We start from the raw sequence: 57,170 nt of genomic DNA, 5'->3' as shown, positions 1-57,170 counted from the left end.
GTGGTCGCACAGCGGGTCGTGCGGGTACATCCGGATGAACTCCTGATAGTACTCCGGCCGGCCCTCGGACACGACGTAGTCATAGGCCTGGCGGGTGGAGCGGCTCGGCAGGTTGGAGGCCATCTGCACGACCGGCGCCTTCACCGGCGCGCGGTTGGCGGCAACGGCGGTGTCACCGAAGAAGGTGAAGTCGCTCGTCAATGACGAGCTCTCCCACGGAATCTGCGCGCCGCTGGTGGTCTGGTTGACCTGCAGGCGCACGCGCTTGAACAGCTGCTCGATCGGCACGTTGGGCTCGCGCGCGACGTTCAGGAACGCCTGTGTGTACGGGCTGTGGCCATTGGTGCCGTCGAGCGCCTCGGCACCTGGCGCGGTCGAGTAGCCGACGATCGAGCCGTTCGGAGCATCGACGATGGCAAGGCCACGGCCGGCGTCGTTGATTTCAGGGAAAGGGTTGTTGCGGCAGGCATCGAGGATGACGATGCGCATGCGGCTCGGGATCGTCTCCAGCGTCGACATCACGTCGACGAGGCGCAGCGAATTGTTGACCAGCTCGGTCGGGCTGGAAACCTTGGCGTCGACCGGAACGAGATAGTTCTCGCCGGCGAGCTGCACGCCGTGACCGGCGTAATAGACCATCGCCACCGTGTTCGGACCGCGCGAGGCGACCTTGGCGGAGAAGTCCTGGACGACGCGGAGCATGTCGTTCTGGGTCAAGTCGGTCGCGGCGACCACTTCGAACCCGGCGGAGTTCAGGAACTGCGCCATCGACTGGGCGTCATCGTCGGGATTCGCAAGCTGCGGCGCGTTCTGGTAGTTGGCATTGCCGATCACCAGCGCCACCCGCTGCTCCGGGCCTTGCAGCGCGGTGGGGGCAGGCTGCACGGGGGCGACTTGCGCGGAAACGGGCCCGCAGGCGAAGCCGAACAGGCTTCCCAGCAGGCTCGCCGTCATGAAAAAGGGCTTTAGGCGGAACATGGCGTGCTCCTTTGGCACTCATCTCGATGCGAGATTGGTTGCGCGCAAGCTTGGCCGCGTTCGACCCTTGCGGTCCGTGATCCCTGTCACCATGCTGGCCTCCGTGATCTGAATCACGCTCGGAACCTGTTATGGTTAGCGATCGGTTGGGAGGACGTCCGCCACATGTTGAAATCGATCGATCCGATCCTCACCCCCGATTTGCTCTGGCTGCTCGCCGCGATGGGCCATGGCGACGACCTCGTGTTCGTCGACGCCAATCACCCCGCCGCCCGGATCGCGCAGAGCACCTCGTCGCAGCGCCTGATCCAATTGCCGGGCATGACGATGGAAACTGCCATCCGGGCCATCATGTCGGTCTATCCGCTCGACGATTTCGATCCCGATCCGGTGCGTGTGATGATGCCGGTCGACGATCCCGACCGCGTGCCCGAGGTGCAGCGCGCCGTGCTCGCGGAGATCGCACGTGCGGCTGGCCGGCCGGTCACGCCCGGCAAGCTCGCGCGTCCCGATTTCTATCGCGCGGCAGCGGCAGGCTTTGGCGTCGTGCAGGTCGGTGACAGCAGGGGCTATGGCTGCTTCCTGATCAGGAAGGGCGTGATCGGTTAGGAATATCATGAAGCATCCATCCTCACTGATCGTGTTCGGCGGCCTTCCAGGTACCGGTAAGACGACGATCGCTCGCGAACTCACCGCCAGGCTGGCGGCAACCTATCTTCGTATCGATGCGATCGAGCAGCCATTGCGGGACGCAGGTTTCATCGTCGGCGCAGCCGGCTATGCCGTTGCCAACACGCTCGCCGCCGAAAACCTCAAGCTCGGGCGCATCGTCATCGCGGACTGCGTCAATCCCGTGCTGGCAAGCCGCGCCGGATGGCGGCAGACTACCTTGCGAACCGGCGCAGGCATCGTCGAGATTGAAGTGATTTGCAGCGAACCGGCGTTACACCGGCAGCGCGTGGAAAACCGGCTGCCTGACATTGACGGTCACAGGGTCCCAACCTGGGATGACGTCGTGAGCCTGACTTACGAGCCGTGGGATCGGGAGCACTTGGTGCTCGATACGGCCGAGAGTTCGCTCGATCATGTCCTGGACGGCGTTGAAGCGCATGTGCGCACAAGATCGGCTAGTCGTCTTACTGGCGTTTGCTGGGACGAAACGCCTCGCACTCGAATTTGAGTGGCCTTCTCGCATCCGCCTGTCTATCGTCGATTCATGTCTCGCCTTCTGTGTCTCTTCGTTGCTGTCGTCCTGTCGCTGCTGCCGGCTGTGGCACCGGCCGAGCCCGTGCAAAAGCGCCCCAAGCCGGTCTGGAAGGGCTACGGCTTTCTGCCGGGCTATCGGCAGCCGCTCAGCAACAGCATCCCGCTCTACAAGCAGAAAGACGCCATGCGCCGCCTGTCGCGCGCCGACCGGCGCCATTGGTACATCGACCCGGTTCCACAATATTATCGCTGGGACGGCGAGTGGCACTATTTCGGCCGCCCCGGATTCAACGGCGGCCGCTACAACGGCGGCAGCTATGGCCCGTGCTGGACGCGCACGCCGATCGGTCCGATCTGGAATTGCGGGTGAGGCGCTGACAGTCAGGGAAAGCTGCGGACGACCTCGATCAAGCTGACGATTGCGGCATTGAACGCATCGAGGTCCTCGGCCGGAATCCAATACTCCAGATGTGAGCGTCCGCCCGCTTCCTGCGCATCGTATTTTTCGATGAAGCTGCGCTTGACTGCAAAACGGGTCACGAAGCCCGATCCGCTCGCCGGGACATTCCAGTCCCGCGCGATCTTGATGGCGTAGTCTTCGGTCAGCACCGGATAGAAGATCGGCTGGTCGGGCAGGCGCGGCGGAAACGCGCCCATGCCGGATTGCTGGATCAACTCCAGCTCTTTTGGACCGACGGGCCGCCAGAGAGTGAGGGTATCTTCGGTGGGGGACATGGGCGTGAGGTCCAAGATCGACCGTCGTCGTTGCGAGCGCAGCGAAGCAATCCAGAATCCTCCGCGGAGACAGCCTGGATCGCTTCGCTGCGCTCGCAATGACGGTGTGGGGGGAGTGCGCGCCCCTTACGAAAAGAACGCGATCTTCTCGGCCTGGGTCATGCGGCGGATCGGGGCGAGCGGGTCGTTGGCCGGTGCGCGGGGTTTTTGCAAGATGCCGCTGGCGAGGATGGTGGCGCCGAGCGAGGCGTCGGACATGGACGCGGGCAGGGGCGAGGGCATCGGCAGCGTCGCGGCCGGGGCTGCCGCCATTGATGCTGCGGCCGCCATGGCCGGTGCCTGCTGCTCCATCACTTCGGCGGCGGCTTCCGCGATGGCGTCGGTGAGGCGCGCGAGCGAGTCCAGCGCGATCGGCGCGTCCGCGGCGGGCTCTTCGGCGATGGCTGCGAGGACAGGCTCGGCTGCGACCGGCTCCGGCTGTTCGGTGGCAATAGGCGCCACGACATCCGAGAGCGCCGGCTCCGGCGTCGCGGCTGCCATCTCCACCGGCTCGATGATCTCGTCAAACTCGGGATCGGGCGCGGCCATCTCCATCGCGATGGCCTCGAGGATGGCTTCGTCCTCGGCCTCGGCTGCGGCGTCGAGCGAGAACTCCTCGCTTGCTTCCGTCAAGACCTCCGGCTGAGCGGCCGGCTCTTCAAACGCGACGGCTTCGAGCTCGGCATCATTAGGCGCGCCGTTTTCGAGCGCCGCGCTTTCGGAAGGGATCTGGCTTTCGGCCGCGATCCCCTGTGCGGCAGCCGCGTCCATGGCCTGCTCGGCCATGGCAGAGGTTTCAGCGACGGCCGCTGCTTCGACGGCCGCATCGAGTTCCGGAGCTGCCGCGATCTCTTCGCGTGTCTCCGTAAAAGCCACGGATGCATCGCCCGCCATCGCCGCCGACTCGACGGGCGAGGCTTCTGCGACTGATGACGGCGCCTCCTGCGCCGGAGCAGGCGCGGCCTGCGGCGTTGCGTCGCCGTCGAGCTGCTCGACTCGATCCTTCAGCAGATCGAACGCAGCGTTGAGCTCGATCCGGGGATCGAGGGTCGAGATCTGCCCGCAGGCGGCCTCGATCGAGGCCAGCTGCGAATCAATGAGGTCGCAGATTCGCCCGTCGGCGCCGATCTCGCGCCAGCGCCAGGAGATCTCCTTGATGATGCGTACCCCGCGCGGGATCGGCGCGAGACTCGCCTCGATCGCGCCGGGATCGAACGCGGCGAGCGCGATCGTCTCGGCCTCGCGGATGGCGCGGCGGATCTCGACCAGCGCCTCGGGCAAGCGGTCCTCGACCACCGGTTGCCGCTGTGCCGCAAGGGTTTCCTCGATTTTGGCGACCGCATCCAGCACCATGCGAGTGTCGGCATTGCGGTTGCGCTTGGCATATTCGCCGAGGAACCAGCGGCCGCGCGCGGTCTCCATGAAGGCTTCGCGGATCGCGTCGTAATCCTGCTCGTTCGGCGCGGCCGCGCGGGCAGACATGGGCGAGAGGGCGAATGCTTCGTTGGCCATGACAATCTCGTCGCGCAAATCAGTGCGCGTTACTGTAACGATCACCACGATATCGACCGAATCGCAATTGGTTTGATGCAGTCCGAATCACAAATCCCCATCGCGGCAGCGACGAAGCGGCGATTCGCCGTGAGCCTCGCCGTGTTCTATTCGGCCTTCTTTGCGGTCCTGGGCACGCATGTGCCGTTCTTCCCGGTCTGGCTGAAGGCGATCGGCATTGACGCTGTCTGGATCGGCATCATCGCTGCGCTGCCGGCGATCACGCGCTTCACCACGCTGCCGCAAGTGACCGCTTTTGCCGAAAAGCGGCAGGCCATTCGCGCCGCCATCATGGTGTCGGCGCTGGCCACCGCGATCGGATTTACGATGGTCGGCCTGCAGCAGCAGCCGCTGGCGCTGTTCCTGATCTATGCGCTGACCTGCATGGTGTGGACGCCGACGATGCCGCTGACCGATGCCTATGCGTTGCGCGGTGTCGCCCGCTACGGGCTCGATTACGGACCCCTGCGGCTGTGGGGGTCGGCGGCGTTTGCCGCCGGCTCGCTCGCCTGCGGCTATCTCGTCGACGTCGTCGCTCCGCGCGACCTGATCTGGGTCATCGTCGCCTGGGCCGTCGTCGCGGTTCTCGCCAGCCTGCTGCTGCAGCCGCTCGACGATCTCAGGCGGAGGACGCCGGAGCGGCATGCCGGCAAGCCGCTGCTGCGCGATGCAGCCTTCTGGGCCGTGATCGCGTCGGCGGCGCTGATCCAGAGCAGTCACATAGCCTTCTACACCTTCTCGGCCATCAACTGGCAGCTCCAAGGCATCAGCGGGCTGACCATCGCGGTGCTGTGGACGCTGGGCATCATGGCAGAGATCGTCGTGTTCGCGCTGTCGCCGCGCTTCTCGCTGCAGCCGTCCACGCTGATAGCCTTCGGCGGCGTGATCGCCGTGCTGCGCTGGATCGTCACCGCGAGCGAGCCGCCGCTCGTGCTGCTCGCGATCGCCCAGCTCGGCCACGGCTTCAGCTTCGGCCTGACCATCGTCGGCACCATGAACCTTTTGGTGCAGCGCGTGCCTTCGCATCAGATCGCGCGCGGGCAGGGCTATTACGCCGCCTGCAACGGGCTCCTGGGGGCGGCGACGTCGATCGCATCAGGCGCGATCTACGCCCGCATCGGCGACAATGTCTATTACGTCATGGCCGCGATGGCCGCTGCCGGCGCCATTCTGATCTGGTCGGCGCGGCATCGCCTCACGGCTCAGCCCCAGAGCGAAACATCCGGCGGGTAGACCAGGCTGCCGTCATAACGCAGGCCGTGGTCGCGGTCGCGCGCCAGCAGCAAGGGGCCGTCGAGATCGACGAAGCGCGCCTGCGGCGTCACCAGCATCGCCGGCGCCATCGACAGCGAGCTCGCGACCATGCAGCCGATCATGATCTCGAAGCCGAGCGCCCGGGCAGCATCGGCCATGGCCAGCGCCTCGGTGAGGCCGCCCGTCTTGTCGAGCTTGATGTTCACGGCGTCGTAGCGTTCGCGCAAGGGCGCAAGCGAAGAGCGGTCATGCACGCTCTCGTCGGCGCAGACGGCGAGGGGGCGCTTGATGCGCGCCAGCGCTTCGTCGCGGCCTGCCGGCAGCGGCTGCTCCACCAGGGTGACGCCCGAAGCGGCGCAGGCGGCGAGATTGGCCTCCAGATCGGCCTCGGTCCATGCCTCGTTGGCATCGACGATCAGCTCGGCCTCAGGGGCGGCCTTGCGCACGGCCGCGATGCGCTCCGGATCGCCGTCGCCGCCGAGCTTGATCTTGAGCAGCGGACGGTGCGCCGCTTTGGCGGTCGCGGCGGCCATGACCTCGGGGGTCGCTAACGAGATCGTGTAAGCCGTGGTGCGCTCTTCCGGGGCCGGGCGGCCCAGCAGGTTCCAGGCGCGCAAGCCCGCCGCCTTGGCCTCGAGGTCGATCAGGGCGCAATCCAAGGCGTTGCGGGCCGCACCTGATGGCATTGCGGCCTGCAGGGTCTCTCGCGTCAGCCCGCCCGCGACGGCCTCCTGCATGGCCTGGATCGCGGCCAGCGTCGCCTCCGGCGTCTCGCCGTAGCGGGGATAGGGCACGCATTCGCCGCGGCCGGTCAGGCCGCCCCGGCTGACCTCCGCCACGACCGTGACGGCCTCGGTTTTGGCGCCCCGACTGATGGTAAAACTGCCGGCGATCGGGAAGCGCTCGATTCGCGCCGCCAAAGCTGCAAATTTCATGGAAGTCATTTTGAACTCTGGCGAAATCTGAACCTGCTAGTTACCTCTAGCAACTAACATTAACCCCTTGGGGATACCTTCTCTGGGTAAGGGCGCGTGCGCAACCATCTGATTTTCTCCGCCCCGGCGCGGGAGCGGACATGAGTGGCGATCCGAAGCTGGAACGGATTGCCAAGGGCAACGCGCTGGCACTGTGCGCCACCGGCACCTGGACCGCGAGCTTTGCGCCGGTCCTGGAGCGCATGGTGGCGGACGCCGAGAAGCTCGCAGGCACCCCGCAAAGCATCTTCATCGACGTCTCCGAGGTCGCCAAGCTCGACACGTTCGGTGCCTGGCTGATCGAGCGGCTGCGCCGCAGCCTGACCCAGGGGGCCGTCGAGGCGCAGATCGCGGGGCTCTCCGCCAATTATTCCAGCCTCGTGGACGAGGTGCGGCGGGTCAGGGGGGCGGCCGTGGTCGACAGCGACCCGATCACCATCTCCGGGATGCTGGAGCAGATCGGCCGGACCGTGGCCGGCGTCGCCGGCACGGTGGCAGGCCTCGTCGACATGCTGGGGGCCGTGCTCGCGGCGTGGTTTCGCGTCCTGATTCATCCGCGCTCGTTCCGCCTGACCTCGACCGTGCATCACATGGAGCAGGTCTGCTGGCGCGCGGTGCCGATCATCGTGCTGATCACCTTCCTGATCGGCTGCATCATCGCGCAGCAGGGCATCTTCCATTTCCGCCGCTTCGGCGCCGACATCTTCGTCGTCGACATGCTCGGCGTGCTGGTGCTGCGCGAGATCGGCGTGCTCCTGGTCGCGATCATGGTCGCGGGCCGTTCGGGCAGCGCCTACACCGCCGAGCTCGGCTCGATGAAGATGCGCGAGGAGATCGACGCGCTGCGCACCATGGGGTTCGATCCGATCGAGGTCCTGGTGCTGCCGCGCATGATGGCGCTGGTGCTGGCGCTGCCGATCCTCGCATTCCTCGGCGCCATGGCCGCGCTCTATGGCGGCGGTCTGGTGGCCTGGCTCTATGGCGGCGTCCAGCCCGAGGCCTTCCTGCTGCGCCTGCGCGACGCCATCTCGATCGACCATTTCATCGTCGGCATCGTCAAGGCGCCGGTGATGGCCGCCGTGATCGGCATCGTCGCCTGCGTCGAAGGGCTCGCCGTGCAGGGCAGCGCGGAATCGCTGGGTCAGCACACCACCGCGTCGGTGGTGAAGGGCATCTTCTTCGTCATCGTCATGGACGGCATCTTCGCCATCTTCTTCGCCTCGATCGGGATGTGACGATGGCAAGAGAAACTCAAAGCGAGATCCAGGACCCGATCATCCGCGTCCGCGGCATCACCGTGCAGTTTGGCTCAACGCGCGTGCTGGACGGGCTCAACCTCGACGTCAAGCGCGGCGAGATTTTGGGATTTGTCGGCCCCTCGGGCGCGGGCAAGTCGGTGCTGACGCGCACCATCATCGGCCTCGTGCCGAAGGTCGCGGGCTCCATCGAAGTGTTCGGCGTTGACCTCGATTCATCGAGCGCGTCGCAGCGGCGCAATGTCGAGCGGCGCTGGGGCGTCCTGTTCCAGCAGGGCGCGCTGTTCTCCTCGCTGACCGTGCGGCAGAACATCCAGTTTCCGATGCGCGAATATTTGCGCGTCTCGCAGCGGCTGATGGACGAGATCACCATGGCCAAGCTCACGATGGTCGGCCTCAAGCCCGAGGTCGCCGAGCGTTTCCCGTCCGAGCTCTCCGGCGGCATGATCAAGCGCGTGGCGCTGGCGCGTGCGTTGTCGCTCGATCCCGACCTCGTCTTTCTGGACGAGCCGACCTCCGGCCTCGATCCGATCGGCGCGGGCGACTTCGACGAGCTGGTTCGGACCCTGCAGCGCACTTTGGGGCTGACGGTTTTCATGGTAACCCACGACCTCGACAGCCTATACACAGCATGTGACCGCATCGCCGTTTTAGGGAACGGTAAGATCATTGCGGCAGGGTCGATCGCCGACATGCAGGCCTCGCAGCATCCCTGGCTGAGGCAGTATTTTCATGGCAAGCGCGCCCGCGCGGTCATGGGTTGAGAGCTGGGTTGAGTAGCCGGAGCACCTGATGGAAACGCGGGCGAACTACATTTTGATCGGCTCGTTCACGCTGGCGGTGATCGCCGCCGCGATCGGCTTCGTGCTGTGGTTTCAGTCGCTGCACACCACCAAGCAGCGCAGCCCCTTGCGCGTCGTGTTCGAGGGCCCGGCGGCGGGCCTGCGCAACGGCGGCAGCGTCAATTTCAACGGTATCAGGGTGGGCGAGGTGGTCTCGGTGAAGCTGGACAACCCGCGGCGGGTTGTCGCACTCGCCATGATCGAGAACAACGCCCCGATCCGCAAGGACACCCTGGTCGGCCTCGAATTCCAGGGTCTCACCGGCGTTGCGGCGATCTCGCTGAAGGGCGGCGAGGAGGCCGCGCCAGCTCCGCCGCTCGACCAGGACGGCATCCCGACGCTCACGGCCGACCCCAACAAGCTCCAGGATGTCACCGAGGCGATCCGCGCCACGCTGCAGAACGTCAACAAGATCGTCGCCGACAATCAGGAATCGGTGAAGAACTCGCTGAAGAACCTCGAGACCTTTACCAACTCGCTGGCGCGCAATTCCGAAAAGATCGACGCCGTGATGGCCAAGGTCGATGGCGTCATGCTCAAGGCCGACAATCTCATGCTCGGCCTCAACACGCTGGCCGGCGGCAAGGACGGCGGCGAGCTGTTCCAGGCGGTGAAGTCGATCCGCGAGCTAGCCGAAGATTTCGACAAGCGCTCGGGCGCTCTGATGGCCGACGGCCGCCGCACCCTCGGCGACATTAGCCGCGCCGTGAACAATTTCGACCGCAACCCGACCCGCGTCCTGTTCGGCGCCAGCAACTCGTCGCAGCCCGCCCCGCCGCCCGAGCCGCCGAAGCCTGCGGCAGCGCCGAGGCGGTAGGCGGTAGGAAAGCGCGAATGGGGAGTGGCGAATAGCGAGTAGCGTATACAGCCTTCCTCACGGATCGATCCCAAACAAAAACGGAGCCCGCGAGGGCTCCGTTTTCATTCGCTATTCGCAATTCGCCATTGGCGAGCTTCCGCTCACCCCAGCCGGCCCGCCGCGTGCGCGAGCAGGGTGTAGACCAGGCCCGTTTCCGAGATCAGGTGGCTGCGCAGCTCCTGCGGGCCGCGGCCGTCGCGGGCGACTTCGTCGAGCAGGCGCTCGAACTCGGCGACGTAGCGGTCGACCGTGCCCTTGAAGTTGCGGTCGGCGCGGTACTTGCGGGCGACCTCGTCGAAGGCCTTCTGGCCGGCGGGCGTGTACAGGCGCTTGGTGAAGGCCTTGTTCTCGCCGCGCTGGTAGCGGTCCCACATCTCGGCGGCGAGGTTGCGGTCCATCAGCCGGCCGATGTCGAGCGACAGCGATTCCAGCGGATTGCTGCTTGCCTGCGGCGCCTGCGGCTGCGGCGCGGGTGCCGCGCGGCCACGCGGAGCCTGACCGGCCGGTGCGCCCTGATTGGCGTCGGTGCGGTTGAGCAGGTCCGACAGCCAGCCGTCACGGCCCTGGTCGTTGCCACCGGGCGCGACCGGCGGCGCTTCGGTGCGGCGCCCGGCCGGCATGCCGAGGTCCGGCGGCGGCAGCGTCGAGGCGCTGCCGATGTCGCGCATGCGGGTCTCGGGAGCCCGGCCGCCGACGGCGGCCAGCACCGGCTCTTCCTGGCGTTGCACGCTGGCGCGGCCCGCCGTGGTGACGTCGAGCCCGCGGCCGTGCTGGGCCACGATGCGGTTGAGCTCGGCGAGCGCCTCGATCTGGTCGACGATCACCTTGCGCATCTGCGCCGTGCTCTCGGCGGCCTCCTGCGGCATCTCGAGTACGCCGCGGCGCAGCTCGTTGCGGGTGGCTTCGAGCTCGTTGTGCATCTCCAAAGCCATCTGCTTCATGCTGGCGACGAGGTTGGTGAACTTCTCGGTCGACTGCTTGAACATCGTATCCGCCTCGTCCGTGGTCTGGCGGTAGATGTCGTGCATGGCCTCGATGGTCTGCCGGTGCTCCTCTTCAGACGCCGCGCGCACCGCCTCGAACTGGCGGGTGATCGCGGCCGAGCCGGCGCCGGCGGTCTCGGCGACGACGCGGGCGATGTCGCGGGCGCGCTCTTCGGCCGCGGCAAGCGATTCATCGAGCAGGCCGGTGAAGCGCGACAGCCGCTGGTCGAGATCGGCCGTGCGCAGGTCGATCGTGGTGACGAGCGATTCCAGTGCCTGCTTGCGTTCGGCGAGCGAGGCAGTGGTGTTCTTGTTGCTCTGCTCGACGACCTGCGCGGCCTCGACCAGCGCCTGGCCATGCTTGTCGAACTGGGTCGACAGCTCGCCGAGATCCTGCAGCGCCTTCGTGGTCTTGCTGTTGAAGACGTTGAGCTGCTCTTCCAGGTTCTGCGTCGCCGCGCCGTTGCGCGAGGTGACGTCGTTCATCGCCGAGACGAAGTCGGCGACGCGGGTCACCAGCGCCCGCTCGAGCGAGTTGAGGTTGTCGTGCGCACCGGTCAGCACCTCCTGGAGCAGGATGTTGCCTTCGCGCAGGCGCTCGAACAGGGCGACCGTGTCGGTGCGCAGGATCTTGCTGGTCTCCTGCATCTCCGTCACGGCCGCGATCGAGACCTGGCGCGACTGGTCGATCGCGGAACGCGAGGCCTGCTCGAGGTCCTTGAGCGACTTGCCGACGGCGCTGGTGGCGACCTCGCTCGCCGCGTTGATGGTGCGGGCGACTTCCGAGCCGTTGCCCATCATGGTCTGCGAGAAGGCCTGGCCGCGCGTCTCGATCGACTTCAGCGCGTCGGAGGTGACGCGGTCGATGTCGAGCGTGAGCTGGCTGGTCTTGGAGCCAATCGCGTCGACCAGTGCGCCGCGCTTGGCGTCGATCATGTTCGACAGGCGGTCGGCCTGCTGCTGCACGTAGGTGACGATCTCGTCGGTCTTGCCGGTCATGGCCTGACCGAAGCTGGAGCTGGCGGCGAGCACCGAGCGCTCGACGTCGGCCGAGCTCGACTTGACGCGCGAGCTCGCCTCGTTGGAGGCGGAGATCAGCGCGTTCTGGGCGTTGAGCGCGCTGGTCTGGATATCGTTGGTCGCGTTGGCGGCGGCCGCGCTCAGCGTACGCTCGATCTCGGTCGAGATCGTGCGGATCTGGCTCGCGGCGTCGGCCGAGGTCGAGGTCAGCGAGATCTGGGCTTCACGCGCGCTGTTGAGGATGGTCGAGGCGGTGTCGGCGCCGACCGCGGTCAGCGTGCGCTCGATGTCCGTCGTCAGCGACTTGATCTGGCCCGCCGCATCGGTCGAGGCGGAGATCAGCGTGCCCTGGGCCTCGCGCACGCCGCTGGTGAGCGCCTCGATGGTGGCGCCGCCGGCGGTCGCCAGCGCGCGCTGCATCTCGGCCGCAAGCGAACGGACCTGGCTGGTTTGTTCTGCGGAGACAGCAAGAAGGGTGCTCTGGGCGTCGCGGGCGCTGGTGGTGATCGTCTCGGCGGTGGTCTGGCCGACCTGCGAGAGCGAGCGATGCACTTCGGCTGCGAGCGACTTGACCTGGCTCGCCGCGTCCGAGGACGCCGTCACCAGCGTGCTCTGGGCCTCGCGGGCGCCGCTCATGATGGTCTCGGCCGTCGAGGTGCCCGCCATCGTCAGCGAGCGCTGCACGTCCGAGGACAGCGCCTTGATCTGGTTTGCGGTCTCGGTCGAGGCTGCGATCAGCGTGCTCTGCGCATCGCGGGCGCCGGCGGTGATCGACTCCGCCGTGGCGGTGCCGGCCATCGACAGCGAGCGCTGCACGTCGGCGGTGAGCGTCTTGACCTGGCTCGCCGCATCCGAGGACGCGGTGACGAGGGTGGTCTGCACCTCGCGGGCGCCGGCCAGGATCGAGGCCGCGGTGGCGGAGCCCGCCGCCGACAGCGTGCGCTCGACGTCGGCCGCGAGCCCCTTGATCTGGGTGGAGGCTTCGCCCGAGGCCGCGACCAGCGTCGACTGCGCTTCGCGCGCGCTGGTCAGGATCGAGTTCGCCGCACCGGTGCCGACTGCGGTCAGCGCCTGCTCGACCTCGGCCGAGGTCATCTTGAGCTGGGCGTTGACATCGGAGGAGACCGTCAGCAGCGACTGCTGGGCGGTGCGCGCGCCGGTCTGGATGGTCTCGCTGGTGTTGACGACGAGGTTGGTGAGCGAGCGCTCGGCGTCCTCGACATGCGAGCGGATCGCGGTCGAGATCATCTCGGCGCGGGACATCATGTCCTCGCTGGCCTGGCGTCCGCTGCTTTCGATGCGGCCGGCCACGGCCTCGACGCGGGAGCCGAGCAGATCCTCGAACTGAGCCACGCGCACGTCGATGTCGCTGGCGACCGAGCCGACCTTGGTCTCGATGGCTTGCTGGATCTCCTGGAAGCGTGCCGTGACCGTGTCGGTCAGATGCGTGCTGCGGCCGTCGATGATCTCGGTGACGCCGGTGATGCGGCGGTCGACCGCCTCGATCGCCTGCGCGGTGCCGTCGGTGAGCGTCGAGGTCAGCAGCGTCAGGCGCGTGTCGATCGACTGCACGGCCTGCGATGCGCCGTTGGTCACGGCGGTGGTCAGGTAGGTGAGGCGGGAGTCGATGGATTCGAGCGCCTGCGTCGCGCCACCCGTGAGTGTGGTCGTGAGGTGGGTCAGGCGGGTGTCGATCGACTGGATGGTCTGCGATGCACCGTCGGTCAGCGAGCTCGTGAGGTGGTTGAGGCGCGCATCGATGGTTTCAATGGCCTGCGAGGCACCGTCGGTAAGCGAGCTCGTGAGGTGATTGAGCCGTGCATCGATTGTTTCGATGGCCTGCGACGCCCCGCCGGTCAGCGACGTCGTGAGGTAGGTGAGGCGGGAGTCGATAGACTGGATCGCCTGCGCGGCACCGTCGCTCAGCGACGTCGCCAGCGTGTTGATGCGTCCGTCGATGGTCTCGGTCATCGACTTCGCGCGGCTGTCGAACGACAGCTCGAGCGCGGCGACGCGGCCGACGAGCTGCTCGTCGAAGGTCCTGATGTGGCCTTGGATGGTGCCGTCGAGGCTGGCGATCTTGCCGTTCAGCGAGGCGTCGATATTGCCGACGCGTTCGCCGATCGTGGTCTCGAACTGCACGAGGCGCTGGTCGAGCACCGCCGTGATCTGGCCGCCGTTCGACGTGAAGCGGGTGTCGAAATCGTCGACATAGGTCTTCAGCGTCTCGGCGATGTCCTGCGTGCGCTGGCCCATGCGCTCGACGATCTCGCCGCCGAAGGTCTTCACGGTGCGGTCGAACTCGGAGATGTGGCGGGTGATCAGCGCGCCCAGCGTGCCGGAATCGCGGGCGAACTTCTCGACCAGCTCGGTGCCCTGGTTCCTCACCAGCTCGTCGAACGCGCTCATCTGCAGCGACAGCGAATCGTGCGCGGTCTCGGTCTGGCTGACGACCTTGGCGACCAGGGCGTTGACGGTGGCGTCGAGCGCCTCGCTGGCCTTGTCACCGCTCGTCATGATCTGGCCGGCGAGGCGATTGCCGGCGTCGTCGATCTTGGCGGAGATGTCGTTGGACCGCAGCTCGAGCTCGAGCAGCAGCGAGTCCGACGAGTTCTTCAAGGAATCGTGCACCTGCTCGGTACGCTCGGAGATGCCGTCGACGATCGCGGCGGAACGCTGCTCGAACTCGCCGGTGATGCGGTCGATGCGCTCGTTCAGCATCTCGTGGACGCGGTCGGCGAGGTCGACGAACTCGTCGTGGACATGGCCGGTCTTGAAATTGAGGCTGGTGGTCAGCCGCTCGCTGGCGTCGAGCACGGCGCGCGTGGTCTCGTTGCTGGCCTCCTCGAGACGGTCGAGCAGGTCGCCGCCGCGCTCGCCGAGCGCCAGGATCATGTTGTCGCCGGCATTGCTCAGCGCCTGGGTGATGTGGGCGCCGCGCTCTTCCAGAGCGCCGGTGATCGACTTGGCCACCTCGTCGACGCGGGAGGCGATCGCGTCCGAGATCAGCGCGATGTCGTGGCGCAGGTCGATCTGCACGCCGGAAATGGCGCTGCGAACCTGCTCGGCCTGGCCGACCAGGTTGTCGCGCTGATGCGCGATGTCCTGGAGCAAAGCGCGGATGCGCACCTCGTTGTCGGAATAGGCGCGTTCGAGCGCGGCGACCTCATTGGCGACCAGCGTCTCGAGCTCACCGGCGCGCGCGATCGCACGCTCGATGCCGTCGCCCATCGCCGCGACCTCGCGGCGGATGGCCTGGCCCACGGTGACCATGGAATCGGAGGCCGAGCCTTCCGGCTCGGAGAAGCGGATCGCGACCTGCGCCATCGCCTGCGCGATCATGCGCATTTCCTGGCCGCGCCAGACGAGGCTCGCGAGGAAGTAGAACAGCATGACCGGCGCGAAGAACATCGCGACGAGGCCGGCGATCACCAGCACGCCGCCGCTCTGGCCCATGGCGGCCTGGATCGAGGGCAGGAAGCCGAAGGTCAGCGCAGCGCAGGCGGCGAGCCAGATGCCGGCGAAGATGGTGGCGAAGGTGTAGACGCTGCGGGCAGGGCGGCCCTTCTGCAGCGCCTGGAGCAGCTGGCCGATGGTCTCGCGATCGTCGTTGGCGGCGCGGCGCGCAGTGCGCGGCTCCTCGACCGGGTCGAACACGGTCGAGCGCTCGTTGGCGGCGGGGCGCGGCTCGAAGCTCGGCTCGTCGAAGACCGGAGGCGCGGCCGGCGGCACCGGGGGCGCCGTTTCGTTGCGCATTGCGGCGTTGCGGCTGGTATCGGCCGCGGTGTCGCTGATGTTCAGAGCTTCCTGGATTGCAGAAAGCGCAACTTCTGTAGGGTCTTTGACCTTTTTCGGAGTGTTCGCCATGTTCAGTCCGAGCCCTCGTTACTTGTACGCGTCCCCCCGCGAGCCCTGCGCGCGACGCAAGCCCACAGACCGGATCATGCCGCTTGCGCGGATCTCCGAGCCGTCCCCACCCGGACGGCTTGTCCGCCAATTTCTGCAACATCCTATTGGCAGAGCGTCGCGAATGAAATGCCCGCGATTAAGACATTCTTAATCATCGTTAACAGGATCGCGCCGTAACGCCTTAGCAATCAACGCAATTCTCAACCGGACTCGGCCAATTGCGGCAACTTTTCGTCAATAAGCCGGCGGATCTGCGTCAAATCCCCCAAACATTTCGTTAACCATTTCCATGCTTGGGTGAGGGGAATCTGACCGCCGGACCGGCGGCCGTCGCGCGAAGCCGGGGCCTGCGCCATGACGCCTGAACTGCAAGGGATGGACTGGATGCCTTCGCCCCCGCTTGCGCCCATCGACAGCCCGCTCGACCTCGATCACCTCTCTCGAATGACGCTCGGCGACGCTGAGCTGGAGCAGGAAGTGCTGGCCATGTTCGCGGAGCAGGCGGCCCGTCTGCTCGCGGCGATGACCGCATTGCCGGCCGAGACCGGCACGCTTGCGCACAAGCTCAAGGGTTCGGCGCGCGGGATCGGCGCCTTTGCGGTCGCTGATGCCGCTGCCAGCCTGGAGACTGCGATCCGGACCGGCCATGGCCGGCCCCACGCCTTCGCCGCGCTGAAAGAGGCGGTGGCCGAGGCCCGCGCTGCCATCGCGGCGATGCTGAAGCGTTGAGCCGATACGTCCGGAGCCGGGCTCTAGTCGCTTGTTTTGACGCGTTTTCTTCCCGCAAAGCGGGAATCATTTGGCTTCAAAACGCTATGGCGCCGGGCTGACCGACCCGTTATAGGACAGCCGGGACCCTCCTTCATTCAAAGCACCGCGGCAGCACGAGCACACATGGCCAAGATTCACTTTGTCGACCACAAGGGCGAAACCCGCACGGTGGAAATCGAGAACGGCGCAACCGTGATGGAAGCTGCGATCCGCAACAGCATTCCCGGCATCGAGGCCGAATGCGGCGGCGCCTGCGCCTGCGCAACCTGCCATGTCTATGTCGACGAAGCCTGGCGCGAGAAGGTCGGCAGCCCGACGCCGATGGAAGAGGACATGCTCGACTTCGGCTTCGACGTGCGCCCGAATTCGCGCCTGTCTTGCCAGATCAAGGTCTCCGAGGAGCTCGACGGCCTCGTCGTGGCGACGCCCGAGCGCCAGGCCTGATCCGTCTCCAAGCAGACTGTCCAAGTCGACTAGGTGCTCGGCGGCGCGACCTCGATGCCGCGCTTGTGCCAGGGTCTGAGCTTCTCGATCACCTCTGCGGTCAGCGGCGCCGGTCGCCGCGTCGCCTCGTCGAGCAGGACGCCGACCGACGTCGCCGACGCAATGCACGTGCCGTTCGAGAACACGACCTGCTCGAATGTCACCGACGTTCGCCCGAGCTTGACCACGCCGAGGCCGAGCTCGATCGAGCCGGGCCAGTGCAGCTCGGCACGAAAATGCATGTCGAGCCGCACCATGATCCAGGCGAGCCCCGGCGGGGTCAGCCCGTATTCGGGAAGCTTCATCAGCGTGACACGGCCGGTCTCGAAATATGTGGCATAGACCGCGTTGTTGACGTGCTGGTTCGGGTCGAGGTCGCCGAACCGGACGTTGTCGCTGAGGCGAAACGGAAAGTCCTCAAGGCGCGGGGTCGTGTCGAGGCGGGCTGGTGCGTTCACCGATTGATCTCCGTCATATCCATCCTCGTTACAGCCCAGTTATTTTGGCCCGGCAAGTGGGCGCGGCTGCGGGGCGATCCCGCTTTTATGCCTTTCCTGTTCCATCCCCGTTGGCTAGACAGGCAGGGTCACCTCTGCCCAACGGGCGCCGTCCAACCGATAACGATCGATAAAGAGACGACATGAGCGACGTGATCAAAACCGATGTGCTGATTATTGGGGCCGGGCCGTGTGGTCTGTTCGCCGCCTTCGAGCTCGGCCTTCTCGACATGAAGGCGCATTTCGTCGACATCCTCGACAAGGTCGGCGGCCAGTGTGCCGAGCTCTATCCGGAAAAGCCGATTTACGACATTCCCGGCATTCCCCAGGTTTCGGGGCAGGGGCTGACCGACGCGCTGATGGAGCAGATCAAGCCGTTTCATCCGACCTTCCATCTCGGCGAGATGGTCGAGACCGTGGAGAAGATCGGCGATCCCTTGTTTCGCTGCACCACGGATGCCGGCAAGGTGTTCGAATGCAAGGTGGTGGTGATCGCGGCCGGCGGCGGCTCGTTCCAGCCCAAGCGCCCGCCTGTGCCCGGTATCGAGGCCTATGAAGGCACCTCGGTGCATTACGCCGTGCGCAAGATGGAGACGTTCCGCGACAAGAGCGTGCTGATCGTCGGCGGCGGCGATTCCGCGCTCGACTGGACGCTCAATCTGCATCCGATTGCGAAGCGCATCACGCTGCTGCATCGGCGCGACGAGTTTCGCGCCGCGCCCCATAGTGTCGAGCAGATGCGCGCGCTGGTTGCCGGCGGCAAGATGGATCTGCGGCTCGGCCAGGTCACCGCGCTCTCCGGCGCTGACGGAAAGCTCACCGGCGCCACCGTCAAGGGCAACGACAACAGCGTCACCGAAATCGCTTGCGACACCATGCTGCCGTTCTTCGGGCTGACCATGAAGCTCGGCCCGGTCGCGAATTGGGGCATCGCGCTGGAGAACAATCTGGTGCCTGTCGAGACGTCCGCGTTCGAGACCAATGTGCCGGGCATCTTCGCGATCGGCGACATCAACACCTATCCCGGCAAGATCAAGTTGATCCTGTGCGGCTTCCACGAGGGCGCGCTGATGTCGCAAAAAGCCCATCGCTATGTCTATCCGGAGAAGCGGCTCGTGTTCCAGTACACGACCTCGTCCTCCAGCCTGCAAAAGAAGCTCGGTGTCAACTGACGGAAGCGTTCGGGGCGGCGATGCCCCATGTTTCTGGTGCTGGAACCGTTCGTGAAATCGCCGTAGTCTGCGGCCATTCCGGTCATAGGCTTGGCCAGGTTTTTGGCTTAGCACAGTTTGGCTCTGCGAAGTCTTGGCTCAGCAAAGGTGATTGGCTCAGCAAGGTGATCATAATGCGGACTCTCGTTTCCAGCTTTCGGCTGCCCTCCTTCCTGGCGCTCGCATTGTCGCTCGCGATCGTGACGCCGTGCGCGGCGCAGACCGCCGAGCCCACTGCGGCGGGCCTTTGGCAGAAGGTCGAAGACGGCAGGACGGTCGGATGGTTCCTCTTCGTAGATCGCAACGGCGTCTTCGAAGGTGTGATCGCCAAGACCTTCCCGCGGCCAACCGACGACCCGAATGAGGTCTGCTCCAAGTGCACCGACGATCGCAAGAACGCTCGGGTGCTCGGCATCTCCTTCGTCCGCGACATGAAGCGCGAAGGATTGAAGTACGAGGGCGGCAACGTGCTCAATCCGCGCGACGGCCAGATCTGGAAGGCCAACATGCGGGTCAGCCCCGACGGTCAGACCCTGACGTTGCGCGGCTATCTCGGCATCGCGCTGCTCGGCAAGGACGAGACCTGGACGCGCCTGCCCGATGCCAACATCGCGCAGGTCGATCCGGCCATCGTCGCAAAATACTTGCCCGCGCAGGCTGCAGCCGCCAAGCAACCGGCGCCCGCGGCGAAGAAGGGCGGCGCGATGATGGCGCCGGCAAAGCAGTAAGGGCGCAAGCCGCGCGCTGCGCGGTCTCAATGGCCCTAGCGCAGGGTCTCCAGCCTGTGCGGCCACCTTCGCCGAAGGGCGAACGTGCCTCGGGCGCCCTCCAGTAGTTCCCCGGAATGCGCGCTGGCGCTGGATTTGCATAGCTGTCGGCAAAGCTGCTGGGGGAGCGAGTCGCCGTCTCCACGCCTGCCGCGCACAATGCGGAAGGCGGACGGCAGCGTTTGCCCCGCGGTGATCACTTCGACCGCGGAGACCACATGAAACCTGCAAGACAGTGTGCCGCCGTGCTGCTGGGGCTGGCGGTTCTGACGCATGCGGCGCTGGCGCGCGACGACGGCCGCTTCGCCAACTCGCCCCTGAAACCCTGGTTCGAGAGTTTGCGTAGCGAGTTCGGGCTATGCTGCTCGGATGCGGACGGCTACGTCATCGCCGACGTCGATTGGGAGTCCGATCGCGGTCGCTACCGCGTGCGCATCGACGACGAGTGGGTCGTGGTGCCTGACGGCGCCGTGATCACCGTCCCGAACAAGATCGGCCGCACCATGGTGTGGAAGCACTATATCGACGGCCATCCGCGCGTGCGTTGCTTCATGCCGGGCAGCATGACGTAGAAGCGCGTCATTCCGGCCGGCGCGAAGCGCCGAACCGGAGCGACAACGCCAAGCTTAGCGCGCCTGGTTATTCGAACCCGCGCTCGCGAGCTGCTTGATCCGCGGCGACAGCACGGCGACCTGCACGGGCGAGGCCGGCATGCCGGCGACGATCATCGCGGGGCTCGCAGACTGCTCCTCGACGCCGGCGCCGCCGAGCACCTGCACTTGCGTTGTCGTGATCGGAAACGACGTCACTTCATAGGAGGGAAGTTCGCTGGCGAACGCGGCGGCCGAGCTCGCAATCATGGCGCCGGCAACGGCAATCATCGAGAGAACACGCATGGGAGAATCTCCGTGGAAGATGTCAATCGGAGGTTTGGTCGCCGCGATGGCAGAACAGGTTCGCCCGTGCGCGAACATTCCCGTTGTCTTCGGCGCAGACATTGATTGCGTGATGCGAAGGGACGAAACGCGGAAGACGTTTTCCGCGCCAATGTTTCCGGACGGTTTCGCGAAAAGCGCCGATGCGCCCGCTCAATGCTCTTGCAGATCGAGCTGCGCAGATCTCGCCGGCGCGGCGGCCGCGGCAAAGCGCAGGCGCATCGTCGTGCCGTAGCCGGGCGCGGAAGCGACGACCAGCTCCCCGCCATGCGCCGCCATGATCTCGCGGACGATCGACAGGCCGAGACCGGCGCCTGCACCTGCGGCGTTGCCGGTCTGAAACGGCTCGGTCAGCCTGTGTTCGGCGCCGTCGGGCAGGCCCGCGCCATCATCGTGAATAGCCACGCCATCGCAGCCGATCGTGGCGACGATGCGCCGCGCGCCATGGGCGTGGATGAGCGCGTTGCCGACGAGATTGGCAAGTGCACTTCGGATCGCAGCGTCTACGCCCTGCACCACGAAGGGACCTCTTCCCTCGTGCTCGAGCGCAAGCTCGATGCCGGCGTCCAGCGCCGACGGGCTGAAATCGGCCAGCACGTCCAGCGTGATCTGGGCAAGATCGATCGGCCGCTTCTCGATCGCATGATTTTGCAATCGCGCCAGGTCCAGCATCGCGGAGACCAGCGAGGTCAGCCGGCGGACGTCGCGCACCAGCTCGGCCCTCAGGGCCGGCTCGGGCACGTCCTCGATCTTGGCGCGCAGCAGCGTCAGCGGCGTGCGAAGCTGATGGGCGGCATTGCCGAGGAAGCGGCGCTGCATCCTGATATAGGCGTCGATCTCGCCGAAAGCGCGGTTCAGCGCCTCGACCAGCGGCTTCAACTCGCGAGGGACCTCGGACAGCGATATCAAACCTTGCGGCGCCGAGGGGTCGATCGCGAGCGCGCGACGCGCCACCCGCTCGATGCTACGAGAGACGAAACGTGCGGCAAGCGCTGAACCGATGGCGACGGTCGCGGCAAAGGCCAGCGCCACCAAGGCGATCGAAAAGACCCTGCGGAGGAGAAAAGTCCTTGCAATCCGGCCAAAGCGAACCTGAGGCTCGCCGACCATCATCGCGAGCCGCAACGGGCCCCGTTGTACGGCGGAAAGACAGAAGGTGCTCTTCTGGTCGAGCGTGCTGAAAACGGACGAGCCGATGGGCCCGTGGTAGGGCAGCACGAAGGGAAGGGGAGGCCGGTGTTCGCTGCCGTACTCGCTGAGCAGGTCGCCCGCGGACACCACGTACCAGAGGTTTGGGCTGTCCAGCTTCAATTCCTCGAGCGCAGGAGTCGAGCGTATTGTCAGTCTTTGCCCTTCGATCACCGTCGCGCGATCGAGAACGGCCGCTACGACCTGGCACGCCCTGAACTCGCGCTCCTCCGTCGGGTAACGCCATATGAAGAGGCCAAGCATGATCAGGAAGATCGTGGTGGCGGCGATACCGAGCGAGAACGCAAAGGTTCGGGCGATTGACTTCATCGCGGCGTTGCCAGCCGCAGGATGTAGCCGATGCCCCGCATGCTGCGGATCTCGACGTCGCCGCCGAGTTCGGCCAGTTTCTTGCGCAAGCGCGAGACCTGCGCCTCGAGCGTGTTGGACTCGATCTCGTCGTCGAAGCCGTAGATCTCCTCGATCAGGGCGGCGCGGGTGATGACGCGGTCGCGCCGCATCAGCAGCGCCCCCAGGATCAGCGCCTCGCGCCGGCGCAGCAGGATCCTGGTGTCGGCGACCACCGCCTCGTTGCTGCCGAGGTGCAGCTCGACGTTGCCGAGCGACAGCACCGATGGGGCCAGCAGCCGAGGCCGGCGCAGCACCGCGCGCACGCGCGCAAGCAGCTCCTGCGGCTCGAACGGCTTGCCGAGATAATCGTCGGCCCCGCCATTGAGCCCTTCGACGACATCCTCCTTGGCGTCCTTGGACGTCAGCATGATGATTGCGGGCCGCTCCGCCGATTGGCTCAGCGCCGTGACCACCTGGAGCGCATCTCCGTCGGGTAGCATCCGGTCGACGATCGCCAGATCATACTTGAAATTGTTCAGTGCCTGGCGGGCATCGGCGATCGAGCCGACGAGGTCGACGATGCCGTGCAATTGCCCGAGCAGCCGGCTGACATAGGCGCCGATCTGTGGTTCGTCTTCGATCACGAGGGAACGCACGCGGGTCGTCCTTGACTCTGCTGGGGCAACAAAACCCTGACCGTGACGCTCCCTGGCCGAATTCTGGCGCTTCGGCTCGTGCGCGAGGGTTCCCATAAAGGCGGCGAGCTTGGCGAATAAAAGGCAGGACCGAGTGAGTTCGCGGGTGTGGCTCGTCACGTTTTTGAGGGCGTGATCGCGGCGGTGCAATGTTGGGGCAATGTTGATCCGGCGGGCGTGCCTGCCAGCGCCGGACATGGCCCTGGAAACATCTGATCGCACCTTGCAATCTTCGGGCAATTTAGCCGGACCAGATGCTGTGGCTCCTAACCACAACAGTCGACTCGGCCTGCAAGGCCGGTCCGGGGCCCCGCAATGAATGATTTCGAAGAAGCCGCTCTCCGCCTCACGGCGATTGTGCGGCGGACGACCGCCTGTCTCGCCGCACTCGGTGCGATCATGGCGACTGCGCCATCAGTCTCGGCGCAGACCGCCTTCACGCTGCCAGCGCCGCCATTGGAGCTGCCGATGCTGCCCTCGCCGTCGGGCAACTGGACCGTCATGGTCGGCATCGGCGGCGAATACAAGCCCGAGTTCGTCGGATCGAACAACGGAAGGTTTGCTCCGGTCCCGATCTTCTCCATCCGCCGCGCCGGATCAGTCGACCAGTTTCGCGGACCGCGCGACAGCACCAGCATCGCGCTGCTCGACATCGGCCATTTTCGCGCCGGCCCCGCGTTCAAATACGTCGCCTCAAGGAAGGCCGACAAATATGCCGAGCTGACCGGCCTTGGCAATGTCGAAGCCGCCTATGAGCTCGGCGGCTTCGTGGAGTATTATCCGGTCGACTGGCTGCGCCTGCGCAGCGAGTTGCGCCAGGGCATGGGCGGCCATACCGGCACCGTCGCGGATGTATCTGCCGACGTCATCGTGCCTCTGATCCAGAGGCTGACGATCTCGGCCGGCCCGCGCTTCACCTGGAAGAGCACCAATGCCACTGCGCCGTATTTCGGCGTCGATGCCGTGCAGGCGCTGGCATCGGGGCTTCCGAGATACGATGCCAGAGGCGGTGCGCACTCGGTCGGTTTCGGCAGCCAGATCTCCTACCGCATCAACCCGCAGTGGGAGGTCCACGCCTATGTCGAGTACCAGAAGCTGCTCGGCGATGTCGCGGACAGCCCGCTGGTGAAGCTGCGGGGATCCTCTAACCAGACCACCGTCGGTCTCGGTGCGTCCTATTCGTTCGATTTCAGGATCCGATAGACCATGCGCGGCAGAATTATCCTGGCTCTCGCCTGTGCGATCGCGTCCGCCGTCCTCGGTGCCGCCGCGGCGTTCGAGACGCGCGCGACGAAACTCCAGGCGATCAAGACCCTCGGCATCGTCTCGGCCATCGGCGAGGAGATGAGCCTGACGCAAGCCGGCCTGACCGGGCTCGGCAACACCGCGCAAAGCCTCTCGATCAGCGCCTGGGGACTGGACGAGTTGATCGTCCAGCAGGCGACGAAGCTCTTGAGCGGACGTTTTCGCGTGCAACCGGTGAGCTACAGGCGCGCCGCGTTCGCCGCCGTCAGGGATTCGGCGGTTGCGCCCGTCAATCTCCTGCGTAGCGATCCGTTCAAGGAGCTGGTTCGCAGCGATGTAACGCCTCAGGGGCTCGATGCTTACCTCGTCATCACCCGTGCAAGATCGAAGCTCGGCAACGGCCGCAACGTCGAGGGCGTCGGGCTCGCCGAATACCGGACGCTGCTGGCGGATTACGGCCTGATCCATGCGCTATACGAAGTCCGGATCATCGACGGCAAGGCGTTCGACGTGATCGAGAAGCGTGCGGCGGCGCCGCTCGACAACACCGGGACCGTGCGGATTGCCGGCCCGAGCGGCCCGGTCGACGAGACGCTTGGGGGTTCAGCGTCGAGCGAGCGGCTGCGCGCCGCGGTCGCGGACCTCATCACACGCAGCCTTCCGGTCACGCTGGGCGACATGCACCTGATCGACAGCCAGTGAGGTTCCGTCTTGACGCGTTTTGACGCGAACCGGGACCCACTTCGCTCGGAAACGCTTTAGGTCACTGGCGCGGGATTGAACAGCGTGAGGTCGTTGTGGATGCCCCAGCGGTCCGACCAGGGTTTGGTTCGGCCGCTGGCGACGTCGAGGATCAGGCGGAACAGGTCCCAGCCGGTCTCCTCGATGGTCTTCTCGCCGGTTGCGATCTTGCCGGCGTCGAAGTCGATCAGGTCCTTCCAGCGCCGCGCGAGCTCGCTGCGCGTCGCGACCTTGATCACGGGTGCTGCCGCAAGGCCATAGGGCGTGCCCCGGCCGGTGGTGAACACTTGCAACGTCATGCCCGAGGCGAGCTGCAGCGTGCCGCAGATGAAGTCGGAGGCCGGCGTCGCGGCGAACAGCATGCCCTTCTGCGTCGCCTTCTCGCCGGGCGAGAGCACGCCGGTGATCGCGCTCGAGCCGGACTTGACGATCGAGCCGAGCGATTTCTCCACGATGTTGGCAAGGCCGCCCTTCTTGTTGCCGGGCGTGGTGTTGGCGCTGCGGTCGGCGCCGCCGCGGGCGAGATAGGAATCGTACCAAGCCATCTCGCGCACCAGCGCGCGGCCGACGTCCTCGTTGATGGCGCGGCGGGTGAGCAGCTGGATCGCGTCGCGCACTTCAGTCACTTCCGAGAACATCACGGTGGCGCCGGCGCGCACCAGGAGGTCCGCGGCGAAGCCGACGGCGGGATTGGCAGTGACGCCGGAGAAGGCATCGCTGCCGCCGCATTGCAGGCCGATCACAAGGTCGGACGCCGGACAGGTCTCGCGCTTGCGGGTGTTGAGCACCTTGAGCCGCGCTTCGGCCTGGGTCATGATCGCCTCGACGATGGCGCCAAAGCCGTCGAAAGCCTCGTCCTGCATGCGGATGATCGCGTCACCCACGCCTTCCGGCACCAGGCGTTCGGGTGCGAGCTTCTCGCAGCCGAGGCCGACAACGAGGATCTCGCCGCCGAAATTCGGGTTGAGCGCGAGGTTCTGCAGGGTGCGGATCGGCACCACCGCGTCGGGCGCGGTGATGGCGACGCCGCAGCCATAGGCGTGCGTCAGCGGCACGACATCATCCACGTTCGGATATTTCGGCAGCAGCTCGGCGCGGATGCGCTTCACCGCATATTCCATCGTGCCCTTGACGCATTGCACGGAGGAGGAGATGCCGAGGATGTTCTTGGTGCCGACCGAACCGTCCGGATTGCGGTAGCCCTCGAAGGTGAAGCCTTCGAGCGGCGGCAGCGGTGCGGGGACGGCGGTCGAGATTTCGAGCTTGTCGAGGGCAGGGGCCTCCGGCATGCGGATGCGCGCCTCGTCCACCCATTCGCCGGCCAGGATTGGCGACAGCGCGTAGCCGATGATCTCGCCATAGCGGACGATCGGTTCGCCTTCCGCAATGTCGACCAGCGCGGTCTTGTGTCCCTGCGGTACGAAGGCGCGCAACGTCAGGCCGCTGGCAAAGCGCGCGCCGGCGGGGAGCCCGAAATCATTGACCACGATCGCGACATTGTCGCGCTCGTTGAGCTTGATGTAGCGGGGCTGCTCTTTCGCTGCGACGTCCTGGTCCATCTGCGCTTGCCTCAGAAGTCGTAGGGTGGGCAAAGGCGCAACGCGCCGTGCCCACCGTCCTCACACCGAGCGTAAGCGGTGGGCACGCTTCGCTTTGCCCACCCTACGATATCTCAGCCCGGATTGGTGTAAGCCGTCTTCACCGTGGTGTAGAACTCGCGCGCGTAGGAGCCCTGCTCACGGGCGCCGTAGCTCGAGCCCTTGCGGCCGCCGAACGGCACGTGATAGTCGACGCCCGCGGTCGGCAGATTGACCATCACCATGCCGGACTCGCTGTTGCGCTTATAGTGCGAGGCGTATTTCAGGCTGGTGGTGCAGATGCCGGAGGCGAGGCCGAACTCGGTATCGTTGGAGATGGCGAGCGCCTCTTCGTAATTTTTCGCACGAATGACGGCAGCGACGGGGCCAAAAATCTCCTCACGCGCGATGCGCATGTTGTTGTTGGCTTCGGTGAACAGCGCCGGCTGGAGATAGTGGCCGGGATTCTCGCGCTTCAGCAGCTCGCCGCCGAAGGCGAGCTTGGCACCCTCGTCCTGGCCGATCTTGATGTAGCGGAGGTCCTGATCGAGCTGGTTCTGATCGACCACCGGGCCGATATGCACGCCGGCCTTGAGCGCATCGTCCACGGACAGGCTGTTCAGGCGCTCGGCCATGGCGGCGACGAAGCGGTCGTGGATACCCTCGGTGACGATCAGGCGGGACGAGGCGGTGCAGCGCTGGCCGGTCGAGAAATAAGCGCCGTTGACGGCGACCTCGACGGCGGTCTTGAGGTCGGCGTCGTCGAGCACGACCAGCGGGTTCTTGCCGCCCATCTCGAGCTGGAACTTCTTCATGGGGTTTGAGAGCACGCAGGCCTGCGCGATCTTGCGTCCCGTCTGCACCGAGCCGGTGAAGGAGATCGCGGCGACGTCCGGATGCTCGAGCAGGGTCTGGCCGACCACCGAGCCGGAGCCGACGACGAGGTTGAACACGCCAGCGGGAATGCCGGAGCGGGTGATGATCTCAGACAGCGCATGCGCCGAGCCGGGCACCAGCTCGGCCGGCTTGAACACCACGGTGTTGCCGTAGCAGAGCGCCGGCGCGATCTTCCAGGCGGGGATCGCGATCGGGAAATTCCAGGGCGTGATCATGCCGACGACGCCGACCGGCTCACGGGTGAGCTCGACGTCGAGGCCGGGACGCACCGAGGCGCCCTTCTCGCCGATCAGGCGCAGCGCTTCGCCGGCGAAGAACGCGAAGATCTGGCCGGCGCGGGCGACCTCGCCGATGCCTTCGGGGAGGGTCTTGCCTTCCTCGCGCGCGAGTAGGCGGCCGAGCTCTTCCTTACGGGCGAGGATTTCAGTCGAGATCTTGTTGAGCGCGTCGTAGCGCGCCTGCGGGGTCGACTGCGCCCAGGCGGGGAAGGCGGCCTTCGCGGCGGCGATCGCCTTCTCGGTCTGCGCCTTGTCGGCCTTGGCGTATTCGCCGACGAGATCATTGGTGTTGGAGGGGTTGATGTTCCTGGTGACGCCGGAGCCGTCGACCCATTCGCCGCCGATGAAGTTCTTCAGGATCGCTGTCATCTTTTTCCTCCAGGGGAACGTTTCTAACGCACGAGGCAGGGACGCTTGTCGTCAAACGTCCAGCCGGGGATCAAGTCCTGCATGGCCATAGCGTCATCCCGCCCGCCGAGTCCATGCTTCTTGTAGAGCTCGTGCGCGGCCTCGATGGCGGGGCGGTCGATCTCGATGCCGAGGCCCGGGCGGTCCGGGACGGCGATCTTGCCACCCTTGATCTGGAGCGGCTCCTTCGTCAGCGCCTGACCGTCCTGCCAGATCCAGTGGGTGTCGATCGCGGTGACCTTGCCCGGGGCGGCGGCGCCGACATGGGTGAACATGGCGAGCGAAATGTCGAAATGGTTGTTGGAGTGCGAGCCCCAGGTCAGGCCGTTGTCACGGCAGGTCTGGGCCACGCGCACCGAGCCTTGCATGGTCCAGAAATGGGGATCGGCCAGCGGGATGTCCACGGCCCCGAGCCGCAGCGCATGGGAGAGCTGCCGCCAGTCCGTGGCGATCATGTTGGTGGCGGTCGGCAGGCCGGTGGCGCGGCGGAACTCGGCCATGATCTCGCGGCCGGAGAAGCCGGCTTCGGCGCCGCAGGGGTCCTCGGCATAAGCGAGGATGCCATGCATGCCCTTGCAGAGGCTGATCGCCTCATCGAGCGACCAGGCGCCGTTGGGGTCCAGCGTGACGCGCGCGCTGGGGAAGCGTTTTGCGATTGCGGTAACCGCCTCCATCTCCTGCTCGCCGCGGAGCACGCCGCCCTTGAGCTTGAAGTCGGCGAAGCCGTAATGGTCGTGGGTCGCCTCCGCAAGCCGCACCACGGCCTCTGGCGTCATCGCCTCCTGGTGGCGGAGGTTGAACCAGTCGGGCTTGCCGGTCTCGCCAGTCACGTAGTCGAGCTTCGACTTACGGCGGTCGCCAACGAAGAAGAGATAGCCGAGCGTCTCGACGCTGGTGCGCTGCTGGCCTTCGCCAAGCAGTGCTGCGACGGGCAGTCCGAGATGCTGGCCGAGCAGGTCGAGCAGCGCGGATTCGATCGCGGTGACCGCATGGATCATCACGCGAAGATCAAAGGTCTGCTTGCCGCGTCCGCCGACGTCGCGGTCGGCGAAGGCGGTACGGATATCGGCGAGGATGTTGTTCATCGCGCCGACCGTCTTTCCGATCACGAGGTCGCGCGCGTCCTGGAGCGTCTGCCAGATCTTCTGCCCGCCCGGCACCTCGCCGACGCCGGTGTGGCCGGCATTGTCGGTGAGAATGACGATGTTGCGGGTGAAGAACGGCGCATGCGCGCCGCTCAGGTTGAGGAGCATGCTGTCGCGGCCAGCGACCGGGATCACCTGCATCGCCGTGATAACAGGTGCGCCGGAAATCTCAGTCTGGGCCATCGCAGGCTCCTCCCTGTCGTCTTACTATTCTGCAGCCTGTTGTGACGATCGTGCGGCGGGCAGCTTCTGCACCAGTGCGGTCAGCTCCGCCATCTCCTGCTCGGTGAGATCAGTCAGCGGCGGACGGACCGGGCCGGAATCCCGGCCGATCACCTTCATGCCGGCCTTGATGATCGAGACCGCGTAACCCTTCTTGCGATTGCGGATCGCGATCAGCGGCAGGATGAAATCCTTCAGGCCGGCCTGGATCGTGGCGTGGTCGCGCTTGCGCACCGCGGCGTAGAAGTTGGTGGCGAATTCCGGCACGAAGTTGAACACGGCCGAGGAATAGGTCGTCACGCCCATGTCGAGATAGGGCAGCGCGAAGGTCTCGGCGGTCGGCAGGCCGCCGACATAGGTGAGACGATCGCCGAGCTTGGTGTAGACGCGGGTCATCAGCTCGATGTCGCCGATGCCGTCCTTGTAGCCGACGAGGTTGGGGCAGCGCTCGGCAAGGCGCGCGAGCGTGTCGGGCTGCAGGATCGCGTTGTCACGGTTATAGACGATGACGCCGATCTTCACGGCGGCGCAGACCGCCTCGACGTGGGCGGCAAGGCCTTCCTGCTCGGAATGGGTGAGATAGGGCGGCAGCAGCAGGAGGCCGTCGGCGCCGGCCTTTTCCGCACCGATCGCGATCTCGCGGGCGATCGCGGTGCCGTAGCCGGTGCCGGCGAGCACGGGCACGCGGCCCTTGGTCTCGTCGACGGCGACCTTCACGACCTGCGGAACTTCTGATGGCGTCAGCGAGAAGAACTCGCCGGTGCCGCCCGCGGCGAACAGGCCTGCGACGTCATAACCGCACAGCCAGTCCATGTTGGCGCGATAGGTCGCCTCGTCGAAGGAGTAGTCCGCCCTGAACGGCGTGACGGGGAAGGACAGGAGGCCCGATCCGATCTTCTGGGCCATTTCCTGCGGGGTCATCTTGCTCATGGGCGCTCCCTTCTCGTGTTGCGGAGGACGCAAGCAGAGGCCGCACGTCCATGCGCCGTGGTTTAGGAGACCGTTCGATGCGCGTCCAAGCCAAAGCCTATATCGACCGATGCGGATTGAGCATCAATCCTCCGCCACCTCCGCGGAGGACAATTCGCCGGCGATCTTGACGAGCGCCGACAGCAGCGGGTTCTCGTCCTCGCGCCGCCACACCATGAACAGCTCGACCGGAACGCGCGTGCGCAGCTTCAGCGGACGCAGGCGGACGTCGGAGATCTTCAGGCTCGCCGCTGCCGCCGGTACGATGGCGAGGCCGAGGCCGGCGCGCACCATCGCGAGGATCGAGTGGATCTGGCTGAGATGCTGGACGTAGCGCGGCAGCACGTCGGCGCGGGTGAACAGCGCCACCAGGAGATCGTGGAAGTAGCGGCTCTCATAGGGCGAGTACATCACGAAGGGCTGGTCGTCGAAATCCTTGATGGTGATGCCGTCGGCATTCGCCAGCGGATGCTTCTTCGGGATCGCCGCGAGCAGCGGCTCGGCGACGACGCGGCGGCTGGCAAGCTCGGGCCGCGCGATCGGCGGCCGCAGCAGGCCGGCATCGATCTGGCCAGAAGTCAGAGCCTCGAACTGATCGCCCGATACCATCTCCTTCAGAGAGAAATCGACCTCCGGCAGCTTGGCGCGGCAGGCGGCGATGAGTTCGGGCAGGAAGCCATAGGCCGCGGCCGCGGTGAAGCCGACCTTCAGCGAGCCGGTCTTGCCGAGCGCGATGCGGCGGGCCACCTGCGAAGCGCTTTCGGCAAGCTTGAGGATGCGTCGCGCCTCCGGCAGGAAGCTGCGCCCGGCCGGGGTGAGGCGCACCGAGCGGCTGGTGCGCTCCAAGAGCGGCGCGTCGATGATGTGCTCGAGCACCTGGATCTGCCGGGACAGCGGCGGCTGCGTCATGTTGAGCCGCACGGCGGCGCGGCCGAAGTGCAATTCCTCCGCCACCGTGACGAAACAGCGGAGCTGGTTGAGGTCGAACATCGATACATGCCTTAGATGAATAAGGCGTTTCCCCGGCACTTCTAGCATCGATCACCCCCAAAACAAAGACGGCGGCCTTGTGGGCCGCCGTTGAGTTGCCTGGTCAAGCTCCCATGGGAGCCCTCAGGAGGAACAGGCTGACGCGAGACAGCCTCACGTCCGCTGCGGACGCCACTGCGCTCATCACGCGCCACTCTTAGGCCTCGGCCGTTTGCCCGACACGAGTCCTAGAGGTGCGCGCGGCGAAGTGTCCAAGTTCAAGGCAGTATCGATCGATGCTGTTTTTGGATCGATGGAACGGCGAAGTGGGGGATGATCGGTGTTGGGAAACCCTATCAAACCACCGCTGTCATTCCCCGCGAAGGCGGGGAATCCAGTACGCAGCGGCGTCTCGATTCAATCACTGCTGTCACGGAGTACTGGATCGCCCGGTCAAGCCTGGCGATGACGGTGAGTGTGTGGAGACAGCGCGCGCTATTGCTGCGCGCTGGGCAGCAACTGCGGCAGCAGTCCGCGCGTCACGTTCGGCGGCACGGCGTCGAGGCCGAGCACGGCGCTCGCCGCCGGCAGCGCCGCATCGGCCATCGCGGCATGGCCCTCGGCGCTCGGATGCACCGCGCCGCCATAGACGGCGGAGAGCACGCCCCAGGTCGCATCGTGGATGTCGGTCGGCTGGCTCGCCGCCGGCAGGCCCTGCGGATAGGTCATCGCGGCGAAATAGCTGTCATTGGCGTCGCGGACCCAGCGCGCGCGGGGCAGGTAGGCGCGGTACTCCGAGGCGCCGCGGCCGCACAGCATCGGCTGGCTCGCCGCGCTGACGATGTCGGGATCGAAGCTCTGGCCGTTCGCGGCAAAGCAGCTGCGGTCGAATTCGGGATCGTTGCCGGAACGGGCGCAGAAGCCGTGCTCGGCGAACGCGGCCTGGTGCGCATCGACGAAGGTCATGCGGTCGGCTTCGGGATCGCGGCACAGCGCACCGCGGGTGCAGGTGGCGAGCCCCTTCAGCTGCGGCAGGAATTCGCTGTCGACGAAGGCGGAGACGCGGGAAAGGCGCTGCGGATCGGCATTGAAGGACGGGTGGATGTCGAAGCCGGCCCGGCCGCCGCGGCAGGGCGCGCCGCCGTCGGCGAGCGCAGGGTTGGCATAGGAGACATAGACCACGTGCGAGAGGTCGCCGCCGACCAGCGGCTTCAGCGCCTCGCGCAGCTTGACGAAATTCTGCGGCAGCTCGCGCTGGAGCGCATCGCGGGAATCGTCGACGCTCGCCAACACGCCGGAGCGGCGGAACAGCGCGCGCTCGGTCGCGGTTTCGACGATGACGTCGGCGACGAGGCCGGAGAAATAGACGTCGTTGGCACCGACCGAGAGCAGCACGAGATCGAGCGTGCGATCGGGCTGGCGCTTCTTCGCCGCGGTGACGGCTTCCCGCAGCTCGGCGACCTGCGCATTCACGCTGGTGTTGCAGACGCCGGTCTTGCCGGGCGGGCATTCGCGGGCGCGCTGCGAGCCGAGCAGCCCGTCGCCGATGCTCGCGCCGGTGCAGGCGAGCGGCAGGAAGGTCACGGCGATGTGGGTGTAGCGCACCGCGAGCGCCAGCGCGGTGCGCGCCTGATAGCTGTAGAGCGATCGATGGCACGGCGCATTGAACCAGAGCGCGCTGTAGCGCTGCCAGTTGGCGAGCGTATCCGGCGCCTCGCAGGCGCGGCCGCCCTTGAAGCCGTGGCGGCTCGGCCGGTAGTACTGCGCGCCGGCGGTGCCGAGATAGGAGCGGAAGCAGAAGCCTTCGTCCGACAGCGCCAGCGGCCGGTCCGGATTGCCTTCGCCGGAGGCGATGCTGTCACCGAGACCTGCGATGAAGATGTCGCGGACCTGGATCTCGGTCTGGATCCGCTGGGTCGGATCGGAGCCGGCCGAGACATCGACGGTCGTAACCGTCGGCTTGCCGTAGCGGACACGCAAATTGATCGGCTCGGCGCAGTCGAAGGTCGAGCTCTGCGGGCCATCGCCGTCATCGAACGACCAGGCGCAGGTGGCGCCGACCGGCACCGCGCCGGTCAGGCGCACCGTCACGGGATGGTCGATCGGCGTGATGTAGTTCTCTTTGACGTTGTCGCGGGTGCAGGGCTGGTTGACCCGGCCCTGCAGGTCGATGCAGAGCCGGTTGACCATGTTGCGGGCCCAGCCGCGGCCCTCGCTCTGGAGCTCGAGGGACTGTTCGGCGGCTAGAATGCTGCGGTTACGCGCGTTCTCGACATGGAGCAGGAAGTCGCGCTCCTCGCGGAAGAGCCGGAAGCGGTTACGCACCTCCCAGCTGATCTGCATGGTGCCGGCGTCCTGCGCGGCGGCGCGCTCGGGCAAAGCAAGGATGCCGGCAAGCAGCACGGCGCCGGCCGAGAGGGTGCGAAGGAATACGGAAATCATGGCCCGCGTCTTCAACGGCAAAGTTGAGGCGGAAATAAGAGAGGATTGTGCGCCTGCCCGCAACCTTTGCCTGATGATTCCGAGGGGCCTTGATTGCCGGCGGCGGCTTGATTGCCGGCGGCGCCTTGGGCGGCTCAGCGCTTGCCGGCCTGCCGCAGCAGCCGTTCGCGCTCCATCGGCGTCACCTCCTTGGGCAGGTTGGCCTGCGCGCAGGCTTCCGCCAGCCGCCGCCGCTCCTGCCACGGCGCGACCACATTCGTCCAAAGCTCGCGCGTGCCCATGATGGAGATGGCAAGGCCGAACGGGATCACGAAATAGAGAATACGGAACACCAGCAGCGTGGCCAGAAGCTCCTCGCGGCCGAACTGGGGCAGCGCCACGAGCATGGCGGCATCGAACACGCCGATCGAGCCCGGCGCGTGGCTGGCAAAGCCGATCAGGGTCGCCAGGATGAACACGACCGCGAGCGACATGAAGTCGATCGGCGGGTTGGCCGGCATCAAGAGGTACATTGCCGTGGCGCAGAAGCCGAGATCGACGACGCCGATCAGGATCTGCACCAAGGTCAGCGGCGCCGATGGCAGCACCACCTTCCAGCCCTTCTGGCCGAGCTCACGGCGCTTCTCGCCCATGCAGAGCCAGACCAGATACGCGCCGATCGATGCGAGACCGCCTAGGGCGATCAACCGGTTGAGCGAGGAGGGCAGCTGATCCATCGAGGAGGCCGCGTCCGGATGGATGGCCATGCCGATCGAGAGCACGAAGATGTTACCGAGCCAGAAGGTCAGGCCGGACAGGAAGCAGATCTTCGCGACGTCGATCGCGTTCAGGCCGTAGTCCGAATAGATCCGGAAACGGATCGCGCCGCCGGTGAAGACCGTGGCGCCGATGTTGTGCCCGATCGAATAGGACGTGAAGCTGGACAGCGCCGCGATGCGATAGGGCACGTGCTTCTTGCCGATCGTTCGCAGCGCAAAATAGTCGTAGAAGGTCAGCGTACAGAACGCGAAGAAGACGCAGATCGCCGCCAGCCCGATGTTGCCGCGGGGAATCTCCGTCAACGCGGTCAGGATGACCCCGGTATCGATGCCCTTGAGCGTCCGCACCAGCGTCGTGATCGCAAACGCGATGATGAAGATGCTCGCGGCGACGCCGAGCCGTCGCCAGCCGATCCATCTATTGAAGCCGCGTTTCAACGCGGGCAGCAGTCCGTGCATTCATCCTCCCGGCGGGGGGCAAGACCGACCGGGCCAGACATTGGCCGGTCGGGTGCGATCACGGCCAAAGGCAGGCATCGATCGCTAGGCATGATCCAGCTCATTTAAGGCAAAATCAGCGGCTTGTGCAGCCCTTGACAACAATAGGTTCTGCGTTCGGCGGGCAACTTTGTCATACGCGGTTCATATCGGCGGCGCGTTAAGCATATGAGTCGCGAAACCAGGCTCCATCCGCGCGCTCACCGTGCCGATACGATCTCAGATCCCGGCGCCGTCCGCATTGTTCCAACGCAGAGCCGTATCGGCGTTTTTGGAACGTCGATGCCGCGTGGTCGTTAGCCTCCATCAGCAATCGAACATGGCGGAATACGCGGCTTTTTCGTGCAAGCCGGCGCCTCCGTGTTCCCAAGACCCGAGAGGATCGGAACGATGGGACTGTTCACAAAAGACATCAAGACCATGAACGACCTGTTCGTACATCAGCTCCAGGACATCTATTACGCCGAGCAGCAGCTCACCAAGGCGCTGCCGAAGATGGCGACCAAGGCCACTGATCCGCAGCTGAAACAGGGCTTTTTGACGCACCTCGAGGAAACCAAGCAGCACGTTGCGCGGCTCGAGGAGGTCTTCAAGATGCACGGCGTCCCCGTGAAGGCGGTCGACTGCCCGGCGATCGATGGCATCATCGAGGAAGCCGACGAGACCGCCGGCGAAGTCGCCGACAAGGCGGTGCTCGACGCGGCCCTGATCAATGCGGCGCAGGCCGCGGAGCATTACGAGATCGTCCGCTACGGCAGCCTGATCGCCTGGGCCAAGCAGCTCGGCCGCAACGATTGTGCGGCGGTGCTCGCCAAGACGCTCGAGGAGGAGAAGGCGACCGACCAGAAGCTGACGACACTCGCCGAGAGCAAGGTGAATCTGCGCGCGGCGAGCTGAGTAGAGGAAACTACGAGCGCCGCGCGACGGTCCGCGCGGCGCTTGTGCTTGTTCGCTTCCCGCTGCCGTGGTGCTGCTTCGGTGCGCCGTCGCCAGGATCAGCAATGTGAGCGAACTCGCTCATCTTCCATTCACCACGTCCGGAGCAGGTTTGTAGCCGGTTACCGATCGTCCACCACTGTCGGCTCAAGTGCGGGTCGATAGGGGCCGGCAATGTATCAAGTTCTCTACTGTCTCACCGACGAGCATGACTGGCGACTGGTGGCCCTTGGGGGCGCGGTGTGCCTGCTCGCCAGCGCCGCGGCGATCAGCCTGTTTCAGCGCGCACGCGCGACGCACGGAGCCGGGCGCCTGGCCTGGATCGCCCTGGATGCGGCCGTGAGCGGATGCGGCATCTGGGCGACGCATTTCATCGCGATGCTGGCCTATGGCCCCGGGAGCGCCGGCGCCTACAACATCCCGGTGACAATTCTGTCGCTGATGCTTGCGATCTCCTTGACCTTCGTGGGCCTGAGCATCGCCGTGGCGTCCTCGCGCCCGGTGTGGATCGTCGTCGGCGGCGCCATCGTCGGCCTTGGTGTCGCGGCGATGCATTACACCGGCATGGCGGCGCTGGAGATGCCGGCACGGCTGGATTGGATCGGGAGCACGGTTGCCGCCTCGGTGCTGTTCGGAATCGTCTTCGCAGCGCTCGCGCTGTTCGTCGCCGCGCGAGGTGACGGCATTCGGCATGCGCTGAGCGCGACTGCTCTGTTGACGCTCGCGATCGTTGCCCATCATTTCACCGCGATGGGCGCGGTGCTGCTGACGCCGGACCCGACGATCGCGATCAGCGGGCTCTCGGTCCCGCCGGCCTCGCTGTCGTTCCTGACTGCCGGCGCCGCCGTCGCGATCATCGCGATTGCGCTCGTGGCCGCGCTGCTCGACCGCCGCGCCAAGGGCGAACTGGGCCGCCAGCAGATCGTGCTCGACAGCGCGCTGGAGAACATGTCGCAGGGGCTGTGCATGTTCGACGCGGAAGGCAAGATCATCCTGTTCAACGAGCGCTATGCCGCGATGCTCCGTCGAACCGACGTGCCGCTCGCCGGCCGCTTGCTGGTCGACGTGCTCAGGGAAGAGCAGGCGAAGGGCCAATGGCAGGGCGACGCCGATGAATTCTTCGCCCGCCTCGTCGCCGACGCGCGCGAGGGCCGCACCACGACCGACGTCGTCAACCGGTTCGGCCGCTCCATCCGGGTCGTCAACCAGCCGATGCAGGGCGGCGGCTGGGTCGCGACCTTCGAGGACATCACCGAATGGCTGGAGGCGCAGGCCAAGATCTCGCACATGGCGCGACATGACGCGCTGACCAGCCTGCCGAACCGCGTGCTGTTCCACGAACAGCTCGAGCAGGGACTGCGCCAGACCAAGTCGGGCGACCAGCTCGCGGTGCTTTGCCTCGATCTCGATCACTTCAAGGACATCAACGACTCCCTCGGCCATCCCATTGGCGATGCGCTGCTCAAGGAGGTCGGCCGCAGGCTCGAGGCCACCGTCGGCGAACAGGACACCGTGGCGCGGCTCGGCGGCGACGAGTTCGCGGTGGTCCAGATCGGACGCTCCGAGGAGATCGCCGCGCGATCGCTTGCCGGACGCCTCGTCGAGGTGATCTCGGCGCCTTACCAGATCGACGACCATCAGATCGTGATCGGCGTCTCGATCGGCATCTCGCTGTCGCCGCAGGACGGCAGCAATCCGGACGAGCTGCTCAAGAACGCGGATCTTGCGCTCTATCGCGCCAAGGCGGATGGCCGCGGCACCTACCGCTTCTTCGAGACCGGCATGGATGCGCGTGCGCAGGCGCGGCGCCTTCTGGAAATGGATCTGCGCGCGGCGCTGCAACGCGACGAGTTTGAGGTCTATTACCAGCCGATCCGCGAGGTCGCCAGCGGTCGCGTCGTCGCCTTCGAGGCGCTGCTGCGCTGGAACCATCCGCAACGCGGGCTGATCGCGCCGATCAGCTTCATCCCGCTGGCCGAGGAGACCGGGCTCATCGTTCAGCTTGGTGAGTTCGTGCTGCGCTCCGCCTGTGCCGACGCGTCCACCTGGCCCGACGATGTCGACGTCGCCGTCAATTTGTCGCCGGTGCAGTTCAAGAGCCCGAACCTGATCGCGGCGGTGACAGAGGCGTTGGCCATATCGGGACTCGGTGCGCGCCGTCTCGAGCTCGAGATCACCGAATCCGTCCTGCTCCAGAACAGCGAGGCGACGCTGACGACCTTGCACGAGCTGCGTGCCATGGGCGTGCGGATCTCGCTCGACGATTTCGGCACCGGCTATTCGTCGCTGAGTTATCTGCGCAGCTTCCCGTTCGACAAGATCAAGATCGACCGCTCCTTCGTGTCGGAGCTGGCGACGCGCGAGGATTCCATGGCGATCATTCGCGCCGTGACCGGCCTCGGCCGCAGCCTCGGCATCGTCACCACGGCAGAGGGCGTCGAGAACGACGCGCAGCTCGAGCTGCTCCGGCGCGAGGGCTGCACCCAGGCGCAAGGCTATCTGTTCAGCAAGCCGCGGCCCGCCTCGGATGTCGCGATCATGTTGGAACGGCCGCGGCTGCGCGCGTCGGCTTGAGAGGTCAGCTTCGGCGCAGCGCGAAATGCGCGCCGCAGAACGCCATCACGGCGCCGAGACACAGGGCGGCAAGCCCGGCGAGCACGCCCGAGACGGTCGGGATCGGGCTCGGCGCCGACGCCGCCTGACCCGCTCCCGCAAGCAGCAGCACGCCGACCGCGATCAGGAATTGCCGCATCCGCTGCGGGATCTGTCCGGAGACGGCGCTCTGCATCAGGCTCGCCGTGAAATAGCCGCCGGAGAAGCCGACGGTGGCGATCAGCCACCAGGCGATGGCGGCGCCCGCCGGAATGAACTCATGCGTGTCGGAGCGCCAGAGGCGGCCGAGATCGAGACCGTAGCGCGCGCCCAGCATGTGCACCGCGAGCGCCAGCAACACACCGGAGATCATCGCGGCGCCGAGAATCAGGCGGCGCGGAAAAAAGGTCGTCTCAGCCATGTCTCGCTTGTAGGATGGCCGGGGGCGATCGCGCAAGCCGATCGCCCAAGCGATCGCCCATGGGTTCGTTGACGACATGCCGGGAGCGGAAGCGGGTTCGACCACGAGCTATGCCTACAAGGCCTCGTTGATCGGCTCGGCGCATCGCTTCGAGCTGACGGAGCAGGGGCTGTCCTGGCACATCGCCGGCCGCTCCGGCCTGTGGCGCTATGACGAGATTTCGGCGATCCGGCTGTCGTTCCGCCCGGTGTCGATGCAGCAGCACCGCTTCCGCGCCGATATCAGCCGCACCGGCGGCGGCCGCATCGCGATCCTGTCGACGAGCTGGCAGACCGCGGCGCTGATGGCGCCGCAGGACAACGGTTTTCGCGATTTCCTGATCGAGCTGCATGCGCGGATGGCCAAAGCCGGCAGCCGCGCCGAATTGACCGCGGGCCTCGGCCGCAAAACCTATGCGGCGGTGCTGGCGTTCCTGGCCGTGCTCGCTGTGGCAATGGCGGGGCTGTTGATCCGCGCGCTTCTGACCGGCGAGCTCGCGGGCGTGCTGTTCATCCTCGGCTTCGCCGCGCTGTTCGCCTGGCAGGTCGGCGGCTTCGTGCGGCGCAACCGGCCGCAGAGCTACAGTTTCGATCGCGTGCCGAAGGCCCTGCTGCCCTAAAGCGTTTGCGAGCGAAGTGGGGTCCGGTTCGCGTGAAGAAAACGCGTCAGATGAGAGCTCTACTCGGTCGAGTCGAAATCGTCCTCCTTGGTGCCGAGCAGCGAGACGATGGTGCGCAGGCCGGAATCGAGCTGCTCGGGCGAGGGCGGGGCGAGCGCGAGCCGCACCGCGTTCGGCGCATGACCGTGCGCGATCGCGAAGGTCGAGGACGGCGTCAGCGCGATGCCGCGCCTTGCTGCTGCGGCGACGAAGGTCTGCGAGCGCCAGTGCGGTGGCAGCGTCAGCCAGAGATGATACGAGCGCGGATCGGCGGCGAGCTGGTAGCCGGAAAGCAGCCGTGCGGCGGTCTGCTGTCGGCGCGCGGCATCGATGCGTTTCAGCCGGGTCAGCTCGGCGACGGTGCCGTCGGCCATCAGCCGCTGCCCGGCCGCGAGCGCATGGCCGGAGGCGATCCAGCCGCCGGTCCGCACCGCGCTCATTACATTCTCGCGCAGATGCGGCGGCGCGACGAGGATGCCGAGCGCGAGCCCCGGTGCGACCTTCTTGGACAGGCTGTCGAGCACGATGCAGCGGTGGGGCCCGAGCGCCGCCAGTGGCGTGTCGTCGGCGAGGAAGCCGTAGACGGCGTCCTCGATGATGGTGAGATCGAGCTTCTCGGCGACGCGCATGATGTCGGCGCGCCGCGTCGCGTTCATGGTGACGCCGAGCGGGTTCTGGATGATGGGCTGCAGATACAGCGCCGACAGATGCGCCTCGCGATGGGCCTTCTGGATGGCGTCGGGCCGCGCGCCGAACTCGTCCATGGGGATCGGGACCAGCGTCACACCGAGCCGCGCGGCGATGCTCTTGACGTAGGGATAGGTCAGCGCCTCGACGCCGCAGCGGCCGCCGGTGGGCACCAGCGCGGCAAGCGCGGCCGCGAGCGATTGCTTGCCGTTGGCGGTGAAGAAGATCTGCTCGGGCTGCGGCGAAAAATCCTTGCGTGCGAGATAGGCAGCGGCGGCAACGCGGGCGCTCTTGGTGCCGGTGCTGGTCGAAACGCGCAGCGCGGATTCCAGCGCGTCGATGCGCTCGAGCCCCGCGAGGCTCTTGGCGATCATCGCCCATTGCTGCGGCAATAGCGGGTAATTGACCTCGAGATTGATGCGCGCGTCGGCCGGCTCGCGCATGGTCTCGACTTCACGCCTGACGTCGCCGGAGATGAACGTGCCGCGCCCGACCTCGCCGACCACGAGGCCGCGGCGGAGCAATTCCGTATAAACCCGGCTCGCGGTCGAGACCGCGATGCCGCGGTCATAGGCAAAATTGCGCTGCGGCGGCAGCCGGTCGCCGGGCCTTAACGTGCCGTTAGTGATATCGGCCGCAATGGCATCGGCGAGCTTCACGTACTCGAACTTGGACATATTGCACCGAGAGCAATGTTTTGCTTGCTCCGAGGAGTGTACTGGAGCATTTAAGTTCCATCAAGTTCCGCGATTGCGCCGAGGAGAGCGAGAGCAATCCGACGGCAAATGAGGTGCAGGCGCCCGCAAGCGTCCGCGCCAACGGCACCTGCTTCGCCGCGCGGGACGATAGGCCGGAGAAGAAGAATGACCACGATCTCGCAAACTGCCGGGCGGACCTTACGCCCATCCTCATCGGGCGGATTTTTCAGTGCCCTAGCCCTGCGCCTCACCGCGCTGTTCGACCGCCTGGAGCGCCGCTCCGCCGTCAAGACCCTGAACGAGCTCGACGACCGCGCCCTGCGCGACATCGGCATCACGCGCAGCCAGATCGAGGATGCCGTGTACGGACAGTTCAAGACCGAGCTGTCGCGGTATCTGTGATACTCGCGTGTCCCGGACGCGCTGCAGCGTGAAACACTGCTGCGCAGAGCCGGGATCCAGCGGATCGCACTCGCTGACGCATGGGCCTCGGCTCTGCAGCGCATCACTTCGTGCTGCGCAGCGTCCGGGGCACGGAAGCGCGAGTGTGGCACGCAGCTGCCTCTACGTCATTGCGAGCGCAGCGAAGCAATCCAGGCTGTTGCCGCGGAAAGACTCTGGATTGCTTCGCTTCGCTCGCAATGACGGAGTCTGCTGCCCTTCAATGCCTCACCACCAGCACCGAGCACTTGGCGTAGCGCACGACGTGGCCGGCGTTGGAGCCGAGGAAGTAGGTGCGCATCGCCGGGCGGTGCGAGGTCATCACGATCAGATCGGCCTTGATGTGCACGGCCTCCTCTAGAATCTCGTGATAGATGCCGCCCTGGCGCACCACGCTGGAGATGCGGGACGGCTCGATGCCGGATTCGCGGGCGACGATGGCGAGGGCCTCTTCCGAGGTCTGGCGCTGCTGCTCGTCGAAATCGGCCGGGACGTACTCGGCCAGCATCACCGGCGTCATCGGCAGCACGTTGAGCAGGCGCACGGTGCCGCTCCAGGTCTGCGACAAAGTCGCCGCGGTCGCGATCGCCGGCTTGGCGAGATCGGTGTCGGCGAGGTCGATGGGCACGAGGATGGACTTGAACATCTGCGCCTCCCTGTGAACCAGGCTGAACCAACCGGTCGAGACGGCGCCCGCGCGTCTAGCCCGATCGAAGCAGCTTGGGGCTGACGAACAGCACCAGCTTGCCGCGGCGGTAGGCCACGTCATCCCAATCCTTGACGTCAAAGTCGAAGATCGCAAGCCCCGCTGTGGGCAGGTTGTCGCCGAGGGTCTTGGCGCCATCGGGATCGCCGCCGCCGATCAGCATGAGCGCGACCTCGTGCATGCCGGGATTGTGGCCGATCAGCAGCAGCCGCTTCGGATCGGCCGGGGCGGTTGCGGTGCGAATGGTGTCCAGGATCTGCGCGGGATCGGCGCCATAGAGTTCCGGCAGGACCTCGACCTGCGGCGCCGGGACGCGGTCCTTCATCGCCTCCCAGGCGATGTCCCAGGTCTGACGGGCCCGCACGGCGTGGGAGACCAATACGGTATCGGGGAAGGGCGGATGGGCCGCGATCCAGTCTCCCATCCGCGCGGCATCCTTGTGGCCGCGGTCGTCGAGCCGGCGGTCCTGGTCACGGCCGCTCGGTGCGTCGGTCTCGGTCTTGGCGTGACGCAGCAGCATCAAACGGCGCATGGCATTCTCGAATCGTTCCACGTCCAGGATAATCTACAGGCGCCGGTTGAGGACAAGGTGACAAGGGCCCGCACAGTCCTCTAAGAAAACTGCATGAGCGAGACTTTCACAAGCGTGTCCCAGGAAGAAGCCGGCTTTCGCGACCGCGTGCGGCTGTCGTTCGATCTCGATGCCGACATTTGTGTGATCGGGGCGGGCTTGGCCGGGCTTACCGTGGCGCTGGAGGCGGCCCGGCTCGGGGCCAGTGTCGCGGTGCTCGAGGGCCGGCATATTGGCTGGAACGCCTCCGGAAACCAGCTCGGCACCGTGATGCCGGGCTTTGCGCTGCCGCTCACGGACCTGATCGAGCGCATCGGCTTGGAGGACGCCCGCGAATTGTGGACCCTGTCGAAGCAGGGCGCCGAGTTCGTCCGGGCCAACGCCAGCGAAGAGAGCATGCCGGGGATCGGCCTCAGCGACGGCGTGCTGGAGGTCTCCAATGTCGATGCCGGCGACCGGCTGATCAGCCGGCTGCAGATGCTGAACGAGGATTTCGATACCGAGGTCGAAGGCTGGCAGGTCGACCGCGTGCGCGAGGCGCTCAAGTCCGATCATTACTTCCACGGCGTGTATTATCCGAAAGCGTTCCAGGTCGACGGCCGGAAATACGTGCACGGCCTTTCGGCGCTGGCACGGCGGGCAGGCGCCCGCATCTTCGAGGACACGCCGGTCGTCAGCATCGATCATTCCGGCATCCGCAAGCGCATCGTCACGCCCTCGGCGCGGCTGCGGGCGAGCCACATCGTGCTCGCCGGCAACATTCATCTCGGCGCCCCCTCCAAGCGCCTGTCGGAGACGTTGCTGCCGGTCTGGCGCTATGCCGGCGTGACCGCGCCGCTCGGCGAGCGCCTGCACGAGATCATCGCCTTCAAGGGATCGGTGATGGATTCCGACGGTGTCGATCATTTCCGGCTTGTCGACGGCGACCGGCTGATGTGGGAGAGCCCTGAGACCACCTGGGCCGCGCGTCCGCAGCGCTTCGCCGGCGCCATCAAGCGGCGGATCCGGACGATCTTTCCCGAGCTCGGCAATGTCGAGATCACCGACATCTTCGGCGGCGCCACCGGCCAGACCGTGCACGGCATGCCGCAGATCGGCCAGCTGCGCAAAGGCTTGTGGGTGGCGAGCGGGTTCGGTCGCCAGGGCATGAACACCTCCGCCATGGCCGGACAGATGATCGCGCGCAGCATTTTGCGGGGCGATGAGCGCTGGAAGCTGTTCTCGCCGTTCGAACTGGTCTGGGCGGGCGGCGCCACGGGGCGCGTCGCCGGCCAGCTGGTCGGGATCTGGGGCAGGGCGAGCTCCGCCGCCGCAGGTGCGCTCGCCCGCTATCGCGAGCGCGCGAGGGTCAAGGACAGGCAACGCGAGGCCCGCCTCGCCGAAGCCAACCGCGCCGCCGGCACCGGTCCGCGCCGAGCGCCGCCCGGCGTGCGACCCCGACCGGCGCCACCGCTGAAAGCCGCGGTCGGCGCTGCGGAACCGGTCGTGCACGAGGATCGCGTCTCGCAATAAGTTGAGCGAAATTCCGCTCCGACGTGTAACTTCGGCCGGCAGAAGCCCGTATCTCAGGGCGTGGACTTCCCGCGCACGGAGAATGACATGCTTGACCGCCGCATCCTGCTCACGACTGTCGCCGGCCTGTTCGGCCTTTCGGCCTTGCGCTGGCTGAGAGGAACACCTGCCGAGGCCGGCGAGAAGGCCGCGCAAAAGTTCGAGATCACGAAGACGGAAGCCGAATGGCGGGCTCAGCTCACGCCGCAGCAATATGAGATCCTGCGCAATCACGGCACCGAGCGGCCCGGCTCCAGCCCGCTCTTGAAGGAGAAGCGCAAGGGCATCTTCGCCTGCGCCGGCTGCGACCTGCCGCTGTTTACGTCGGAGACCAAGTTCGAGAGCGGCACGGGCTGGCCGAGCTTCTATGCGCCGATCGAAGGCAATGTCGGCAAGACCGAGGACCGCAGCTACGGCATGGTCCGCACCGAGGTGCATTGCCGGCGCTGCGGCGGCCATCTCGGCCATGTCTTCGACGACGGCCCGAAGCCAACCGGATTGCGCTATTGCATCGACGGTTTCGGCTTGGTCTTCCACCCCGCGGCGGCGTCGTAGGATCTTTCTCCCTGTCATTCCGGGGCGGTCCGCAGGGCCGAACCGGGAATCTCGAGGTTCTCAGGTGCGCAATTGCGCACTTGGATTCGATGCTTCGCACCGCCCTCTAACGACAGGATGCCCCGGCAATTGTTGCCGGTCCCGGCAAATGTGCCCCGGTCGTCAGACCGGGGCTTTTTCATTAAGTCATTGATTTCCTGAAGATATCCGTATTGGCATAGGCCTTGCGACGTCTCTTTCCGATTGCGGCCATGGTCGACCGGCCGCCGAGATCGGATTTGGAGACAAAGTTATGGGTATCTTCGATGCAATGAACACCTCGGTGGGTGGCCTGCAGGCGCAGTCCTTCGCGCTGCAGAACATTTCCGGCAACATCGCGAACTCATCCACCACCGGTTACAAGGGCATCGGCACCAGCTTCGTCGACCTCATTCCGGACTCCTCGGTCCCGAGCAAGCAGGTGGCAGGCGGCGTGCAGGCCAACGCCAAGGCTACCATCACGACGCAGGGCACGATCTCGTCCTCCAGCGTCGCCACCAACATGGCGATCACCGGCGACGGCTTCTTCTCGATCCAGAAGGCGAGCGGCGTCGTTGACAACGTGCCTGTCTTCACCGGGGTGACCTACTATACGCGGCGCGGCGACTTCCAGCTCAATGCCAACGGCAACCTGGTCAACGGCGCCGGCTATTATTTGATGGGCGTCACCGTCGACCCGAAGACCGGCAACCCGACCGGCAGCGTGGCAAACGTCCTGCAATTCCAGAACAACTTCATTCCGGCGCAGGCGACGACCTCAATCCAGTACGCGGCGAACCTGCCGACCCAGCCGAACACGGTGGCGAAAACCACGGCCTCGACCGGCACCTTGCTCGCCGCCGGCGGTCTCAACCCGTCCGATTTCGCCGCCAACCCGCTGCCGGTCGGCACGCCGCCGGCGCCCTATGCCAACGCGACCGTCTCGGGCGCGGCCGCAACCGGCAACATCCGCTCGGCTTATTCGTCAACGACGGCCACCGGCACGGTTGCGCTCCAGAACAATTCCTCGGCGGTGGCTTCGACGACCACGTCGCTCGACAATACCGCCGGCACGCATCTGGCCTCCAGCATCCTCACCGCGCTGAGCGGCCAGACGCTGACAATCAACGGCAACACCATCACCTTCAACGGCGGCACCACGGTCTCGACCGTCGGCAACAACACCACGATCGGTCTCGGTGCGGGTACGACGGCGACTGTGGCCGACATCCTGAACGCGATCCAGACGGCCGGCGGCGCCGGCGTCACCGCTTCGCTCTCGGTCAGCGGCAATATCCAGATCGCGACCGGCACCGGCACCGACGTCGCGATCGGCAGCGGCACGGCCGCCACCGCGCTCGGCATCAGCAGCGTGACGCGTGGCGGCAACGTGCTGTCCTCGCCTGCAATCTCCGGCGCGACGGTGCTGAGCGGCTCGGCCACCGCCGGCGGTGCCCAGGTGCTCACGTCGGGCTTTTCCCCCGGCGACACCATCACCGTCAACGGCCAGACGCTGACCTTCATGGCCTCGGGCGCCTCGGGTGCGAACCAGATCAACGTCACCGACAACATCACGACCCTGCTCGGCAAGATCGACGCGCTCTCCGGCGCCTCGGGATCGTCGGTCAGCAGCGGCGGCGTGATCACGCTGAACACCGGCACCGTCTCCAACCTGACGGTCTCGAGCTCAAACAGCGCGGCCTTCTCCGCGCTCGGCTTCACCTCGACCATCACTAGGAATCGCGAGGGTGGCGGCACGGCCGGCACCGGCGGCGTGATCGGCAACGACATCGCCACCTTCACCAAGGAATCGATCAGCGGCGGCGCGGTGACCGCCTACAACGCCGCCGGTACGCCGGTGAACCTGCAATTGCGCTGGGCCAAGACCGACAGTGCCTCGCTGGGCGCGGGTCATTCCGACAGCTGGAACCTGTTCTACCAGACCGACCCGAACGCGACCGGCACGACGGTCGGATGGGTCAATACCGGCCAGACCTTCACCTTTGCCGCCGACGGCTCGCTGACCTCGCCGAGCGGCTCGGGCATCACCATCAACAAGGTCACCGTCAGCGGCCAGTCGCTCGGCTCCGTCGCCTTCAACATCTCCTCCGGAGGGCTGACGCAATATGCCAGCACCAGCGGCGCGGTGACGATCAACACCATCACCCAGAACGGCTACGCCGCCGGTCAGCTCCGATCGGTCGCCGTCAACAACAACGGCGTGGTGGTCGGCACCTTCTCCAACGGCCAGAACCTCAACCTCGCGCAGGTGCAGCTGTCGCATTTCAACGGCACCAATTATCTGAAGGCGATGGACGGCGGCGCCTATGCCGCGACCGAACAATCGGGTGACGCCATCGACGGCGCTTCGGGCACCATCAGCGGCTCGTCGCTGGAGGGATCCAACACCGACATCGCCGACGAATTCACCAAGCTGATCGTGACCCAGCAGGCCTATTCGGCCAACACCAAGGTGATCACGACGGCAAACTCGATGGTGCAGGATCTCCTCAACGTGTTGCGCTGATCGGCGCGTGACGTAACAAAGGCGGGCCAGTGATATGGGTTTGAGTTCAGCCCTCGCCAGCGCGATGAGCGGTCTGCGTGCCAACCAGGCCGCGCTCTCGATCGTCTCCTCGAACGTCGCCAATGCGCAGACGCCGGGTTACGTCGTCCAGACGCCGAACCAGATCGAGGTCACCACCGGCGAGTTCGGCGCGACGGCGATGACGACCGGCGTCAGCCGCCTGCTCGACACCTATGTGCAGAACCAGCTACGGACCGAGACCGGCGGCGGCGGCTACGCCGACCAGATGGCCAACATCCTGAAGCAGCTTCAGAATGTCTACGGCACGCCCGGCAATTCCGGCACGCTCGAAAGCGCGCTGAACAAGTTCACCACGGCGCTGCAGGCGCTGTCGACCAGCTCGGGTGCGTCGTCGGCGCAGACCGTGGCGCTCGGGGCGGCCCAGGCGCTCGCGACGCAGCTCAACGTCACCACCAAGGGGATCCAGTCGCTGCGCTCCAACGTCGAGCAGGATCTCAGCAATTCGGCGCAGGCCGCCAATGCGGCCATGAAGCAGATCGCCGACATCAACACCAGGCTCCAGGGCCTATCGGCCAACGATCCCTCGGCCGCAACGCTGATGGACCAGCGCGACCAAGCCATCAACACGCTGTCGAAATATGTCGACGTCCGCGTCACCACCGACAATTCGAACCAGGCCAACATCTACACCACGACCGGCATCCAGCTGGTCGGCGCCGGGCTCGCCTCGGAATTCTCCTTTGCCTCCGCCGGCGCGCTGTCGGCAACGTCGCTCTACAACATCGACCCTGCCAAGTCCGGCGTCGGCGCGTTCAACATCAAGCTGCCGAACGGCTCGCAAGTCGACGTCGTCGCCAACAACGTGGTGTCGTCCGGCCAGATCGCGGCCGACCTGAAGCTGCGCGACGACATTTTGGTGCAAGCGCAGAACCAGATCGACCAGCTCGCCGCCACGATGGCGAGCGCGCTGTCCGATAAGACCACGACGGGCAGCACGGTCACCGGCCCGCCGGCCGGCTTCGATATCGAGCTTGCCGGTGCGCTGCCGGGCAACACGGTCAACATCACCTATACGGACACGGCGACCAACACGCAGCGCCAGATCACGCTCGTCAACGTGACCGACCCCGCCGCGCTGCCGCTCCAGAACGCGACCAACGCCAACCCGATGCGGATCGGCGTCGACTTCGCCGGCGGCATGGGCGCGATCGCCTCTGCGCTGAACACCGCGCTGTCGGGCACGCATCTGTCGTTCTCCGCCGCCCCGTCGCCGGCGACCGCCACGACGCTGCGGGTGACCGACGACAACACCGGGCTTGCCAAGGTCGGTTCGGCCTCGACCACCAAGACGATCTCGTCGCTGACCTCGGGCAATCCGCAGCTGCCGCTGTTCACCGACGGCGGGCAGGCGCTCTACACCGGCGCAATCACGGCGTCGGGCTCGCAGATGACCGGTCTTGCCGGGCGCATCGCCGTGAACACGCAGCTCGTGACCGATCCGACACGGATGTCGGTCTACAATACCTCGCCGGTGACGCCCGCAGGCGACACCACGCGTTCGGACTATCTCTACTCGCAGCTCACCAGTGCAGTGTTTTCCTATTCGCCGCAGAGCGGCCTCGGCTCGGCGAGCCAGCCTTTCACCGGCAGCGTCTCGAACTTCCTCCAGCAGTTCCTGAGCGTGCAGGCCAACGCCGCGACCCAGGCGACCCAGCTCCAGCAAGGCCAGAGCGTCGTGGTCTCGACGCTCCAGGCCAAGTTCGACTCGACCTCCAAGGTCAACCTGGATTCGGAGATGTCGAACCTGATCCAGCTTCAGAATGCCTATGCCGCCAACGCCCATGTCATGTCGGTGGTGCAGACCATGATGAACACGTTGATCCAGGCTCAATTGTAAACAGTAACAGGGCTCCGAAAGATGGCGATCAGCAGCATCAACTATTCTTCGTCGATCCTCGGCGCGCAGATCCGCAACATCAATCAGCAGCTCACCGACCTCTCGACGCAGCTCTCGACCGGCAAGCTGTCGCAGAACTATGCCGGCATGGGGACGAACGAGGGCTTTGCGATCGCCGGGCGCGCGCAGCTCTCCAACATCGCCGGCTATACCGACACGATCACCAACGTCAACGTCAGCATCAACCTCGCCAACACCGCGCTGCAATCGCTGACCAAGATCCGCAGCACGGTGCAGACCGGCTCGGCCTCTACCGCGCAGGACCTCAACGTCAACGGCCAGACGATTGCCCAGAACACCGCCGCCGCCCAGTTCGGCTCGATGGTCGGTGTCCTCAACACGCAGACCGGCAGCCGCTATCTGTTCTCCGGAACGGCAGTCAATACCCAGTCGGTCGCCGATGCCGGCGACATCATTAACGGCACCACGACACAGGCCGGCTTCAAGACCGTCATGGCCGAGCGCCAGGCCGCGGACCTAGGGACCAGCGGCATGGGCCGCCTGGTGCAGACGCAGCCGACGGCAAGCTCCGTGCAGGTGTCGGAGGACGTCGCCGGATCGCCGTTCGGCCTCAAGATCAAGGCGGTGTCCTCGACGCTGACAGGCGCGACCGTCACCGGCCCGAGCGGCTCGCCGGTGTCGTTCTCGGTCGATCTCAACGGCGTCAATCCGAACAACGGCGACAAGCTCAGCATTCAGTTCACCCTGCCGGACGGCACGACCGAGCAGATCGACCTGACGGCGTCCTCGGCAACGCCGACGCCGCTCGGCAGCTTCGCGATCGATGCGAGCACGCCCGTCAACCCGAACAATACTGCTGCGAATCTCAACACGGCGCTGAACACCGCGATTCAGAAGCTCGCCAACACCTCGCTGGTGGCGGCATCGGCGATCGTTGCGGGCGACAACTTCTTCAACACCGCGAGCTCTGCGATCGGCACCCCCGTCAACAACCAGGCGGCGCCGGCGGCCCCGGTCACCGGCGCGACGGCGCTATCGGGCGCGAGCCCCTCGGACTCGATCTCGCCGGGCTTCGTCGCAGGCGATACCATCACCGTCAACGGGACCACGCTGACCTTCGTGGCCTCGGGCGCGACCGGCAACCAGCTCAATGTCACCGACAGCATCCAGACCCTGCTGAGCAAGGTCGACGCGATCACCGGGACCTCGAAGCCTTCGACGGTCCATGGCGGCTCGATCACGATCAACACCGACGATGCGGCGAGCCTCAACATCACGACGTCGAACACCGGCGCGCTGAGCGCGCTCGGGTTCAGCTCGACGCCGGTGACCGCCACGCAGCCGCCGCTGCGCGTCGGCTCCTCGCCTGCGAGCTCGGCGACCACGCTGGTGAACGGCTCGGCCAATACGGTGAAATGGTATTTGGGCAATGACGGGCCCGGCTCGGCGCGCTCGACCGCGATGGCGCGGGTCGACGATGCCGTGACGGTGCAGTACGGCGCCCAGGCGAATGAGGATGCGATCCGCCGGCAATTGCAGGCGATCGCGGTGTTCGGCACCTTCTCGACCTCGCCGACCGGGCAATATTCGGGCGGGCAGGTCTCGGCGCTCAGCCTGCGGGTGACCCAGGCGCTGACCCAGCAGCCCGGACAGCAGCGCATCGAGGACATCCAGACCGACATCGCGATGGCCCAGAACACGATGAAGGACGCGAGCACGCGCCAGACCCAGGCCAAGGCGCAGCTCCAGACCATCATTGACCAGGCGGAATCGGCTTCGCCCGACCAGGTCGCGAGCGAGATCCTGGCGCTGCAGAACGCCCTGCAGGCGTCCTACCAGGTGACCTCGAACCTGGCGCAGCTCTCGCTCGTCAAGTTCCTGTAATGAAGCGTTAAGACGCCGTTAACCATGCCTGTTTACCTCTTGGTGAGGATTGCAAGCGGGGGCGGAGCGGTCGATGTCGGACAAGATGCAGCTGGTGGTGGCGACGCCTTGCTTCGGCGGGCAGGTGTCGAGCATCTATGCGAGCTCGATCTTCGCGTTGCAGCGGGCCGTGCACGGCATGTCCAATCTCGAGCTCAAGGTTCTCTTGCGCGACGGCGACGCGCTGATCACCCGTGCGCGGGCCAACCTGGCCGCGATGTTCCTGGACGATCCCAAGGCGACGCATTTCCTGTTCATCGATGCCGATATCGGCTTCAAGCCGGAGCAGGTGTTCCGCCTGATCGAATGCGGCGCGGACGTCGTCGCCGGCTGCTATCCGATCAAGCGGGTCAACTGGGACAAGGCCGCGCGGGCGATCCAGTCGGGTCGGGGCGACGTGCCGGCCGCCTCGCTCGACTACGTGCTCGAGATCGAGGATCCCGACCGCATCGTGGTGGTCAACGGATTCACCCGCGTGCGCTATGCCGGCACCGGCTTCCTGATGATCCGGCGTCACGTGCTGGAGGCGATGTGCCGCCACCCCGACTACGCGAACCTCCAGTTCTTCCGCGAGCATTCCCATGATGCGCTGGCGGCGAGCCGGAACCGGTTCGCGCTGTTCGAATGCATGATCGATCCGGCGACCGGCACCTATCTGTCCGAGGACTTCGCCTTCTGCAAGCGCTGGACCGATATCGGCGGCGAGATCTGGGCCGACATCCAGAGCCCGCTCGACCACGTCGGGCCGTCGGTGTTCCATGGCGACATCGCCTCGCAATTCGCAGCTGCGCCTGCGGCGGCCGATGCCGCGGCGTGAGCCTTTCGGGATGAGCGGCGGCCCATCCCCTCGGCCCGAGATGCAACGCGCCGCCGACGGCGGCTCGCGTTATCGCCTGCGCGACCTCTTCACGCCGCTCGACACGCTGCTCGTTTCCGGCGGAGATCCGCGCCTGGCGCTCGATCCCACCGGCCGCGCCAACGCCTATGGCTGCCCGGCTTCGCCGGAGCCGGAGGTGTGGAATTTCGCCTCCTCGACCGCGTCGACGATCTCGCAGGCGGCCTATGACCGCGCCGCGCTGGCGCGTGAAGAGCTGATGCACAAATGCCTGCTCGACGAGGTCGAGCTCGCTTTCGATGCACGCTGCGAGGACATGCGCCACGAGCTGCGCGGTCATCTCCAGCTCTCGCCGCGCGTCGACGTGGTGTTCTCGCCGTCCGGCACGGACTCCCAGCTCCACGCTCTGTTCCTGGCGCGCACGATGCTCGGCGCGCGGCCGGTGACGATCGTGGTCGGCGCCGACCAGACCGGCAGCGGCACGGCCCATACCGCGCGTGGACATCATTTCAGCACCCTAACGGCGAGCGGCTTTGCGGTTCGCAAGGACGGCGCGGTCGCGGGGCTGGCCGGCGCCGGCATCTCGCTGCCGTTGCGCGCGCCGGGAGCCGGAATCGCGATGCGCACGGACGCCGATGAAACGGTGCTGCATGCCGTCGAGGCCACGATCGCGCAAGGCGCGCCCGTGCTGCTCCAGATCATGGATTCCTCGAAGCTCGGATGGCGTGCGCCGAGCACGGCCTGCCTCGACGAGATCGCGCGGCGCTGGCCGCGTAAGGTCCAGATCGTCGTCGACGCCTGCCAGGCCCGGCTCGGCCGCCAGCGGCTGCGCTCCTATCTCGACCGCGGCTATATGGTGCTGATCACCGGCTCCAAATTCTTCGGCGGACCTGCCTTTAGCGGTGCACTGCTGGTGCCGAAGGGCCTGTCGCGGTCGCTCGACCGCGTCGAGGGGATCGCATCTGGAATCCGTGACTACGCCGGCCGCTGCGATTGGCCGATGGCTTGGACGGCGCTGCGTTCGCGCTTCGAGCGCCGTCCGAATTTCGGTCAATGGCTGCGCTGGGAGGCGGCGCTGACCGAGATCGGCAGCTACTACGGCGTGCCCGGGGCCTTCCGCGCCGGGATGCTCGCCGAGCTCGCTGCCGGCATCGACAGCATGATCGCATTGTCGCCGTCGTTGCACGCTGTTTCGGCCGCGACCCATGTGGCCGGCATCGACGACGAGGAATTCGCGCAACCGACCATCTTTCCGTTCACGCTGCTGCGCGACGGCAAGCCGGTTTGTGTTGCCGAGACCGCTTCTGTTCATCGCGCGTTGGCGCGTGATGTCAGCCAAGAGATCAACGGCAGCACGGGGGACCGTCAGGTCGCCGCGCAGCGCTGCCTGATTGGCCAGCCGGTGCGGCTGGAGTGGCAGGACGAGACGCCGCAGGCCGTGCTGCGCCTCTGCGTCGGCGCGCGGCTCGTGGCTGAGGCCTGGTCGCCGGACAGGGCGGAGGCGCAGCGCAACGTGCAGCACCTTCTCGACCAGATCGCCCACGTCCTGGTGAAGATCGAGCTGCTGCTCGCCGGTGGCGCAGCGGCCGTGCCGGTAAAGTCCGCGTTCGAGGTGTGAGATGCAGCATCCGGTTTCCCCGCCGATCGGCCTGACCGCGGCGAACTATGCCGACCGCATCGGCTTTGCGCAGCTGACGCGCAGGGCCTTCGAAGGCGTCGATCTGCATCCGTTGCGCGATCAGCTCGTCGCGCGCATCGCGGCGGGGACCGCGCTGGCGGGCGAGGGGCTGGACCTGTCGTTGATCACCCAGCTGCTGGGTGACAAGGATCGGGGGCTTGCGATCCAGTCCGAGGTGCTGGCCTTCCATCAATTGTTCCGAACGCCCAGCGCAGCTCCGAAGTCGGGCCTGCGCCTGCTCGCGCTTGCAGCCGACATCGACATGGGCGGCAACACGCCGATCGATTTCCTGCTCGAGGGCTCCGATGTCGAGCTGTTGACTCTCTATGTGATCAAGGGCGTCGGTTTGCCCGAGACTTTGCCGGAGCACGACGTGGCCATCGTGGTCGCGTCCGATTCCGAGGAATGCCGTGAGGCGCTTGCGCTGATCGAAGGGGCCGCGCCGCACTGGCCGCGGCCGCTGCTCAATCGACCCGATCGCATCGGCAATCTCGATCGCGACAAGCTGTATCGGCTGCTAACGGACGTGCCCGGCCTCGACATTCCCGCGACCATCCATGCAACGCGCGCGCAATTGTCGGACCTCGCGCAGGCGCGGATCGCATGCGAGGACATCGCAGGCGAATTGCACTTTCCGATGATCGCACGGCCGCGCGGTTCGCATGCCGGCGTCGGGCTCGCGAAGCTCGACGATGCGGCGGCTCTGGCGGCCTATCTCGCCGAACGGAAAGAGCAGGACTTCTTCGTCGCACGCTTCGTCGATTATGTGAGCCCCGATGGGCTCTACCGCAAGTATCGCCTCGCCATGGTCGACGGCAAACCGTACGCGTGCCACATGGCGATCGCCGACCGTTGGGACATCTGGTATCTCAACGCCTACATGGCCTTCAGCGAAGAGAAGCGGGCCGAGGAAGCCGTCTTCATGCGCGACTTCGATCATGCTTTCGGCGAGCGCCACAGAAACGCGATCGAGGAGATGAGCCGGCGCGTCGGCCTCGATTATTTCATCGTCGATTGCGCCGAGAACGCGAACGGCGAGCTTCTTGTGTTCGAGGCCGACAACACCGCCGTCGTGCACAACATGGATTCGCCGGTCGTGTTTCCGTACAAGCCGCCGCAGATGCGCAAGATCTTTTCCGCGTTCACGGCGATGCTGTTGCGGCATGCGAAGACGGGCGCGGAGAGCGCAGCATGAACGAGATCATCCGCAATACGCAAAGCTCCGTCGCGAATACCCCGCTAGATCCGCAGGACTGGAGCGAGTTTCGCGCGTTGGCCCACCGCATGCTGGACGAGACGATCGACGGCATTGCCAACGTTCGGGCGCGCCCCGTCTGGCGGCCGATTCCCGATGACGTGCGCGCGGCCTTCAGGGCGGACGTGCCGCGCGAGGCGAGCGACCTCGCGGAGGTCTATCGCGAATTCTCCGAGCATGTTGCGCCCTATGCGACCGGCAACGTCCATCCCGGCTTCATGGGCTGGGTGCATGGCGGCGGCACCGCCGTCGGCATGCTCGCGGAGATGCTCGCCGCCGGCCTCAACGCCAATCTCGGCGGACGCGACCACATGCCGATCGAGGTGGAGCGCCAGATCGTCGAGTGGATGCGCCGCCTGTTCCTCTTTCCCGAGAGCGCAAGCGGCATCTTCGTCACGGGCACGTCGATGGCCAATCTGATGGCCGTGCTGGTGGCACGCACCACCGCGCTCGGCACGCTGGCGCGGCAGCACGGCATCGGCAATGACGGTGCGCTGCTCACGGCCTATACGTCACAGGCAGCGCATGGCTGCATCTCGAGGGCGATGGACATTGCCGGGCTCGGCACCGATGCGCTGCGCAAGATCGCCGTCGATGCCGATCATCGCATCGACGTTGGCGCATTGCGCGCACAGATCGCCGTCGATCGCGAGGTCGGCTTCAAGCCTTTCCTGGTGGTCGCATCCGCCGGCACGGTCGATATCGGGGCGATCGACGACCTCAGGGCGATCGCTGCGTTGTGCCGCGAGGAAGGAATCTGGTTTCACGTCGACGGCGCTTTCGGTGCGCTCGCAATCCTGTCGCCGGAGCTTGCGCCGCTGCTCGGCGGCATCGAGCTTGCGGATTCAATCGCACTCGACTTCCACAAATGGGGGCAGGTGCCGTATGACGCTGGCTTCCTGCTGGTGCGCGACGGCGAGCAGCATCGGCAGGCCTTCGCGCAGCCGGCGGCCTATCTGAGCCGCGAGGCGAGGGGGCTTGCGGCGGGCGCGGTCTGGCCCTGCGATCTCGGCCCTGATCTGTCGCGCGGCTTTCGTGCGCTGAAGACGTGGTTCACGCTGAAGACGTTCGGCACCGACCGGCTGGGCCGGGCAATCGCACGAAGCTGCGCGCTCGCCAAATATCTGGAGGCGCGTGTGCTGGCCGAACCACGGCTGGAATTGCTGGCACCGGTCAATCTCAACATCGTCTGCTTCCGCTATCGCAGCGGCGATGCGGTCAATCGGGAGATCGTCGCCGACGTCCAGGAGTCCGGCATCGCTGCGCCATCGAGCACGACACTGGACGGAAAGTTCGCGATCCGCGCCGCGATCGTCAATCACCGCACCGAGGAGGCGGACATCGATGCGCTGATCGCAGCCGTGCTGCAGTTCGGTGGACAGCGGAGCGGCGGAGTGATCGAGGTCGACGCGCCACCGCTCGTAGCGCAATAACTTGACGAACGTCTGAAACGACAACGGCCCCGGAGGCGATCCGGGGCCGTTGTCGTTGGCGCGAACGCCTGTATCAGGCGGCGGTGCTGACGTCGTCCTTGTCGGCTGCCGCCTTGGGATGAGTGGCCTCGAACTGGTTGCGCAGCTTCTCTTCATAGGCGATCAGCTTGCGGGCTTCCTTCAGCGCTCGGTAGAGGTCGCCGTTCAGGATGTTGTTGTTGATGCCTTCGATGATCGGCCAGGAGCTCGGCACCGCGGTGACGATGTCCCGCACCAGGTTGAAATAGGTGCCGTGCTGGGTCTGCGGATCCGGGGAGATGTACATGAGCTGGACCGCCAGATAGACGAGCTTGGCGGGTGTGTCGGCGGTCTCCGGCGTGAGGATGTCGCGCTCGCGCAGGATCGGCACGTTCTCGCCATCGATCAGGAGGCGGGCCCGCTGGTCCGTGTTGGTGATCACGGAATTGCCGACGATGATGCGTTCGTGCGGTTTGAGCTCGACCTTGAGGGCCATTCCTGTTCTCCATCAACGCTTTCGTAACCGAGCGTTCGTTGCGGCCTATCAGGACGTGATTCTCGCTCGCAACTAGTTAACGAGCTGTAAATTTGAGCCATCCCCGCCAAAAAGCTCAATGCTTTCAAGGACAGGATTGGCGCGGTGGTGCTGCTAGGCGCGTCGCTTCCGAGGCCGAATCACGTGTGACCGGGCAAAAGCGCGGGTTTCATTTCATGTTTCGTTAGAGGTCTCGGCGGCACGGTCCGCCGTCGCTGGGTCCATCGCGATCCAAGCAGACGTGTAACAGTAGCGTCGTTTACCAGAAAGGTAACAGAGTCATGTCAGGCATCGTCCTCTCCGCATCGGTTCGTCAGAACCTGCTCTCCCTCCAGTCCACCGCTGATCTTCTCGCCACCACGCAGAACCGTCTCTCGACCGGCAAGAGCGTCAACTCGGCCCTGGACAATCCCACCAACTTCTTCACGGCCCAGTCGCTCGACAACCGCGCCAGCGACATCAACAACCTGCTCGACGGCATCGCCAACGGCGTGCAGGTGC

General features: G+C 66.0%; 48 protein-coding genes and 1 pseudogene (1 of these 49 running past the window's edge). 28 read left to right on the top strand and 21 right to left on the bottom strand.

Features of this window, described 5'->3' with window-relative positions; genetic code table 11:
• Positions 1-978, bottom strand: partial view of a caspase family protein gene (locus I6F24_RS29820; RefSeq protein ID WP_225129391.1) — the 5' portion only. Its footprint begins 834 nt before the window's first position; only the first 978 of its 1,812 coding nucleotides appear in the window; the start codon lies at positions 976-978; its stop codon lies off the left edge, out of view.
• A gap of 165 nt (positions 979-1,143) precedes the next feature.
• On the opposite strand from I6F24_RS29820, the gene I6F24_RS29815 reads away from it, so the two are divergent.
• Genes I6F24_RS29815 through I6F24_RS29805 form a run of 3 tightly spaced genes read left to right on the top strand, consistent with a single transcriptional unit; the run spans position 1,144 to position 2,554 of the window.
• Positions 1,144-1,587, top strand: a complete 444-nt coding sequence (locus I6F24_RS29815) for an RbsD/FucU domain-containing protein (protein ID WP_225150649.1) — start codon at positions 1,144-1,146, stop codon at positions 1,585-1,587.
• Between the two features lie 7 nt (positions 1,588-1,594).
• Positions 1,595-2,158: an AAA family ATPase gene (locus I6F24_RS29810; protein WP_225150651.1), complete on the top strand. Its 564-nt coding sequence runs from the start codon at positions 1,595-1,597 to the stop codon at positions 2,156-2,158.
• Positions 2,159-2,194: 36 nt separating this feature from the next.
• Entirely contained in the window at positions 2,195-2,554 is a 360-nt protein-coding gene (locus tag I6F24_RS29805) for a hypothetical protein (RefSeq protein WP_036015565.1), read from the top strand.
• An 11-nt stretch (positions 2,555-2,565) separates the two neighbouring features.
• On the opposite strand, the gene I6F24_RS29800 is transcribed toward I6F24_RS29805, so the two are convergent.
• The gene (locus I6F24_RS29800) at positions 2,566-2,919 is read right to left on the bottom strand and encodes an ADP-ribosylation/crystallin J1 (protein ID WP_225150654.1); all 354 of its coding nucleotides are present in this window, start codon (positions 2,917-2,919) and stop codon (positions 2,566-2,568) included.
• 126 nt (positions 2,920-3,045) lie between these two features.
• Complete coding sequence (locus tag I6F24_RS29795; RefSeq protein ID WP_225150655.1) at positions 3,046-4,470, bottom strand: hypothetical protein; 1,425 nt, start codon at positions 4,468-4,470, stop codon at positions 3,046-3,048.
• A gap of 75 nt (positions 4,471-4,545) precedes the next feature.
• On the opposite strand from I6F24_RS29795, the gene I6F24_RS29790 reads away from it, so the two are divergent.
• A complete protein-coding gene (locus I6F24_RS29790; RefSeq protein ID WP_225150658.1) occupies positions 4,546-5,742 on the top strand; it encodes an MFS transporter in 1,197 nt (398 codons plus the stop codon).
• Here I6F24_RS29790 and dgcA read toward each other — a convergent pair.
• Positions 5,712-6,707: an N-acetyl-D-Glu racemase DgcA gene (gene dgcA / locus I6F24_RS29785; protein WP_036030241.1), complete on the bottom strand. Its 996-nt coding sequence runs from the start codon at positions 6,705-6,707 to the stop codon at positions 5,712-5,714. The genes I6F24_RS29790 and dgcA overlap by 31 nt on opposite strands.
• 131 nt (positions 6,708-6,838) lie before the next feature.
• Between dgcA and I6F24_RS29780 the strand changes: the two genes are divergently transcribed.
• From I6F24_RS29780 to I6F24_RS29770, 3 genes are read left to right on the top strand one after another with little or no spacing between them, the layout of a single operon-like run.
• Positions 6,839-7,972 carry an ABC transporter permease gene (locus I6F24_RS29780; protein WP_036030239.1) on the top strand — a complete coding sequence of 378 codons (1,134 nt, stop codon included), beginning with the start codon at positions 6,839-6,841 and terminating at the stop codon, positions 7,970-7,972.
• Between the two features lie 2 nt (positions 7,973-7,974).
• Entirely contained in the window at positions 7,975-8,757 is a 783-nt protein-coding gene (locus I6F24_RS29775) for an ABC transporter ATP-binding protein (protein ID WP_036015555.1), read from the top strand.
• Between the two features lie 28 nt (positions 8,758-8,785).
• The gene (locus I6F24_RS29770) at positions 8,786-9,652 is read left to right on the top strand and encodes an MlaD family protein (protein ID WP_036015558.1); all 867 of its coding nucleotides are present in this window, start codon (positions 8,786-8,788) and stop codon (positions 9,650-9,652) included.
• A 143-nt stretch (positions 9,653-9,795) separates the two neighbouring features.
• Here the strand turns inward: I6F24_RS29770 and I6F24_RS29765 are convergent, their stop codons facing one another.
• Positions 9,796-15,564, bottom strand: a complete 5,769-nt coding sequence (locus I6F24_RS29765; protein WP_036030232.1) for a negative regulator of septation ring formation — start codon at positions 15,562-15,564, stop codon at positions 9,796-9,798.
• A 396-nt stretch (positions 15,565-15,960) separates the two neighbouring features.
• On the opposite strand from I6F24_RS29765, the gene I6F24_RS29760 reads away from it, so the two are divergent.
• Positions 15,961-16,335 (top strand): Hpt domain-containing protein, encoded by a 375-nt coding sequence (locus I6F24_RS29760; RefSeq protein ID WP_085969292.1) that lies wholly within the window; start codon positions 15,961-15,963, stop codon positions 16,333-16,335.
• 165 nt (positions 16,336-16,500) lie between these two features.
• Positions 16,501-16,821 carry a 2Fe-2S iron-sulfur cluster-binding protein gene (locus tag I6F24_RS29755; protein WP_225150660.1) on the top strand — a complete coding sequence of 107 codons (321 nt, stop codon included), beginning with the start codon at positions 16,501-16,503 and terminating at the stop codon, positions 16,819-16,821.
• A 29-nt stretch (positions 16,822-16,850) separates the two neighbouring features.
• On the opposite strand, the gene I6F24_RS29750 is transcribed toward I6F24_RS29755, so the two are convergent.
• Complete coding sequence (locus tag I6F24_RS29750) at positions 16,851-17,318, bottom strand: thioesterase family protein (protein ID WP_225114188.1); 468 nt, start codon at positions 17,316-17,318, stop codon at positions 16,851-16,853.
• 182 nt (positions 17,319-17,500) lie between these two features.
• Here I6F24_RS29750 and I6F24_RS29745 point away from each other — a divergent pair, with 182 nt between their 5' ends.
• The 3 genes from I6F24_RS29745 (at position 17,501) to I6F24_RS29735 (ending at position 19,907) form a co-directional block, all read left to right on the top strand.
• A complete protein-coding gene (locus I6F24_RS29745) occupies positions 17,501-18,529 on the top strand; it encodes an NAD(P)/FAD-dependent oxidoreductase (protein WP_036015581.1) in 1,029 nt (342 codons plus the stop codon).
• Between the two features lie 173 nt (positions 18,530-18,702).
• On the top strand, positions 18,703-19,296 hold the full coding sequence (locus I6F24_RS29740; RefSeq protein WP_036015584.1) for a DUF2147 domain-containing protein: 594 nt from the start codon (positions 18,703-18,705) through the stop codon (positions 19,294-19,296).
• 257 nt (positions 19,297-19,553) lie between these two features.
• Positions 19,554-19,907 carry a hypothetical protein gene (locus I6F24_RS29735; protein ID WP_057028767.1) on the top strand — a complete coding sequence of 118 codons (354 nt, stop codon included), beginning with the start codon at positions 19,554-19,556 and terminating at the stop codon, positions 19,905-19,907.
• 54 nt (positions 19,908-19,961) lie between these two features.
• Here I6F24_RS29735 and I6F24_RS29730 read toward each other — a convergent pair whose 3' ends face one another.
• From I6F24_RS29730 to I6F24_RS29720, 3 genes are all read right to left on the bottom strand, one after another.
• Positions 19,962-20,231, bottom strand: a complete 270-nt coding sequence (locus tag I6F24_RS29730; RefSeq protein ID WP_036015592.1) for a hypothetical protein — start codon at positions 20,229-20,231, stop codon at positions 19,962-19,964.
• A 192-nt stretch (positions 20,232-20,423) separates the two neighbouring features.
• Complete coding sequence (locus tag I6F24_RS29725; protein ID WP_225150662.1) at positions 20,424-21,788, bottom strand: HAMP domain-containing sensor histidine kinase; 1,365 nt, start codon at positions 21,786-21,788, stop codon at positions 20,424-20,426.
• Positions 21,785-22,465 (bottom strand): response regulator transcription factor, encoded by a 681-nt coding sequence (locus tag I6F24_RS29720; RefSeq protein WP_036015597.1) that lies wholly within the window; start codon positions 22,463-22,465, stop codon positions 21,785-21,787. The genes I6F24_RS29725 and I6F24_RS29720 overlap by 4 nt, the downstream gene beginning before the upstream one ends.
• 354 nt (positions 22,466-22,819) lie before the next feature.
• Here I6F24_RS29720 and I6F24_RS29715 point away from each other — a divergent pair, with 354 nt between their 5' ends.
• Positions 22,820-23,707: a MipA/OmpV family protein gene (locus tag I6F24_RS29715; protein ID WP_225150664.1), complete on the top strand. Its 888-nt coding sequence runs from the start codon at positions 22,820-22,822 to the stop codon at positions 23,705-23,707.
• Positions 23,708-23,710: 3 nt separating this feature from the next.
• Positions 23,711-24,451, top strand: coding sequence for a hypothetical protein (locus I6F24_RS29710; RefSeq protein WP_057028771.1), 741 nt, complete (start codon positions 23,711-23,713; stop codon positions 24,449-24,451).
• Positions 24,452-24,507: 56 nt separating this feature from the next.
• On the opposite strand, the gene garD is transcribed toward I6F24_RS29710, so the two are convergent.
• The 7 genes from garD to I6F24_RS29675 form a co-directional block, all read right to left on the bottom strand.
• Positions 24,508-26,049: a galactarate dehydratase gene (garD, locus tag I6F24_RS29705; protein WP_225150666.1), complete on the bottom strand. Its 1,542-nt coding sequence runs from the start codon at positions 26,047-26,049 to the stop codon at positions 24,508-24,510.
• A gap of 113 nt (positions 26,050-26,162) precedes the next feature.
• Positions 26,163-27,611 carry an aldehyde dehydrogenase family protein gene (locus I6F24_RS29700; RefSeq protein WP_036044516.1) on the bottom strand — a complete coding sequence of 483 codons (1,449 nt, stop codon included), beginning with the start codon at positions 27,609-27,611 and terminating at the stop codon, positions 26,163-26,165.
• A gap of 23 nt (positions 27,612-27,634) precedes the next feature.
• A complete protein-coding gene (gudD, locus tag I6F24_RS29695; protein WP_225150668.1) occupies positions 27,635-28,978 on the bottom strand; it encodes a glucarate dehydratase in 1,344 nt (447 codons plus the stop codon).
• A gap of 24 nt (positions 28,979-29,002) precedes the next feature.
• A complete protein-coding gene (gene kdgD, locus I6F24_RS29690; RefSeq protein WP_036030198.1) occupies positions 29,003-29,947 on the bottom strand; it encodes a 5-dehydro-4-deoxyglucarate dehydratase in 945 nt (314 codons plus the stop codon).
• Positions 29,948-30,070: 123 nt separating this feature from the next.
• Positions 30,071-30,976 (bottom strand): LysR substrate-binding domain-containing protein, encoded by a 906-nt coding sequence (locus I6F24_RS29685; RefSeq protein ID WP_036015611.1) that lies wholly within the window; start codon positions 30,974-30,976, stop codon positions 30,071-30,073.
• 474 nt (positions 30,977-31,450) lie between these two features.
• Positions 31,451-33,397, bottom strand: a complete 1,947-nt coding sequence (locus tag I6F24_RS29680) for a hypothetical protein (protein WP_036030196.1) — start codon at positions 33,395-33,397, stop codon at positions 31,451-31,453.
• 134 nt (positions 33,398-33,531) lie between these two features.
• Positions 33,532-34,614 carry a YbhN family protein gene (locus I6F24_RS29675; RefSeq protein WP_036030193.1) on the bottom strand — a complete coding sequence of 361 codons (1,083 nt, stop codon included), beginning with the start codon at positions 34,612-34,614 and terminating at the stop codon, positions 33,532-33,534.
• Between the two features lie 429 nt (positions 34,615-35,043).
• Here I6F24_RS29675 and I6F24_RS29670 point away from each other — a divergent pair, with 429 nt between their 5' ends.
• Both I6F24_RS29670 and I6F24_RS29665 read left to right on the top strand, forming a co-directional pair.
• A complete protein-coding gene (locus tag I6F24_RS29670) occupies positions 35,044-35,550 on the top strand; it encodes a ferritin-like domain-containing protein (protein ID WP_036015620.1) in 507 nt (168 codons plus the stop codon).
• A 213-nt stretch (positions 35,551-35,763) separates the two neighbouring features.
• On the top strand, positions 35,764-38,163 hold the full coding sequence (locus tag I6F24_RS29665) for an EAL domain-containing protein (RefSeq protein WP_036030191.1): 2,400 nt from the start codon (positions 35,764-35,766) through the stop codon (positions 38,161-38,163).
• A 4-nt stretch (positions 38,164-38,167) separates the two neighbouring features.
• Here I6F24_RS29665 and I6F24_RS29660 read toward each other — a convergent pair whose 3' ends face one another.
• On the bottom strand, positions 38,168-38,602 hold the full coding sequence (locus tag I6F24_RS29660; protein WP_036015623.1) for a hypothetical protein: 435 nt from the start codon (positions 38,600-38,602) through the stop codon (positions 38,168-38,170).
• Between the two features lie 76 nt (positions 38,603-38,678).
• On the opposite strand from I6F24_RS29660, the gene I6F24_RS29655 reads away from it, so the two are divergent.
• A complete protein-coding gene (locus tag I6F24_RS29655) occupies positions 38,679-39,260 on the top strand; it encodes a hypothetical protein (protein WP_036015625.1) in 582 nt (193 codons plus the stop codon).
• 59 nt (positions 39,261-39,319) lie between these two features.
• On the opposite strand, the gene I6F24_RS29650 is transcribed toward I6F24_RS29655, so the two are convergent.
• Positions 39,320-40,663: a PLP-dependent aminotransferase family protein gene (locus I6F24_RS29650; RefSeq protein ID WP_036030188.1), complete on the bottom strand. Its 1,344-nt coding sequence runs from the start codon at positions 40,661-40,663 to the stop codon at positions 39,320-39,322.
• 186 nt (positions 40,664-40,849) lie between these two features.
• On the opposite strand from I6F24_RS29650, the gene I6F24_RS29645 reads away from it, so the two are divergent.
• Positions 40,850-41,086 carry a DUF1127 domain-containing protein gene (locus tag I6F24_RS29645; protein ID WP_036015631.1) on the top strand — a complete coding sequence of 79 codons (237 nt, stop codon included), beginning with the start codon at positions 40,850-40,852 and terminating at the stop codon, positions 41,084-41,086.
• 259 nt (positions 41,087-41,345) lie between these two features.
• On the opposite strand, the gene I6F24_RS29640 is transcribed toward I6F24_RS29645, so the two are convergent.
• Positions 41,346-41,771, bottom strand: a complete 426-nt coding sequence (locus I6F24_RS29640; RefSeq protein ID WP_225114197.1) for a universal stress protein — start codon at positions 41,769-41,771, stop codon at positions 41,346-41,348.
• A 55-nt stretch (positions 41,772-41,826) separates the two neighbouring features.
• Positions 41,827-42,363, bottom strand: coding sequence for a histidine phosphatase family protein (locus I6F24_RS29635; RefSeq protein WP_036015636.1), 537 nt, complete (start codon positions 42,361-42,363; stop codon positions 41,827-41,829).
• Between the two features lie 93 nt (positions 42,364-42,456).
• On the opposite strand from I6F24_RS29635, the gene I6F24_RS29630 reads away from it, so the two are divergent.
• From I6F24_RS29630 to I6F24_RS29590, 9 genes are all read left to right on the top strand, one after another.
• Positions 42,457-43,914, top strand: a complete 1,458-nt coding sequence (locus I6F24_RS29630; RefSeq protein ID WP_225150670.1) for an FAD-binding oxidoreductase — start codon at positions 42,457-42,459, stop codon at positions 43,912-43,914.
• An 87-nt stretch (positions 43,915-44,001) separates the two neighbouring features.
• On the top strand, positions 44,002-44,508 hold the full coding sequence (gene msrB / locus I6F24_RS29625; RefSeq protein WP_225114199.1) for a peptide-methionine (R)-S-oxide reductase MsrB: 507 nt from the start codon (positions 44,002-44,004) through the stop codon (positions 44,506-44,508).
• A gap of 292 nt (positions 44,509-44,800) precedes the next feature.
• Complete coding sequence (locus I6F24_RS29620; protein WP_225150672.1) at positions 44,801-47,053, top strand: flagellar hook-basal body complex protein; 2,253 nt, start codon at positions 44,801-44,803, stop codon at positions 47,051-47,053.
• Between the two features lie 34 nt (positions 47,054-47,087).
• A complete protein-coding gene (flgK, locus tag I6F24_RS29615; protein ID WP_225114201.1) occupies positions 47,088-48,971 on the top strand; it encodes a flagellar hook-associated protein FlgK in 1,884 nt (627 codons plus the stop codon).
• Positions 48,972-48,992: 21 nt separating this feature from the next.
• Positions 48,993-50,876: a flagellar protein gene (locus I6F24_RS29610; protein ID WP_225114202.1), complete on the top strand. Its 1,884-nt coding sequence runs from the start codon at positions 48,993-48,995 to the stop codon at positions 50,874-50,876.
• 73 nt (positions 50,877-50,949) lie between these two features.
• Positions 50,950-51,732, top strand: a complete 783-nt coding sequence (locus I6F24_RS29605) for a hypothetical protein (protein WP_225114203.1) — start codon at positions 50,950-50,952, stop codon at positions 51,730-51,732.
• 10 nt (positions 51,733-51,742) lie between these two features.
• Positions 51,743-53,368 (top strand): hypothetical protein, encoded by a 1,626-nt coding sequence (locus tag I6F24_RS29600; RefSeq protein WP_225150674.1) that lies wholly within the window; start codon positions 51,743-51,745, stop codon positions 53,366-53,368.
• 1 nt (position 53,369) lies between these two features.
• Positions 53,370-54,623: a hypothetical protein gene (locus I6F24_RS29595; protein ID WP_225150676.1), complete on the top strand. Its 1,254-nt coding sequence runs from the start codon at positions 53,370-53,372 to the stop codon at positions 54,621-54,623.
• The gene (locus I6F24_RS29590) at positions 54,620-56,116 is read left to right on the top strand and encodes an aspartate aminotransferase family protein (RefSeq protein ID WP_225150679.1); all 1,497 of its coding nucleotides are present in this window, start codon (positions 54,620-54,622) and stop codon (positions 56,114-56,116) included. The genes I6F24_RS29595 and I6F24_RS29590 overlap by 4 nt, the downstream gene beginning before the upstream one ends.
• A 73-nt stretch (positions 56,117-56,189) precedes the next feature.
• Here the strand turns inward: I6F24_RS29590 and flbT are convergent, their stop codons facing one another.
• Entirely contained in the window at positions 56,190-56,630 is a 441-nt protein-coding gene (flbT, locus tag I6F24_RS29585; RefSeq protein WP_036015664.1) for a flagellar biosynthesis repressor FlbT, read from the bottom strand.
• 320 nt (positions 56,631-56,950) lie between these two features.
• Between flbT and I6F24_RS29580 the strand changes: the two are divergent.
• Positions 56,951-57,170: pseudogene (locus I6F24_RS29580) on the top strand (flagellar protein); the annotation flags it as partial.

Source organism: Bradyrhizobium sp. BRP23 (assembly GCF_020194135.1).
Classification (GTDB): Bacteria; Pseudomonadota; Alphaproteobacteria; order Rhizobiales; family Xanthobacteraceae; genus Bradyrhizobium; species Bradyrhizobium yuanmingense.
The sequence above is the reverse complement of the archived record's forward strand: the minus strand, read 5'-3'. Positions and strand labels throughout refer to the sequence as shown.

Excerpts from the sequence above, each read along its gene's own strand:
- I6F24_RS29665 (WP_036030191.1), top strand. The coding sequence starts at position 35,764 with ATGTATCAAGTTCTCTACTGTCTCACCGACGAGCATGACTGGCGACTG.
- I6F24_RS29815 (WP_225150649.1), top strand. The coding sequence starts at position 1,144 with ATGTTGAAATCGATCGATCCGATCCTCACCCCCGATTTGCTCTGGCTG.
- dgcA (WP_036030241.1), bottom strand. The coding sequence starts at position 6,707 with ATGACTTCCATGAAATTTGCAGCTTTGGCGGCGCGAATCGAGCGCTTC.
- I6F24_RS29795 (WP_225150655.1), bottom strand. The coding sequence starts at position 4,470 with ATGGCCAACGAAGCATTCGCCCTCTCGCCCATGTCTGCCCGCGCGGCC.
- kdgD (WP_036030198.1), bottom strand. The coding sequence starts at position 29,947 with ATGAGCAAGATGACCCCGCAGGAAATGGCCCAGAAGATCGGATCGGGC.
- garD (WP_225150666.1), bottom strand. The coding sequence starts at position 26,049 with ATGGACCAGGACGTCGCAGCGAAAGAGCAGCCCCGCTACATCAAGCTC.
- msrB (WP_225114199.1), top strand. The coding sequence starts at position 44,002 with ATGCTTGACCGCCGCATCCTGCTCACGACTGTCGCCGGCCTGTTCGGC.
- I6F24_RS29600 (WP_225150674.1), top strand. The coding sequence starts at position 51,743 with ATGAGCGGCGGCCCATCCCCTCGGCCCGAGATGCAACGCGCCGCCGAC.
- I6F24_RS29800 (WP_225150654.1), bottom strand. The coding sequence starts at position 2,919 with ATGTCCCCCACCGAAGATACCCTCACTCTCTGGCGGCCCGTCGGTCCA.
- I6F24_RS29685 (WP_036015611.1), bottom strand. The coding sequence starts at position 30,976 with ATGTTCGACCTCAACCAGCTCCGCTGTTTCGTCACGGTGGCGGAGGAA.
- I6F24_RS29780 (WP_036030239.1), top strand. The coding sequence starts at position 6,839 with ATGAGTGGCGATCCGAAGCTGGAACGGATTGCCAAGGGCAACGCGCTG.
- I6F24_RS29640 (WP_225114197.1), bottom strand. The coding sequence starts at position 41,771 with ATGTTCAAGTCCATCCTCGTGCCCATCGACCTCGCCGACACCGATCTC.
- I6F24_RS29680 (WP_036030196.1), bottom strand. The coding sequence starts at position 33,397 with ATGATTTCCGTATTCCTTCGCACCCTCTCGGCCGGCGCCGTGCTGCTT.
- I6F24_RS29630 (WP_225150670.1), top strand. The coding sequence starts at position 42,457 with ATGAGCGAGACTTTCACAAGCGTGTCCCAGGAAGAAGCCGGCTTTCGC.
- flgK (WP_225114201.1), top strand. The coding sequence starts at position 47,088 with ATGGGTTTGAGTTCAGCCCTCGCCAGCGCGATGAGCGGTCTGCGTGCC.
- I6F24_RS29775 (WP_036015555.1), top strand. The coding sequence starts at position 7,975 with ATGGCAAGAGAAACTCAAAGCGAGATCCAGGACCCGATCATCCGCGTC.
- I6F24_RS29590 (WP_225150679.1), top strand. The coding sequence starts at position 54,620 with ATGAACGAGATCATCCGCAATACGCAAAGCTCCGTCGCGAATACCCCG.
- I6F24_RS29715 (WP_225150664.1), top strand. The coding sequence starts at position 22,820 with ATGAATGATTTCGAAGAAGCCGCTCTCCGCCTCACGGCGATTGTGCGG.
- flbT (WP_036015664.1), bottom strand. The coding sequence starts at position 56,630 with ATGGCCCTCAAGGTCGAGCTCAAACCGCACGAACGCATCATCGTCGGC.
- I6F24_RS29710 (WP_057028771.1), top strand. The coding sequence starts at position 23,711 with ATGCGCGGCAGAATTATCCTGGCTCTCGCCTGTGCGATCGCGTCCGCC.
- I6F24_RS29660 (WP_036015623.1), bottom strand. The coding sequence starts at position 38,602 with ATGGCTGAGACGACCTTTTTTCCGCGCCGCCTGATTCTCGGCGCCGCG.
- I6F24_RS29650 (WP_036030188.1), bottom strand. The coding sequence starts at position 40,663 with ATGTCCAAGTTCGAGTACGTGAAGCTCGCCGATGCCATTGCGGCCGAT.
- I6F24_RS29725 (WP_225150662.1), bottom strand. The coding sequence starts at position 21,788 with ATGAAGTCAATCGCCCGAACCTTTGCGTTCTCGCTCGGTATCGCCGCC.
- I6F24_RS29735 (WP_057028767.1), top strand. The coding sequence starts at position 19,554 with ATGAAACCTGCAAGACAGTGTGCCGCCGTGCTGCTGGGGCTGGCGGTT.
- I6F24_RS29770 (WP_036015558.1), top strand. The coding sequence starts at position 8,786 with ATGGAAACGCGGGCGAACTACATTTTGATCGGCTCGTTCACGCTGGCG.
- I6F24_RS29645 (WP_036015631.1), top strand. The coding sequence starts at position 40,850 with ATGACCACGATCTCGCAAACTGCCGGGCGGACCTTACGCCCATCCTCA.
- I6F24_RS29810 (WP_225150651.1), top strand. The coding sequence starts at position 1,595 with ATGAAGCATCCATCCTCACTGATCGTGTTCGGCGGCCTTCCAGGTACC.
- I6F24_RS29595 (WP_225150676.1), top strand. The coding sequence starts at position 53,370 with ATGCAGCATCCGGTTTCCCCGCCGATCGGCCTGACCGCGGCGAACTAT.
- I6F24_RS29605 (WP_225114203.1), top strand. The coding sequence starts at position 50,950 with ATGTCGGACAAGATGCAGCTGGTGGTGGCGACGCCTTGCTTCGGCGGG.
- gudD (WP_225150668.1), bottom strand. The coding sequence starts at position 28,978 with ATGGCCCAGACTGAGATTTCCGGCGCACCTGTTATCACGGCGATGCAG.
- I6F24_RS29745 (WP_036015581.1), top strand. The coding sequence starts at position 17,501 with ATGAGCGACGTGATCAAAACCGATGTGCTGATTATTGGGGCCGGGCCG.
- I6F24_RS29620 (WP_225150672.1), top strand. The coding sequence starts at position 44,801 with ATGGGTATCTTCGATGCAATGAACACCTCGGTGGGTGGCCTGCAGGCG.
- I6F24_RS29790 (WP_225150658.1), top strand. The coding sequence starts at position 4,546 with ATGCAGTCCGAATCACAAATCCCCATCGCGGCAGCGACGAAGCGGCGA.
- I6F24_RS29610 (WP_225114202.1), top strand. The coding sequence starts at position 48,993 with ATGGCGATCAGCAGCATCAACTATTCTTCGTCGATCCTCGGCGCGCAG.
- I6F24_RS29760 (WP_085969292.1), top strand. The coding sequence starts at position 15,961 with ATGACGCCTGAACTGCAAGGGATGGACTGGATGCCTTCGCCCCCGCTT.
- I6F24_RS29675 (WP_036030193.1), bottom strand. The coding sequence starts at position 34,614 with ATGCACGGACTGCTGCCCGCGTTGAAACGCGGCTTCAATAGATGGATC.
- I6F24_RS29805 (WP_036015565.1), top strand. The coding sequence starts at position 2,195 with ATGTCTCGCCTTCTGTGTCTCTTCGTTGCTGTCGTCCTGTCGCTGCTG.
- I6F24_RS29635 (WP_036015636.1), bottom strand. The coding sequence starts at position 42,363 with ATGCGCCGTTTGATGCTGCTGCGTCACGCCAAGACCGAGACCGACGCA.
- I6F24_RS29670 (WP_036015620.1), top strand. The coding sequence starts at position 35,044 with ATGGGACTGTTCACAAAAGACATCAAGACCATGAACGACCTGTTCGTA.
- I6F24_RS29740 (WP_036015584.1), top strand. The coding sequence starts at position 18,703 with ATGCGGACTCTCGTTTCCAGCTTTCGGCTGCCCTCCTTCCTGGCGCTC.
- I6F24_RS29765 (WP_036030232.1), bottom strand. The coding sequence starts at position 15,564 with ATGGCGAACACTCCGAAAAAGGTCAAAGACCCTACAGAAGTTGCGCTT.
- I6F24_RS29755 (WP_225150660.1), top strand. The coding sequence starts at position 16,501 with ATGGCCAAGATTCACTTTGTCGACCACAAGGGCGAAACCCGCACGGTG.
- I6F24_RS29730 (WP_036015592.1), bottom strand. The coding sequence starts at position 20,231 with ATGCGTGTTCTCTCGATGATTGCCGTTGCCGGCGCCATGATTGCGAGC.
- I6F24_RS29655 (WP_036015625.1), top strand. The coding sequence starts at position 38,679 with ATGCCGGGAGCGGAAGCGGGTTCGACCACGAGCTATGCCTACAAGGCC.
- I6F24_RS29700 (WP_036044516.1), bottom strand. The coding sequence starts at position 27,611 with ATGACAGCGATCCTGAAGAACTTCATCGGCGGCGAATGGGTCGACGGC.